This is a genomic window from Alitiscatomonas aceti (assembly GCF_025567195.1).
GTDB lineage: Bacteria > Bacillota > Clostridia > Lachnospirales > Lachnospiraceae > Alitiscatomonas > Alitiscatomonas aceti.
In genome coordinates, this window is record NZ_JAOQJF010000010.1 from 21,629 (window position 1) to 77,154 (window position 55,526).

At 51.8% G+C, this 55,526-nt stretch carries 68 protein-coding genes and 1 pseudogene (1 of these 69 cut by a window edge); 65 read left to right on the plus strand and 4 right to left on the minus strand.

Annotated features, from left to right (window positions below):
* From OCV69_RS06795 to OCV69_RS06820, 6 genes and pseudogenes are all read left to right on the plus strand, one after another.
* Positions 1–1,325, plus strand: a pseudogene (locus OCV69_RS06795) (SNF2-related protein); the annotation flags it as partial.
* A 1-nt stretch (position 1,326) separates the two neighbouring features.
* Positions 1,327–2,133: a DUF3848 domain-containing protein gene (locus OCV69_RS06800; protein ID WP_154042065.1), complete on the plus strand. Its 807-nt coding sequence runs from the start codon at positions 1,327–1,329 to the stop codon at positions 2,131–2,133.
* A 2-nt stretch (positions 2,134–2,135) separates the two neighbouring features.
* Positions 2,136–2,474: a plasmid mobilization protein gene (locus OCV69_RS06805; protein ID WP_154042064.1), complete on the plus strand. Its 339-nt coding sequence runs from the start codon at positions 2,136–2,138 to the stop codon at positions 2,472–2,474.
* A gap of 152 nt (positions 2,475–2,626) precedes the next feature.
* Positions 2,627–2,929 carry a hypothetical protein gene (locus OCV69_RS06810; protein WP_154042062.1) on the plus strand — a complete coding sequence of 101 codons (303 nt, stop codon included), beginning with the start codon at positions 2,627–2,629 and terminating at the stop codon, positions 2,927–2,929.
* Complete coding sequence (locus tag OCV69_RS06815) at positions 2,926–3,225, plus strand: CD1845 family protein (RefSeq protein WP_154042061.1); 300 nt, start codon at positions 2,926–2,928, stop codon at positions 3,223–3,225. The genes OCV69_RS06810 and OCV69_RS06815 overlap by 4 nt, the downstream gene beginning before the upstream one ends.
* 138 nt (positions 3,226–3,363) lie before the next feature.
* The gene (locus OCV69_RS06820) at positions 3,364–4,776 is read left to right on the plus strand and encodes a relaxase/mobilization nuclease domain-containing protein (RefSeq protein ID WP_154042060.1); all 1,413 of its coding nucleotides are present in this window, start codon (positions 3,364–3,366) and stop codon (positions 4,774–4,776) included.
* Positions 4,777–4,965: 189 nt separating this feature from the next.
* Here OCV69_RS06820 and OCV69_RS06825 read toward each other — a convergent pair whose 3' ends face one another.
* Complete coding sequence (locus OCV69_RS06825; RefSeq protein WP_002576937.1) at positions 4,966–5,280, minus strand: helix-turn-helix domain-containing protein; 315 nt, start codon at positions 5,278–5,280, stop codon at positions 4,966–4,968.
* Positions 5,281–5,437: 157 nt separating this feature from the next.
* Between OCV69_RS06825 and OCV69_RS06830 the strand changes: the two genes are divergently transcribed.
* The 49 genes from OCV69_RS06830 to OCV69_RS07070 all read left to right on the plus strand — a co-directional run bounded on the left by OCV69_RS06830 (position 5,438) and on the right by OCV69_RS07070 (position 44,444).
* Complete coding sequence (locus OCV69_RS06830) at positions 5,438–5,980, plus strand: SLOG family protein (protein ID WP_057571444.1); 543 nt, start codon at positions 5,438–5,440, stop codon at positions 5,978–5,980.
* 107 nt (positions 5,981–6,087) lie between these two features.
* Entirely contained in the window at positions 6,088–6,258 is a 171-nt protein-coding gene (locus tag OCV69_RS06835; protein ID WP_007037462.1) for a hypothetical protein, read from the plus strand.
* Positions 6,259–6,273: 15 nt separating this feature from the next.
* A complete protein-coding gene (locus OCV69_RS06840; RefSeq protein WP_154042058.1) occupies positions 6,274–7,656 on the plus strand; it encodes a DUF6138 family protein in 1,383 nt (460 codons plus the stop codon).
* Positions 7,657–7,668: 12 nt separating this feature from the next.
* Positions 7,669–7,902, plus strand: coding sequence for a cytochrome D ubiquinol oxidase subunit II (locus tag OCV69_RS06845; protein WP_154042057.1), 234 nt, complete (start codon positions 7,669–7,671; stop codon positions 7,900–7,902).
* A gap of 13 nt (positions 7,903–7,915) precedes the next feature.
* A complete protein-coding gene (locus tag OCV69_RS06850; protein ID WP_069432244.1) occupies positions 7,916–8,128 on the plus strand; it encodes a hypothetical protein in 213 nt (70 codons plus the stop codon).
* Complete coding sequence (locus OCV69_RS06855) at positions 8,125–8,520, plus strand: hypothetical protein (protein ID WP_154042056.1); 396 nt, start codon at positions 8,125–8,127, stop codon at positions 8,518–8,520. Before OCV69_RS06850 ends, OCV69_RS06855 begins: the two co-directional genes overlap by 4 nt.
* Positions 8,511–9,098 (plus strand): hypothetical protein, encoded by a 588-nt coding sequence (locus OCV69_RS06860; protein WP_154042055.1) that lies wholly within the window; start codon positions 8,511–8,513, stop codon positions 9,096–9,098. Before OCV69_RS06855 ends, OCV69_RS06860 begins: the two co-directional genes overlap by 10 nt.
* A gap of 14 nt (positions 9,099–9,112) precedes the next feature.
* Positions 9,113–9,454 (plus strand): hypothetical protein, encoded by a 342-nt coding sequence (locus OCV69_RS06865; protein WP_154042054.1) that lies wholly within the window; start codon positions 9,113–9,115, stop codon positions 9,452–9,454.
* 7 nt (positions 9,455–9,461) lie between these two features.
* Positions 9,462–10,541: an ankyrin repeat domain-containing protein gene (locus OCV69_RS06870; RefSeq protein WP_154042053.1), complete on the plus strand. Its 1,080-nt coding sequence runs from the start codon at positions 9,462–9,464 to the stop codon at positions 10,539–10,541.
* An 11-nt stretch (positions 10,542–10,552) separates the two neighbouring features.
* Entirely contained in the window at positions 10,553–11,143 is a 591-nt protein-coding gene (locus OCV69_RS06875) for a hypothetical protein (RefSeq protein ID WP_154042052.1), read from the plus strand.
* A gap of 14 nt (positions 11,144–11,157) precedes the next feature.
* Complete coding sequence (locus OCV69_RS06880) at positions 11,158–11,997, plus strand: DUF2262 domain-containing protein (RefSeq protein ID WP_158358435.1); 840 nt, start codon at positions 11,158–11,160, stop codon at positions 11,995–11,997.
* A gap of 13 nt (positions 11,998–12,010) precedes the next feature.
* Complete coding sequence (locus tag OCV69_RS06885) at positions 12,011–12,514, plus strand: DUF2004 domain-containing protein (protein WP_158358436.1); 504 nt, start codon at positions 12,011–12,013, stop codon at positions 12,512–12,514.
* An 11-nt stretch (positions 12,515–12,525) separates the two neighbouring features.
* Positions 12,526–13,080 carry an SUKH-3 domain-containing protein gene (locus OCV69_RS06890; protein WP_154042051.1) on the plus strand — a complete coding sequence of 185 codons (555 nt, stop codon included), beginning with the start codon at positions 12,526–12,528 and terminating at the stop codon, positions 13,078–13,080.
* A 24-nt stretch (positions 13,081–13,104) separates the two neighbouring features.
* Positions 13,105–13,944: a YwqG family protein gene (locus tag OCV69_RS06895; protein ID WP_154042050.1), complete on the plus strand. Its 840-nt coding sequence runs from the start codon at positions 13,105–13,107 to the stop codon at positions 13,942–13,944.
* 4 nt (positions 13,945–13,948) lie between these two features.
* Positions 13,949–14,953 carry a DKNYY domain-containing protein gene (locus OCV69_RS06900; RefSeq protein ID WP_154042049.1) on the plus strand — a complete coding sequence of 335 codons (1,005 nt, stop codon included), beginning with the start codon at positions 13,949–13,951 and terminating at the stop codon, positions 14,951–14,953.
* A 16-nt stretch (positions 14,954–14,969) separates the two neighbouring features.
* Complete coding sequence (locus OCV69_RS06905) at positions 14,970–15,515, plus strand: hypothetical protein (protein ID WP_006877301.1); 546 nt, start codon at positions 14,970–14,972, stop codon at positions 15,513–15,515.
* 16 nt (positions 15,516–15,531) lie between these two features.
* The gene (locus OCV69_RS06910) at positions 15,532–15,858 is read left to right on the plus strand and encodes a DUF5713 family protein (RefSeq protein WP_006877302.1); all 327 of its coding nucleotides are present in this window, start codon (positions 15,532–15,534) and stop codon (positions 15,856–15,858) included.
* A gap of 221 nt (positions 15,859–16,079) precedes the next feature.
* Positions 16,080–16,811 (plus strand): DUF4241 domain-containing protein, encoded by a 732-nt coding sequence (locus OCV69_RS06915; RefSeq protein ID WP_330601408.1) that lies wholly within the window; start codon positions 16,080–16,082, stop codon positions 16,809–16,811.
* A gap of 11 nt (positions 16,812–16,822) precedes the next feature.
* Entirely contained in the window at positions 16,823–17,782 is a 960-nt protein-coding gene (locus OCV69_RS06920) for an NTF2 fold immunity protein (protein WP_006877304.1), read from the plus strand.
* 8 nt (positions 17,783–17,790) lie between these two features.
* On the plus strand, positions 17,791–18,048 hold the full coding sequence (locus tag OCV69_RS06925; RefSeq protein ID WP_154042048.1) for a hypothetical protein: 258 nt from the start codon (positions 17,791–17,793) through the stop codon (positions 18,046–18,048).
* Positions 18,045–18,644 (plus strand): zinc ribbon domain-containing protein, encoded by a 600-nt coding sequence (locus OCV69_RS06930; RefSeq protein ID WP_154042047.1) that lies wholly within the window; start codon positions 18,045–18,047, stop codon positions 18,642–18,644. Before OCV69_RS06925 ends, OCV69_RS06930 begins: the two co-directional genes overlap by 4 nt.
* A 2-nt stretch (positions 18,645–18,646) precedes the next feature.
* Positions 18,647–18,892, plus strand: coding sequence for a hypothetical protein (locus OCV69_RS06935; RefSeq protein ID WP_003524798.1), 246 nt, complete (start codon positions 18,647–18,649; stop codon positions 18,890–18,892).
* A 10-nt stretch (positions 18,893–18,902) separates the two neighbouring features.
* Complete coding sequence (locus OCV69_RS06940; protein ID WP_003524800.1) at positions 18,903–19,343, plus strand: Imm51 family immunity protein; 441 nt, start codon at positions 18,903–18,905, stop codon at positions 19,341–19,343.
* Positions 19,340–19,603, plus strand: coding sequence for a hypothetical protein (locus tag OCV69_RS06945; RefSeq protein WP_003524806.1), 264 nt, complete (start codon positions 19,340–19,342; stop codon positions 19,601–19,603). The genes OCV69_RS06940 and OCV69_RS06945 overlap by 4 nt, the downstream gene beginning before the upstream one ends.
* Before the next feature lie 10 nt (positions 19,604–19,613).
* Positions 19,614–19,928 carry a DUF6881 domain-containing protein gene (locus tag OCV69_RS06950; RefSeq protein WP_138311824.1) on the plus strand — a complete coding sequence of 105 codons (315 nt, stop codon included), beginning with the start codon at positions 19,614–19,616 and terminating at the stop codon, positions 19,926–19,928.
* The gene (locus OCV69_RS06955) at positions 19,928–20,338 is read left to right on the plus strand and encodes a DUF6966 domain-containing protein (RefSeq protein ID WP_003524810.1); all 411 of its coding nucleotides are present in this window, start codon (positions 19,928–19,930) and stop codon (positions 20,336–20,338) included. Before OCV69_RS06950 ends, OCV69_RS06955 begins: the two co-directional genes overlap by 1 nt.
* Positions 20,339–20,447: 109 nt before the next feature.
* Positions 20,448–20,810, plus strand: a complete 363-nt coding sequence (locus OCV69_RS06960) for an SMI1/KNR4 family protein (RefSeq protein ID WP_257332803.1) — start codon at positions 20,448–20,450, stop codon at positions 20,808–20,810.
* A gap of 9 nt (positions 20,811–20,819) precedes the next feature.
* Positions 20,820–22,457, plus strand: a complete 1,638-nt coding sequence (locus tag OCV69_RS17180; RefSeq protein WP_003524814.1) for a hypothetical protein — start codon at positions 20,820–20,822, stop codon at positions 22,455–22,457.
* Positions 22,458–22,499: 42 nt separating this feature from the next.
* Entirely contained in the window at positions 22,500–22,970 is a 471-nt protein-coding gene (locus tag OCV69_RS06970) for a DUF4259 domain-containing protein (RefSeq protein ID WP_119979909.1), read from the plus strand.
* Positions 22,971–22,973: 3 nt separating this feature from the next.
* Positions 22,974–29,171 (plus strand): immunity protein Imm33 domain-containing protein, encoded by a 6,198-nt coding sequence (locus OCV69_RS06975; protein ID WP_158358437.1) that lies wholly within the window; start codon positions 22,974–22,976, stop codon positions 29,169–29,171.
* Between the two features lie 15 nt (positions 29,172–29,186).
* Positions 29,187–30,050 (plus strand): CbrC family protein, encoded by an 864-nt coding sequence (locus tag OCV69_RS06980; protein ID WP_154042046.1) that lies wholly within the window; start codon positions 29,187–29,189, stop codon positions 30,048–30,050.
* 28 nt (positions 30,051–30,078) lie between these two features.
* On the plus strand, positions 30,079–30,357 hold the full coding sequence (locus OCV69_RS06985) for an Imm32 family immunity protein (RefSeq protein WP_158358438.1): 279 nt from the start codon (positions 30,079–30,081) through the stop codon (positions 30,355–30,357).
* Between the two features lie 58 nt (positions 30,358–30,415).
* Positions 30,416–30,853, plus strand: a complete 438-nt coding sequence (locus OCV69_RS06990; RefSeq protein ID WP_242965715.1) for a hypothetical protein — start codon at positions 30,416–30,418, stop codon at positions 30,851–30,853.
* A gap of 88 nt (positions 30,854–30,941) precedes the next feature.
* The gene (locus OCV69_RS06995; RefSeq protein WP_148337435.1) at positions 30,942–31,457 is read left to right on the plus strand and encodes an SF0329 family protein; all 516 of its coding nucleotides are present in this window, start codon (positions 30,942–30,944) and stop codon (positions 31,455–31,457) included.
* A gap of 24 nt (positions 31,458–31,481) precedes the next feature.
* Positions 31,482–31,769 carry a hypothetical protein gene (locus OCV69_RS07000; RefSeq protein ID WP_003524826.1) on the plus strand — a complete coding sequence of 96 codons (288 nt, stop codon included), beginning with the start codon at positions 31,482–31,484 and terminating at the stop codon, positions 31,767–31,769.
* A gap of 21 nt (positions 31,770–31,790) precedes the next feature.
* On the plus strand, positions 31,791–32,150 hold the full coding sequence (locus OCV69_RS07005) for a hypothetical protein (RefSeq protein ID WP_158358439.1): 360 nt from the start codon (positions 31,791–31,793) through the stop codon (positions 32,148–32,150).
* A gap of 20 nt (positions 32,151–32,170) precedes the next feature.
* A complete protein-coding gene (locus tag OCV69_RS07010) occupies positions 32,171–32,950 on the plus strand; it encodes a hypothetical protein (protein WP_154042481.1) in 780 nt (259 codons plus the stop codon).
* A gap of 12 nt (positions 32,951–32,962) precedes the next feature.
* On the plus strand, positions 32,963–33,841 hold the full coding sequence (locus tag OCV69_RS07015; protein WP_154042480.1) for a DUF4261 domain-containing protein: 879 nt from the start codon (positions 32,963–32,965) through the stop codon (positions 33,839–33,841).
* The gene (locus OCV69_RS07020) at positions 33,842–33,982 is read left to right on the plus strand and encodes a hypothetical protein (protein ID WP_165860625.1); all 141 of its coding nucleotides are present in this window, start codon (positions 33,842–33,844) and stop codon (positions 33,980–33,982) included.
* Between the two features lie 28 nt (positions 33,983–34,010).
* The gene (locus OCV69_RS07025; protein ID WP_158358440.1) at positions 34,011–34,973 is read left to right on the plus strand and encodes a helix-turn-helix transcriptional regulator; all 963 of its coding nucleotides are present in this window, start codon (positions 34,011–34,013) and stop codon (positions 34,971–34,973) included.
* 131 nt (positions 34,974–35,104) lie between these two features.
* The gene (locus OCV69_RS07030) at positions 35,105–35,473 is read left to right on the plus strand and encodes a helix-turn-helix domain-containing protein (protein WP_117504955.1); all 369 of its coding nucleotides are present in this window, start codon (positions 35,105–35,107) and stop codon (positions 35,471–35,473) included.
* Between the two features lie 11 nt (positions 35,474–35,484).
* Complete coding sequence (locus tag OCV69_RS07035; protein WP_118562868.1) at positions 35,485–36,099, plus strand: ImmA/IrrE family metallo-endopeptidase; 615 nt, start codon at positions 35,485–35,487, stop codon at positions 36,097–36,099.
* A gap of 105 nt (positions 36,100–36,204) precedes the next feature.
* Positions 36,205–36,741, plus strand: a complete 537-nt coding sequence (locus OCV69_RS07040; protein WP_057571415.1) for a hypothetical protein — start codon at positions 36,205–36,207, stop codon at positions 36,739–36,741.
* Between the two features lie 300 nt (positions 36,742–37,041).
* Positions 37,042–37,695 (plus strand): sigma-70 family RNA polymerase sigma factor, encoded by a 654-nt coding sequence (locus OCV69_RS07045; protein WP_057571414.1) that lies wholly within the window; start codon positions 37,042–37,044, stop codon positions 37,693–37,695.
* Between the two features lie 407 nt (positions 37,696–38,102).
* The gene (locus OCV69_RS07050; RefSeq protein ID WP_154042339.1) at positions 38,103–38,474 is read left to right on the plus strand and encodes a hypothetical protein; all 372 of its coding nucleotides are present in this window, start codon (positions 38,103–38,105) and stop codon (positions 38,472–38,474) included.
* 235 nt (positions 38,475–38,709) lie between these two features.
* Positions 38,710–40,452: a recombinase family protein gene (locus OCV69_RS07055; protein ID WP_154042338.1), complete on the plus strand. Its 1,743-nt coding sequence runs from the start codon at positions 38,710–38,712 to the stop codon at positions 40,450–40,452.
* 585 nt (positions 40,453–41,037) lie between these two features.
* Positions 41,038–41,418 (plus strand): PadR family transcriptional regulator, encoded by a 381-nt coding sequence (locus tag OCV69_RS07060; protein WP_022273215.1) that lies wholly within the window; start codon positions 41,038–41,040, stop codon positions 41,416–41,418.
* Complete coding sequence (locus tag OCV69_RS07065; RefSeq protein ID WP_158358441.1) at positions 41,415–42,818, plus strand: DUF2812 domain-containing protein; 1,404 nt, start codon at positions 41,415–41,417, stop codon at positions 42,816–42,818. Before OCV69_RS07060 ends, OCV69_RS07065 begins: the two co-directional genes overlap by 4 nt.
* A 24-nt stretch (positions 42,819–42,842) precedes the next feature.
* Complete coding sequence (locus OCV69_RS07070; RefSeq protein WP_158358442.1) at positions 42,843–44,444, plus strand: N-acyl-D-amino-acid deacylase family protein; 1,602 nt, start codon at positions 42,843–42,845, stop codon at positions 44,442–44,444.
* 126 nt (positions 44,445–44,570) lie between these two features.
* On the opposite strand, the gene OCV69_RS07075 is transcribed toward OCV69_RS07070, so the two are convergent.
* Complete coding sequence (locus OCV69_RS07075; RefSeq protein WP_158358443.1) at positions 44,571–44,942, minus strand: metal-dependent transcriptional regulator; 372 nt, start codon at positions 44,940–44,942, stop codon at positions 44,571–44,573.
* A 203-nt stretch (positions 44,943–45,145) separates the two neighbouring features.
* Between OCV69_RS07075 and OCV69_RS07080 the strand changes: the two genes are divergently transcribed.
* From OCV69_RS07080 to OCV69_RS07090, 3 genes are read left to right on the plus strand one after another with little or no spacing between them, the layout of a single operon-like run.
* Complete coding sequence (locus OCV69_RS07080) at positions 45,146–45,427, plus strand: DUF2325 domain-containing protein (protein WP_022273211.1); 282 nt, start codon at positions 45,146–45,148, stop codon at positions 45,425–45,427.
* Between the two features lie 17 nt (positions 45,428–45,444).
* Positions 45,445–46,035, plus strand: a complete 591-nt coding sequence (locus OCV69_RS07085) for a DUF3793 family protein (protein ID WP_158358444.1) — start codon at positions 45,445–45,447, stop codon at positions 46,033–46,035.
* Between the two features lie 19 nt (positions 46,036–46,054).
* A complete protein-coding gene (locus OCV69_RS07090) occupies positions 46,055–46,486 on the plus strand; it encodes a flavodoxin (RefSeq protein ID WP_158358445.1) in 432 nt (143 codons plus the stop codon).
* Between the two features lie 29 nt (positions 46,487–46,515).
* Here the strand turns inward: OCV69_RS07090 and OCV69_RS07095 are convergent, their stop codons facing one another.
* Entirely contained in the window at positions 46,516–47,826 is a 1,311-nt protein-coding gene (locus OCV69_RS07095; RefSeq protein WP_022273208.1) for a helix-turn-helix domain-containing protein, read from the minus strand.
* 443 nt (positions 47,827–48,269) lie between these two features.
* Here OCV69_RS07095 and gdhA point away from each other — a divergent pair, with 443 nt between their 5' ends.
* The 5 genes from gdhA (at position 48,270) to OCV69_RS07120 (ending at position 53,514) form a co-directional block, all read left to right on the plus strand.
* Positions 48,270–49,622 carry an NADP-specific glutamate dehydrogenase gene (gene gdhA, locus OCV69_RS07100; protein WP_158358446.1) on the plus strand — a complete coding sequence of 451 codons (1,353 nt, stop codon included), beginning with the start codon at positions 48,270–48,272 and terminating at the stop codon, positions 49,620–49,622.
* Between the two features lie 201 nt (positions 49,623–49,823).
* A complete protein-coding gene (locus OCV69_RS07105; protein ID WP_158358447.1) occupies positions 49,824–50,792 on the plus strand; it encodes a hydroxyacid dehydrogenase in 969 nt (322 codons plus the stop codon).
* A gap of 79 nt (positions 50,793–50,871) precedes the next feature.
* A complete protein-coding gene (locus OCV69_RS07110) occupies positions 50,872–52,050 on the plus strand; it encodes a M20 metallopeptidase family protein (RefSeq protein WP_158358448.1) in 1,179 nt (392 codons plus the stop codon).
* Positions 52,051–52,183: 133 nt separating this feature from the next.
* Complete coding sequence (locus OCV69_RS07115; protein WP_022273204.1) at positions 52,184–52,750, plus strand: RNA polymerase sigma factor; 567 nt, start codon at positions 52,184–52,186, stop codon at positions 52,748–52,750.
* A complete protein-coding gene (locus tag OCV69_RS07120; RefSeq protein WP_158358449.1) occupies positions 52,732–53,514 on the plus strand; it encodes a DUF4179 domain-containing protein in 783 nt (260 codons plus the stop codon). The genes OCV69_RS07115 and OCV69_RS07120 overlap by 19 nt, the downstream gene beginning before the upstream one ends.
* A 125-nt stretch (positions 53,515–53,639) precedes the next feature.
* Here OCV69_RS07120 and aroE read toward each other — a convergent pair whose 3' ends face one another.
* Positions 53,640–54,509 (minus strand): shikimate dehydrogenase, encoded by an 870-nt coding sequence (gene aroE, locus OCV69_RS07125; protein ID WP_158358450.1) that lies wholly within the window; start codon positions 54,507–54,509, stop codon positions 53,640–53,642.
* 139 nt (positions 54,510–54,648) lie between these two features.
* Here aroE and OCV69_RS07130 point away from each other — a divergent pair, with 139 nt between their 5' ends.
* Together OCV69_RS07130 and OCV69_RS07135 are read left to right on the plus strand one after the other, a co-directional pair.
* On the plus strand, positions 54,649–55,182 hold the full coding sequence (locus tag OCV69_RS07130; RefSeq protein WP_158358451.1) for a shikimate kinase: 534 nt from the start codon (positions 54,649–54,651) through the stop codon (positions 55,180–55,182).
* Positions 55,169–55,526, plus strand: the 5' end (the start) of a protein-coding gene (locus tag OCV69_RS07135) for a LysR family transcriptional regulator (protein ID WP_158358452.1). Its footprint extends 611 nt past the window's final position; 358 of the gene's 969 nt are visible here — the first part of the coding sequence; it begins with the start codon at positions 55,169–55,171; its stop codon lies beyond the right edge, outside the window. Before OCV69_RS07130 ends, OCV69_RS07135 begins: the two co-directional genes overlap by 14 nt.

Sequence of the window (55,526 nt, forward strand, 5' to 3'; positions counted from 1 at the left end):
CACCGCAGACAAAAGCTCCTGCAAGCAAGGCGGCGAAAACGCTGGATAATCCACTGCTTCACGCACTGGAAGGCGCTGTACCCCTGCCGGAGCAGGAACCGGCCTTTACGGTATATGACGATATTCGTCAGAAGCTCATTGCTCAGGGGATGCCTGCCGACCAGATCGCTTTTATCCATGAAGCCAACACCGAAGTGCGGAAAAAGGAGCTGTTCTCTAAAGTTCGTACCGGTCAGGTGCGTGTGCTTATGGGCAGCACCGCCAAGATGGGCGCAGGCACCAATGTGCAGGACCGTCTGGTGGCACTTCATGACCTGGACTGTCCGTGGAGACCGGGAGACCTTGCCCAGAGAAAGGGGCGTATCGAGCGCCAGGGCAACCAGAATCCCCTTGTTCATGTGTACCGCTATGTGACCGAAGGAACCTTTGACGCATACCTCTGGCAGACGGTGGAGAATAAGCAGAAATTCATCAGCCAGATCATGACTTCTAAATCGCCGGTGCGCTCCTGCGATGATGTGGATGAAACCGCCCTCAGTTTTGCCGAGATCAAGGCTCTGTGCGCCGGAGACCCCCGTATCAAAGAGCGTATGGATTTGGATGTGGAAGTATCTCGCCTGAAGCTGATGAAAGCCGACCACCAGAGCAAGCAGTATCGTCTGGAGGACCAGCTGCTCAAATATTTCCCGGAGGAGATTGAAAAGCACAAGGGCTTTATCAAGGGCTTTGAATCTGACCTGGAGGTTTTGGCAGCTCACCCGCACCCAGAGGACGGCTTTGCCGGTATGGAGATCCGGGGCGACCTGCTGACCGATAAGGAGAACGCCGGTGCAGCCCTTTTGGATGCCTGCAAGGAGGTCAAAACCTCCGATCCGGTGCAGATCGGCAGCTATCGGGGCTATGCCATGTCCGTGGAATTTTCCGCCTGGAAACAGGAATATACGCTCCTGCTGAAAGGACAGATGACCCACAGGGCAACCCTTGGTACAGACCCTCGCGGAAATCTTACCCGTATCGACAATGCCCTCGCCCAGATGCCCCAGCGTCTGGAGGCGGCAAAGGCCCAGCTGGATAACCTCTATCAGCAGCAGGCTGCCGCAAAAGAGGAAGTTGGAAAGCCATTCCTTTATGAAGAAGAACTGAGAAGCAAAAACGCCCGTCTGGTGGAGCTGGATACCCTGCTCAACATCGACGGAAAGGGACAGGCACACGATGAAGCTGTCGTTGCCAAAAGCACACGGCCTTCGGTATTGAACCATCTGAAACGCCCGGTGCCGTCCCGCAGTACAGACAAGAAACCAAAACAGCATGAGGAGGTGCGATAACATGAATACCAACGATCTGAATACGGCTCTTTATGAAAAGATGGCTGCTGAGCAGGACAAATACAGGGACTGGCTGAAAAGCCAGCCCCCGGAAGAAATCCTGAATCACACCTATGAGTACACCATCCGTGAGGACATCGTGATGGCGATGGAGGAACTGGAGCTGACCGACGCCCAGGCCAAGGCGCTTTTGGAATCTCCCTCGCCGCTGGCGGATGTGTACCGCTATTTTGAAAAGCTGGAGACCGGCTATATGGATGTGATCCGGGACAGCATTGAAAGCCGAGCCAATGAGGTATGCAGAGAACCAGAAGAACTTAATCCTATGGTAGTTTATCTTCATTCTGCTTCATACGCGACTAAGCATGGAGAAACAGACGCATATTGGATGTCTGACCAGGCGAATTTTTCCTGTAAAGTTGCCATTGAGCAGGCAATCAGCACCCACTACGGAGACAACCGACTGGATACCTCTTCTGCGGTGCAGGAGGTCATGGAGAAATTCGGACCGGAGCGAATGAACTTTATTCTCGCCAATACCATTCAGCATAAGGATGCAGATGGGCGGATCTCCCGTGACAACAAAGCATGGGCAAAGACCATTCCTATGCCGGAGGATAGTGCTTCTTCCCAACAATGTGCAGATCTGGTAGTGGATCGAGTCAATCCGGGACTTGTAGACCTGTTTACAAGACAGGCTCGAAAGATCGTTCAGGAGAAAGAAAAAGGCTCTGTCCTGCAAAAGCTCAAGCAGGAGCTGCCTCCCCATAAGCCTGCCGCCCCAAAGAAACAGGAACCGGAGAGATAACTATGGCAAAGCGTAAGAGGGATATGCAATTAAACTTTAGAGTTTCATCGGAGGAGCTTGCTGTAATTGAGCAAAAAATGTCTCAGTTTGGAACCTCAAACCGTGAAGCCTATCTAAGAAAAATGGCACTGGATGGGTATGTGGTCAAGCTGGAACTGCCGGAGCTGAAGGAGCTGGTCTCCCTAATGCGCCGAAGCAGTAACAACTTGAATCAGCTGACCCGCAAAGTGCATGAGACGGGGCGGGTTTATGATACTGACTTGGAGGATATATCCCAGCAGCAGGAACAGTTATGGGAGGGTGTGAGGGAAATCCTTACCCAGCTTTCTAAACTTTCATAACAGGGATAAATACTCCGTTTGCGGAGGGAGGAACGGCGTTTCTTCGCCGCACCTCCCTCCGCTTTTTCTTTTTGCCGGTATCCTTGTCTTTTGCCTGTCCGTACCGGATAATATGAGTAGAATAAAAAGTGTAGCAAAGGAGTGGAAAACAGATGCTGACCTTTGAAAAAGTGCTGGGGATTTTTGCGGACTACCTGGACGCAGACGAGACCACCGAAGTTTATATCAGCCGTCACGGATGTGTAAGGGTTGAGTTTGGCCAAGACTTTCACTATTGCACCGGCGAGGTGTGCCATACTCCCAAGGAACTGTTCGACCTCTTAGCCGATGATTACCGGACTTATCTGGAGATTGAACTGACCAAAGGCAAACGGGAAGTGACGGAAGATGATGAGAGAGAAGCGGATGCCCTGTGCAAACGGCATCTGGATCGCTGGAAGGAGGAACTGGAATGAAGATTTTGAAATGCCTGCTGATGATCGTAACTGCACCGGTCATTTTGGTACTGACGCTTTTTGTCTGGCTCTGCACGGGGCTGATCTACATATCCGGTCTGGTGCTTGGCCTGCTCAGCACTGTAATTGCTCTGCTTGGCGTGGCTGTGCTGATTGCCTACTCCCCACAGAATGGTGTAATCCTTTTGGTTACGGCATTTTTGATTAGCCCTATGGGACTGCCGCTGGCTGCAATCTGGCTGCTGGGCAAGGTGCAGAGTTTGAAATTTGCGATCCAGGATAAGGTGTATGGATAAAGAAACAGGATGTCAGATTTAACATCCTGTCTTTACAAAATCGGAAGTGAAACTGCAATATTTTCGGAAGTCAAAAAGGTTAAAAGAACGCGGTCTGCTACGACAGGCCGTTTTCTTTTCGGAAAGGAGGTCTGACCTATGGCAACCACAAGAATCATGCCGCTTCATGTCGGCAAGGGCCGCACAGAAAGTCGGGCGATCAGTGACATCATCGACTATGTGGCCAATCCAAAGAAAACAGATAACGGCAGGCTCATTACCGGCTATGCGTGTGACAGTCGGACTGCGGATGCAGAGTTCCTTCTGGCAAAGCGACAGTACCTTGCCGCGACCGGACGAGTGCGAGGTGCGGACGATGTGATTGCCTATCATGTGCGCCAGTCTTTCCGCCCCGGAGAGATCACTCCGGAAGAAGCCAACCTGCTGGGCGTAGAATTTGCCAAGCGTTTTACCAAGGGCAATCATGCTTTTGTGGTCTGTACTCACATAGACAAGTCTCACATTCATAATCACATTATCTGGTCATCGGTCAGCTTAGAATATGACCGGAAGTTCCGAAACTTTTGGGGCAGCACCAAGGCGGTTCGTCGGATAAGTGACACCATCTGCATTGAGAATGGACTGTCCATTGTAGAGAATCCGAACCCTCATGGAAAGAGCTATAACAAATGGCTGGGCGATCAGGCAAAGCCATCTCACCGAGAGCTGCTTCGTGTGGCGATTGACAACGCATTATCACAAAGCCCTGCTAATTTTGAGGAACTGCTGAAGCTACTGAAAGAGTCCGACTGTGAAGTATCAAAGCGCGGAAAATCGTATCGCCTGAAGCTCCCCGGTTGGGAGAAAGCCGCCCGCATGGACAGCCTGGGCGAAGGATATGGATTGGAAGATTTGCAGGCAGTTCTCTCCGGGAAGAAAGCGCATATCCCACGAAAGAAAACAGTCACACAGGCAGAGCCGCCGAAGGTCAATCTGCTGGTGGACATTCAGGCAAAATTGCAGGCAGGAAAAGGTGCTGGTTATGCTCGATGGGCCAAGGTTTTCAATCTGAAACAAATGGCACAGACCATGAATTACTTGTCAGAGCATAACCTGCTGGAGTATGCGGTTTTGGAAGAAAAGGCTGCGGCTGCCACGGCACATCACAATGAGCTTTCGGCGCAGATCAAAGCGGCTGAAAAGCGCATGGCAGAGATTGCTGTTCTGCGTACTCACATCGTAAATTATGCCAAGACCCGTGAGGTCTATGTGGCATACCGCAAGGCGGGCTACTCTAAGAAATTCCGGGAGGAACATGAGGAAGAAATTCTGCTCCACCAGGCTGCTAAGAATGCCTTTGATGAGATGGGAGTCAAGAAGCTGCCCAAGGTCAAAGAGTTGCAGACGGAGTACGCGAAATTGCTGGAAGAAAAGAAAAAGACCTATGCCGAGTACCGACGTTCCCGTGAGGAAATGCGGGAGCTTTTAACGGCAAAGGCCAATGTGGATCGAGTGTTGAAAATGGAGGTAGAACAGGATGTTGAAAAAGAAAAAGACCACGGCCAGCGGTAAGCTGGTCCTGGTCAAAAGCGTTCGCAGAACGCGCAGCCACAGAATGAAATTCTGTGTTCAAAGGGGCTTGGGGGCACTGCCCTCAACAAGCAGTTTGTGGCGAAATGGATAGCCACAAGCATTGCTTGCCACAATATGCTGCGCATAAAATGAAAAAACTAACGACGGGACGCTTACTGCCTCCTATCGTTAGTTTTCTGTGTTTAAGCGACTTATAAAACCAATCAGCATAATCAGATCGTCATCTGACATCTTTCTCATTCCGTCCAAAGCCTTCTTGATAAGCTGAGGGTTATTCTCCTGTGCATCAAAAAATTGAAGCGGCGTGATTTCAAAATACTCACAGATGTTGAGAAACTGCTTCATAGACGGCATAGAACGCCCGGAAGAAATCGCCTGAATATAGCTTCTGTTCTGCCCTAACTCCATGCTCATCTGATATTCTGAAACGCCTTTTTTCAATCGTAATTCTGTGATTCGATTGCGGATAAATTCTTCGTCCATACGCTCACCTCTCTGCTCTTTTAGCATAGCAGAAAGCAATTCTTGATACTTCGTATGTGTTGTGTTATAATTTTGTAATATAACCTTTATACGCATTATTATTTACGTTATTTTTGCTTTATATGCGTAATCAAGGCAGTTATCAAGGGTGATTTGTATGAATCAGTATGCCTGTGCCATTACCGGCCACAGACCAACAAGATTTTGCTTTGGATATAATGAGGAAGATCCTCTATGCCAAAAGCTGAAAGAATGTCTCCTGGAGCAGTTTCGCATACTCCATGACGAGAAATTTGTCCGTACTTTTTTTGTCGGCGGTGCTCTTGGTGTGGATATGTGGGCTGGAGAACAGCTGCTAACATTGAGAGCACAAACAGGATACGAGGATATTAAAATTATCGTTGTAATTCCCTTCATCGGCTATGACTCTAAATGGCCGGATCAGAGTAGACATAGATTGAAAAAGCTGATCCAAAACGCAAACGATTCGATTGTTATTTCACATTCTGCGGATGTTTCCAGTTATAAAAAAAGAAATTATTATATGGTCGATCATGCAGAGTACATCATCGGTGTGTTTGATAATCAGAAAAAGCTGCGCTCAGGCACAGCACAGACAGTCAATTATGCCTTGCATCAGGGAAAAGTAATCACTCTGATCCATCCAGATACTATGGAAATAACAACCCCTACGACTTAACAAATTCACAAAAATTTTTCATTGGCATTTCCAACAAAATATTTTCATTGAAGGAGTGCTGTGATATAATAAAATATAAAACTATGCTCAGAACAAATGGTGCCGCTATGAACAAATATATTGAACAGCAATTTGCTGCTTTAAGATACGAAAAAAATATTTTGGTTGTTGAAGAAACTACATCTGCTGGTGGATGCGGCTCCTTCAACGCGGCTTCTTCATGTCCTGCGTCAGCCTGTCTTTATGACAGTGCGGCGTGGGGCTTTTTTATTGCCTGAAAGGAGTATGAGAACATGAGTTTGCCAAAGCGTGATGGCGTACATGACCGCTACTATCTGATCCACAAGCCGGACACTTCCCCGGAGGTGCTGGTGGAGGCGGATCTCTGCATTCAGGATGTGCTGAACGGAACCGCTCGTGAAAATCACTCCGCCTACCCGACCGTGGTGCGAAATCACAACGGGACACCCTTTCTTCCCAGCCAGCTGTTGGATCGGTATCTGTCCAAACTGCCTTTGAAGGGATTTCCCTATGAGGAAGCTGTTATATTCTGCGATGCCCTGCGGCGGTTGGTGGGCTGGCAGGAGATCCGCTATACATTGGAGAAATACATAGAAAAGCAGGTGCAGGAGCGGTTCTTCCTTGTGGGAGAGCGGGATGATGGCTTTACCGTCTTTCCACCCTGCACCGTGTGGCCGGAATTGCGTCCGGAGGATGTGGATGAAGGCCTGCTGCGCTTTGCCTGCTATGTGGCGGTCTGCCATACGGTGTACGGGCAGAGTTTTGAATCCCTCACCACCGAGCACATCCTCGGCCTGGTCTCCCAGCTTCGCCCAGATATGGTGAAGCAACTGAAAACAGCCGGCAGCGGCAAATTGCCAAAGGACATCCAGCGCCGTAAGACGGAGCATTTCACCGCATCAGCCAACGATGCGTTTGCCACCATCCGCATCACGGCTAAGGCCGCCACCGAAGAGTGCTATGCGGAAATCTTGGACTACCTGTGTGCGGTGCTTTCTCAGGAGGAATTTCCCCGCAGTTACTCGGTGGAGTTCTGTGGAAAGGAAAAACTCTATCTGCCCATTCCTGGACTTCCTAAAAGGGGAGTCAATCAGCTCTTTGCCTGCGCTGTGCAGCACCCCGATCTGCATCCGGCTATAGAGCGATACGCTCGTCTGGCCATGCGGGAGTATGAGTACTATGAAAACTTTGCTGATGAGTTCTGCGCGATGCCCGGCACCTTTGCTGTGTTCGCCCTGGGACTGGAGGGAGAACGATGGGCACCGCTGGTAACGGAGTATCTGGATTTCTGCGACGACGAGCACTCCTCACTGCAAGGAAAATTTCTTCATGCCTTGATCCGGAAGTTTGGTTTTCAACCATGGACGCTGGGGGTATTGGTGCGGGGCGCATTGTCTATGCAGTGGTTGGAGCCTGCCAAGGAATTTCGCAGCCTGATTGCCAATGCGGAAAGCCTGGATGCGCTGCTGACAGTCAAGCGCCGCTTTTCCGCCTATCTCCTGCCGGAAGAGGACAAGGACCCGAAATTCCGGGCCATCGCTTGGCAGAGCCTGCTCTGGGCCATCTGGGGAAAGAATTCCGAAAATGGTGGTAGCAAGGTCATCAAGACAGCACCGAAGGAACTGAAAGAGAAATACCAGCAGGTATTTGCGTGAGGAGGAAGTAGAATGAACAGCGAACAGATCACAGCATTTTTGCAAGAGCATTGGTACATTACCTCGGTGCTCATCGGGGCCGTGATTTTAATTGGGGCGATCCGCAACTGGAACTGGCTCTGCGACCCCACTGGTACGCGGGATGCTCATCGACACAGCAGAGGATACCGGCGTGTGGTTTTCTTTCTGCTGGGTGTCCTCCTGATTGTGGTGAGTATCTGGGGATTTGTGCTGAAGTTGAAATAGGAGGAGCAATCCCATGACCCAAGAAGAACAAATCCGACTCTATCGGCTGATGGAAAAACTCAACTGGTTTTTCCACCAAGAGATGCACTACCTGAATAGAGATATTGCGGAAAAGACCGCACGGGAGTGTTACCCGGAGATTCGGGATTTTACATACGATATTTTGTGGAATGACCTGCCCAAAGAGGTGCAGGAGCAGCTCATGGACGAGGAGGAATCCCTATGAGTACGCTGATTGGCTCTTTTGATGGTCTGCACGACAACAGAGTCCTGTGCTACTGCGCTGACTTTGAAGCCCATACTCTGCACATGGATACCCAGACCGAGGCCGGAGAGAAAGTATCTGTTCGCTTTACCGGCCTGCTGGCCCACTGGTTTGAGAATGTAATCCAGGACAACATCCTCTTTGGCATGGACGAGATCACCGTGGACGGTTTTTTTGAACAGTATAAAGACCTGCTGGACGGTACCATCCCTTACGGCTTTCCCGCCTGTTGCGGCATCGAGGAACTGCGGGAGCGCATGGATCGGGAGCACATCCGGGTATTTGTCATTGATTCTTCCCTTGGGCTGTGCGGATTTGTATTGGCTCAGGAGGTGAAACTGCAATGTCCATAACTGCCTATAAAGTGGAAGCCGTCGGTCATGACCGAACCGGAGAAGATTATGGCTATGTAAATATCATGTATCGTTATGGCAACAAGCAGTCCTGTCCTCGGCCAGATCAATGTGAAAAGGTAGAGGTCATGTGGGCGGATGAGAGCGTCTACGGGCCGCCTGCTCCTGGCAGCAAGGTGGGCGATTTTATAAAGACATGGCTGATGGGCTCCTGGGACTGCGGAGTATTTACCCACCGGGAGATTGCCCAGCGGCTGATGGATACCTTCACTGGCCTGAAACTCAAGGAGCTGGAATGGTTCGAGAACCCCAGAGAAAAGACGCTGAAAAACGGAAAGCCCCGTGCACGCCGGGCCAAGTGGCTGCCGGAGCGGGAGGTAGATCTGGTGTACCTCTACTCCGACCACTATCTTGACGCAAGAAATCCAACTCCCACCGAAACCGACTTCTTCACGGTTACAAGGATGGATGCCTGGGGCATGAGCACCTGGTTTATGTGTACCCCACAGGCCGCCGGGAAGCTAATCGCCATGAATTACGACAATCTGACCGTCAAGGAAACCACCATTGTGGGATAAGAGGAGAATGCGGCATGATCGGGACAGATGAAAACTGGGCGGTGCTCCATGTGGAGGTCATCTTCTGGAGCGGCAAGCGAAAAACGCCCCCCAGCCTGGTCAGTGGAAAGTATTGTCCCCATTTTATGGTTATTGGAACTACGGAATATCTGGGTGTATGCTTTCTGGACGGAACCGAGTGTATATTTGATACACCGGCTTTTGGAAATGCCCAGCCTCTCTATCCAGATACCATTGACTACGCCCCGCTGGAAAACAATGCGGAATTTTTGATCTATGAGAGAGCCAATGCCGTTGGCAAGGGCCGGGTGCTGGGCCGAACCGTTCCCTATCAAGTGAAACAACAACGAAAGTAGGTGCCTTATGTACCAAATTGCATATATTGGCCGCTGGGAGACCCTCCCGGAACCGGCTGCTGCCATCTGTGACCATGACACTCCCAAGCTGGAGGCGCTGCTTCAAGGCGGTCTGGATTTAGATGTTCCCATCCAGCTCAGCGAATACATCAAGCTGATGCCATTGGAGATCGCGGTTTTTCGGAATGATGTGCCCATGATCCATTTCCTGTTGGAGCATGGAGCTGATCCCGGTCTGGCAGAGGAACAGCCCCTGCTGCTCACCGCCGCCCGCTGTTGTGGGCCGGAGGTGGTGGCCCTCTTTGCGGGACAGGCCGCAATACTCTCCCCGAAGCAGAAAGAGCGGGCCTTCCAGGAAGTGCGCTGGGGACAGCGAGCGGAGAATATCCAGGTGCTGGAACAGGCCGGGATCACAGTGGACAAGTTTGGCGGCGAGGCATTTCGGGCCGCTGTGTCTGAGGGCAATACCAAACTTGCCCGGTTGCTTCTGGAAAAAGGGGCAGACATCAATTACCACAAGCCGGACATGGTGTTTCCGAACGCCTCCACCGCTGTCACCGAAGCTGTCCGACACAAAAATCTCCCCATGGTGCGCTGGCTTATTGAGCAAGGAGCCGACATCACCATTGCTGACAAATACGGCGACCGTCCCTACAGTGTGGCGGTGCAGAACAAGAATCAGGAGATGGCCGACTACTTAAAAGCCCTGGAACCGGAGGACTGGCACAACGAACAGGAAAAGGCCCGGCAGCTCATGCCCTATAAGCTGCCTGCCAAGCTGGTGGAATACTTGAAGACCGGCCCCCTACGGCTGGAGTTCCCGGATCAGGAATGGGTGAAGTGGGCGGAACTCTACTCCTTCATGGATGTGCAGGAGATGACCTGGAAACGGAAGAAGCTGCTCTCCCTGATGGTGCAGATGGACAACTACAGCGACTATCTGCTGCTGTGGAGCCCCAGGGACAAGAAGCTGTGGTATCTGGACATCGAGCATGAGGAATTCCACCCTCTGGCCAAATGGGATGACTTCATCGCAGATCCCGGTCGGTATCTGAACGGGATGATCGAGGGCGAGTTTGAGGAATAAGGAGCAAACCGATGACAGAAGAAAACAGAACCTACATCACCCATCTCAAGGTCACGGATGTCCCGTGGCACCGGCTCACCACCGCCTATGGCCGGGGGACGGATTTTCCCGCACACCTGACCGTGCTGGAGCAGATGCGTGATTTGGCGTCCGTCAAAGAGTCCCTCTACGAGCTCACCACCAACATGGAGCACCAGAGTACCCTTTGGCACGCCACCCCCTTTGGCATGGTGTTCCTGAGCCGAATTCTGGAGAAGGCCCTCGCAGACAGCGGGCAGAACCCCGCAGCCCATTTCCTGGCCGGGGAGCTGCTGGACTTCTTCTCCTGCATCCTCCAGTGCTTCCGTGATGGAGATGAGATGGAACACGCCGAGCCGCTGCCGCTGTTCTCCGATCTGCTGAAGGAAGAATACCTGTGGTCGGAGGAATACGACGAGGAAGAAGATGAGATGCGCTACGAGGAGGACGAGGTCTTCCCCGATGACCTGTTCTATAGCTTCTATTACTACTCCTGGCAGGCGGTGAAAGCCTACCAGGATGTATTGAAGCAAGTCCCGGCAGAGTTTGCCCAGCCTGCTGCCGCAGTGCTGGAACTGCTGTAAAGGAGGCTGCACAGATGTTTGAAGAATTCTATGAGATATACGAGCCCGAGGAACAGGAAGTGGTCGCTCTGATCAACCGCTGCATTGGGGGCGGATTTAACTGGAAAGGCAACTTTTGGGAAATGACCGTTGTGACGCTGGGTATCGTGTTCTGTGACACCGGCAAGGTCAGTACCAAAGAGGAGCGGCTGGAGTGGCCGGTCACCGATGAGGAGCGTAACAGCGAAAAGGGCTGGGAACGCTTTCAAAACGAGCAGATCTGCCGCCTGAAGATCCGCCGGATGAAAGAGGAATGGGCAAAAGATCTGGTGGCATGGCCCTGGTGTATCTCCCAGGTGGTCAAGGCCCACGAGGACTGTCCGGAACTTCAAGCCGTTCTGGACGAGTACCACAAGCCGGTGGTGATCCAGGACCAGGTGCTGGGTGAGCTGAAGCTGGACAAGGACTATGATACCTTCGAGGGAGAGATCCAGTGGTGCGGAAAGGATGTGCTCCTTTCTCTGGAGGTCAATGCTGAAAGCAAGCCCTCCTGGACCCGCGCCCGCAGTGCCGCCAAGAAGCTGCTGGCCGACTGTGAAACCTGGGACAAAGCCATGCGGGAGCTTGCGGCAAAGAACCTGACCGAGCTGGCTAACAACTGGCTTTCCCAGGATGAGGAAAACCCCCGCGATCCGGAAACAGACCCCATCACAGAGGAAGAACTGGCCCGGCGGATCAGCATGACGAGCCTGTCCGTCACCTCCGGCGGCAGCTTCACCGCCTGGTTTGACTGCGACGAGATGTTCACTGACCATGCGGTGACGGTCTACGGCTCCTTGAAAAAGGGCCTCAAAACTGCCAATATTGAGGGGTAAGGAGGATAACATTATGAAACTGAACTGTAAACGCATTGATTTTACATATACCCCCGGCGAGGAAATCTTCAACTTTCCCGAGGAATCGGGACTGCCCTTTCTTTTCGATGTAGAGGAAGAACTGACGGCTAATCCTGCCGCTATGGATGCGGTGGGAGAAATGCTGGATGAAGCGGAGAAATTGGCGGAGAAGGCCAAAGCCGCCATCAAAGCGGCACTGGCGGACGAGGACAGCCGCTACCATAGCGTTGTGACATTTTTCATGGAGTTCTACCGGGACGATGTAGACCCGGATATTGCGGCGGAACTTTTTCCGGGAACCGACCCGGCCAAGCTGTCCTTTGCCGAGATGGTAGACTTTTTGCGGCTTGATCGCTTTGGCAGCCTGGTGGATTACAAGATGGATCAACAAGTTTTCATTATGGATCTGTCCTTCAACCCGGAGATCACCGACGAGCTGATGGTGATCTACTTTGACTTGAACAAGGAGATTTTTTGTATTACTGATGAAAGCTGAGGTGGTACTCTATGACGAAAGAACGCATCCCCATTTCCGGCGATCTGGGCAGCAAGGTCAAGCAGCTGATGGAGTACGCTGGGTGGTACGAAGGCCGCAGTGTGGATATTTCCATTGCGGAGAAGTATTACGCCAATCATGGCGTCCCGATGATGAAGACCACCCAGCGGTTTTACCGCAAGTATTTCGGCCTGTGCTGTGAGTGGTACCTGGCGCAGAAAAAGCTGAACTGGGCGGCTGACTTTGAGTTTGCTTTGTTCCCTTACCTGGTCAATGGGATCAAAAACCATTTGGAGGACGCCTATTTCCGGGATATGTCCGGCTGTGAGCTGGCGGAGATCGAACAGGCTGCCGGTCAGAAGTGCCAGCCCATCGGTCATATCGGCTACTACTACCCGGCGGAGGTTTGGATCTCCGAGTACGGGAAACTATATGCGAAATATGAGTATCAGGATGAGATTGAGTGCTTTCCAGATGTGTTTGCCCTGATTGAACGGGAGTTGCGGCAGTGCAAATTTGATTCCGCTGCCATGAAAACGGTTGAGGCACTGGACGGAAAGATATGACGAAGCAACAAGGAGGAACTGATTATGAACATGAAAGAAAAACTGGAGTCGTTGGGCAGAAACAGCATTCAGCTGAAAATTGCCAGAAAAGAAACATACAAGCTGGGCGCTACCCGCTTCGGCGGAAAGCCGGATGTGCCCCCGGACTTCGTTTGGCCTACTTATGAGGGCGAGAGCTATGACCATGTGGTAAAAGATCGTCCTCTCACTTTCCTGGCCCAGTTCAACTGTGAGGAGCTGGCCCAGTTTGACAAAGAGCATCTTCTGCCCGATCACGGTCTGCTGTCCTTCTTCTATGAAACGGATACCCAGTGCTGGGGCTATGACCCCAAGGATAAGGGTTGCGCCCGCGTCTATTGGTTTGAGGATCTTTCGGCGCTGTCCGCAGCAAACTTTCCTGCGGATATGGAGGAAGATTTCAAGTTTCCTATGGTCAAAATCAAGATGGACTCAAAATACTCCTATCCTTCCTGGCAGGATTTCAGCGAGATGTTCCCCGATGAGAAAGACTACGATGCCTTTGATCTTGTATGGAACGAGCTGACCGACGAAACCCCGGAGAACCGCTCCCAGCTGCTGGGCTGGCCCGATGTGATCCAGAACAGTATGTTTGCCGAATGTGATTTGGTGACCCAGGGCTACTATCTGGGCAATGGTTGGGTTAAGATTCCAAAGGAGGTCCGTCAGCAGGCGGAAGAAACGGCCAGAGACCGATGGATGCTGCTGTTCCAGCTGGATACCGTGGAGCTTGGCGACTTTGAGCTGATGTTCGGAGACTGCGGGCACATCTATTTCTACATTACCAAAGAGGATCTGGCAGCCCGCCGCTTCGACCGGATCTGGCTGATCCTCCAGTGCTATTAAAACTATGAAACAGGACTTTCCGATTTGGCGCAGTCAAATATTGCAGAATCCGCGGGACATTTCACCGCTGAAATTCGGAATGTCACAGGATGAGGTCATAGAAATCTTTGGCAAGCCCGATGCCGTTTCCACCATGAGGAGCGGCGGGAAACCTTTGATCCTCAAATACCATGACATTGAACTGCATTTCGATAGAAAGGCTCCTCATGGACTCTACTTAATTTACAGCGACAATGAGATCGAGTTGAGCGTCACAGCCGAGCACGAAGAAACGCTGCAACCAATCGCCAACACAGAGCCGGTGGACAACGAATTTTTCCTTCGGGATGGAGCGGTCTATTTCTCCGGCCTATATGAAAACGGTCTGCTCAAAGGTGTTGCGCCCAAAGACTTCTGCTGCTGGCATTACTGGGGTAAGTCCTCTGCGGCCTGCTTTCTCGGCGGGATTCGCCTTCGTGGAGCAGACCCGGCATCGTTTCGGGTGTTAAACTATGCCTACGCCATGGACAAAACAGCCGTCTACACCACCAGCGGAAGAATCCCAGATGTAGAGCTGGCAGCCTTCCAGGTATTAGACAACGGCCAGAACGATTCGGGTGCGCCCCAGGGATATGCAAAGGACGGCCGGCAGGTCTACTTCCACAACGGGGACGGCAAGGTGAAGATCATCAAGGGTGCGGAAGTTTCCTCTTTCCGCTCGTTGGGCGATACCTATTTTGCCAGAGATGAGAAGCGGATCTATGCCTACGGCAAGCAGCTTTCCAAAGCAGAGCTGACTTCCTGGGAACTGCTTGGGCACTGGTATTCCCGCGATGCCAAGCGGGTGTACTACCTCAACCGAGAGATCAAGGGCGCGGATCGGGACAGTTTTACAGTTTGCACTCCTGTGGACGCGGCTCCACTTGTCGATCATCTGGCCCGCGACAAAGACCATTTTTACCAAAATGATGAGATAATGGAAGAAACGCTGTGGCTGGAACAGCTGCGCAAAATGACCCAAGAACCGTAAACGGAGGAAAACGGCTATGGACTATTTGAAGATATTGCATGAAAACCCTGATTTGGCGGATGAATTTGATTCGCTGTTTGACTTCTTCCTGCTGGATGAGTTATCCCCGCGGGATGAGGCGGACGGCCGAGCAACCTTCACACTGCCCGGCATGGCTTTTGCCAGAGATGGCTCCGGCGGAGAATACCATCTGCTGGAAGATGGCTCCATTGGATATTACAGCAGCGAAGGGGAGGCAGGCCGTCTGGCCGAGAGCATGGACGATCTCTTTTCCCTGCTTGTGAATTGTATCTGCTGGCACGACTGCTGTGACGCAAAGCAGTATGTGGATTCCAAGACATTGGAGGAGTATGGGCAGAGACATCGCAACTGTAACTTGGAAGATATGGATATGGACAGCTTGCGGCGGGTGTCTGATGCGCTCGGCATCCCTACCGGTGAGCCGCTGGCTCCGGTTCTGGAGCGGTTCCGCAAAGCAACCCAGCGTGAGCCTGTGTATCAGTGTATATTCCACGAGGACGACGGAAGCCTGACCGAATCATACGGTTTGATGTTTGAATGAGAAAGGAGCAATCACGATGAAAGCATTTGACCCCAATTATAAACTGCTGGACGAGATGTATCAGGACGATTACTATCCTGCTTCTCTGGTGGACAAGGTCAAGGACGAGCTTCAGAAGGTCATCGACCTGCTGGAGAACGGCGAAACCGACCCCGAAGTGGTACAGGAAACGCTGGACGAGGCGGTCTGCGGCATCAATGATCTCCAGGAGGAGTTTGACGAGAACGACAGCGAGATCGAAACGGTGGCACGGGAATGCATTGCGGCAACTGTGGCCTACATTCTGGAGTGGTTCAACATCCCCATCGACACCGAGGAGGCTATCCGGGAACGGGACTGGTGAGCCCTATGACAGAAAAAGAACTGGCCGTTTGTGATGAGTGCGGCAGCCTGTTTTTCAAAGGCTCCTCACAGATGATGGGGCTGTGCCCGGAATGTGCCCATATTCTTTATGGCTACCCGAATTGTGACCATCATTTTCAGGATGGCCGGTGTGTGAACTGCTATTGGGATGGCTCAAAGAGTGTGTACATCAAGAAACAAAATCAACAGGAGGAAACTGATATGCCTACAACTGAATGGCTGAACAAATACGAAGCAATCAAGAACAAACTGACCTGTAAAGATGACTTGGAGGCCCATTTCACAGAGAAAGTGATTGGGAACATGGCGGTGGATGTACTGGACATCGGTGCCGTCCATTTCCCCACCGGGCAGATCTTCGCCTGCGATCCGCTGGTGGAGCTGGAGGACACTCTGCCGTTTATGCAGACCATCCCCGCCGGGACTTACCCCGTAAAGATCTGTGTGGTGCCCAGCGAACAATACGGCGACCGCTATGCCTGCGTCAAGGTGGAGGTTTCTCAGGAAAAGCCTGTCCGCTATGAGCTGGGCATGGTGGGCAACGAGGATCTGGACGAGGAATTGGGCGAGGACGAGTATTTTGGCTTTGGCGTAGACGCTGGAATGGGCTGTGTTGCGGACATCCAGACCCAGGCGGCCTTCAAGACCTACTGGGCCAAGCGGCTGGAGGAGGACCCGGACATCGACCCCTACAACGACCTGTTCTGCGATCTCCTGGAGGAAAACGCCAAAGCCCACCCCAAATATCAGGGAGACTGCGGCGACTGGCTCAACTGGACGGTGCCGGACACGGACTGCAATCTGCCCATCTTTGCCTCTGGCTGGGGTGACGGTTACTATCCCGTCTACTTCGGCTATGACGCAAAGGGCGAAGTCTGCGCCGTGTATGTGCGCTTCATCGACATTGAAGCCAGTTACAAAGAGCAGGAATAAGGAGGCGCGCTATGGAATTACCAAAACGGGCGCGGACAGTGAACTGGGAGAGCGGTGTCCTGACCTTAGACGGAGAAAAGCAGTTTGAAGTCCCGGAACTGACCGTAGAGATCATGGAGCAGCTGGCCGGTTACACCCTGGTGGGCTTCCATGTGAAAAGCTATCCGGTGACGGATGAACTGCTTGCCCCTTTTGCCGGACATAAAAGCATGGCCAACTTCGGCGTGGAGGACGGTGCGCTCACTGACGCCTGTTTCCCCGTTTTTTCCGCTATGCCCAAGCTGCGTTATCTGCTGCTGGACGGTAACGCCGCCATCCACGGCAGCAGTCTGTCCGCTCTGCAAGGCTGCAAGCTGGACCTTCTGACGCTCAACCGTACCGGGCTGGATGATGCCGGTCTGCTCCAGGCGGCCTCCATCTCCAAGCTCTCCCACATCCAGATCGACCATACCGCCGTTACCTATGAGGGCCTGCTGGCCATCGCTGGCAACAACCGTATCGAGCCAGTGGCCCATGTGCAATTCACCCAGGAGCAGATGGAACACTTCTTCCAGCTCCAGCGGGAAAAGGCCAAAAAGCCCGTCCAGCTGGATGAGCAGGCGGCGGCGGAATGCCGCAGGGTGCTGTCCGCTTTCTTTGCCGAGATGACGCAGTGGGAGCAGTACATGGAGCAGGCCGGGTTTGAAGGTGCTGAGGCAGTGCCCCGTCTGCTGACGATCTGGGAGAAATATGTGAGCGAAAAGCCCCGTCCGGGCTATCGACCTCTGGGCCTCTCATACAGCGCCCAGGGCACCTACAACGGGGAAGAATTCCTTGACGCAGAGCAGATCACCAAAAACAAGCTCTACATCTACACCAGGGAGAAAAACACCGGCTTTGACCGCCGCTTTCTTATGAAGCGTGTGGGCGAAGGCTGGAAGATTGATGCGGTGCAGGAGCGGCTGAACGGCTGGCAGCGCACGGAAGTGTGAGGCATCACATGGCTTGGGAATATGAAACCTTTGGCCCGGACGGTCAATGCAAATTGTTCGGTGTGAACATCTTTGACTACAACTGGCAAACCACCGGCAAGCGAGTAAAAGTCAAAGACCCGATCTATCACCAAGACCATACCTTCGAGGTCTGGCAGGTAGAGATTGACGGACAGATCCACCGCTTTGCCGCCGGAGAGTTCTCCAACTGCGTGTGGGGATTTTATTTAGAGAAAGACGGAAGAGAGGAGCGTGTGGGCGCATGAGCCGAATTGTCGATAAACCCTACTTTACATACAGTGCATACAACGCCCTGACCTCCGGCATTCAGGTGAAATGCCCCAAGTGCCACGGCGCGGGTGTGGTGACAGCGGATGAGGATAACGTCTATTTCCGCTGTTTGAGTTGCGGCCATCAGGAGACCCGCGACCGGACGATCTACCGCTATGATGTCCATAACCAGTGCAAAAACTGCGGCAGATACTATCGGGTGGATATTGAAGATGAGGCAAAGCAGCAGTTTTCCGTTCTCCATGTGGCCTGTCCCTATTGTGGAACAACCATGTCAGGAGAAGTTCATAAAACAGCGGAGGCGTTTTCATATATTGGCGAAATCAGGGATGGACGAGAACCTTATTTCAGGTTGGAACTATGGTTTTTGACCTCCTTCCAGGGTAAGTCGGTCTGGGCACTCAACCGGGAACATCTTGCCTATTTGATCGGCTATCTCAGCGCCGACCTGCGGGAAAAGCCGCTGGGAAGAGCGAAAATGACCCAGGCTGACCATCTCCCCACCTTCATGAAAACCGCAAAGAACCGGGAGCGGATCGTGAAGCTGCTGAGGCAAATGCAGGAGGAATGAGGATGGAACAGGAAGTTATTTTCAACGGCCAAATTCTTACCCTGACTCGGTTTTGGGCAACAGGAGAACCTTGCCTGTGGATTACCGACCCGGAGCAGATCGGGATGCCTAAAATGGAATTTGTGGGAGGCCACCCGGACGAATATTGCATTTTCCTGAAAAATCTGACGGAAACAGAGCTGGCACAGATCACATCTCTGGACGGTGCTCCACTGGATGTAAAAGAAGAACGAAACGACATCGAATGAGGAGAACACTATGAAAGACCTTTGCCAATACGGAAACCGACCGGAGGACGAATGGGAAATCTTGCCCTGGATACCAGACCCGCGCCCGCCCTTCAAAATTTGGGCGAAGCCGGAGCAGATCGCGCCATTCTTTCTCATTCCCCACCACCCCTATGCGATCTCCCTTCTGCTGAAAATCAGTGACGGATTCCGGACAGAGGAATTCCGACGGCTGGGACTGATCGGCAGCAGCGAGGATTGGGAGCGGCTTGTCCGGGGCGTGATCCAGGAGTTCGAGGAAAACAACAGCGGCGTGGATCTGTTTCACTTCGACTCCGACGAAGATGTGTTCTGCGTGTACTCCCAATACATCGATGACCTGATGCTGCTGTCCAAAATGATCCGGGCGGCCTGTGACAATGAAAAAACGATGGGGATGTATCTGAACATGAGCGAGGTTGCGAAAGCATGAAAGAGTTGACCACTCAAACAGGGATTATAGTAAAATGCAGTAAAACGGCCATTGAATTTTTCCAAAATGCTCAATCAGTGGATTTCTTCTCTGCACTGGAGATTCCGAAGGAATTCCAAGACATAGCGGTTGAGTTTTATGATTTGATTCTGGAAAACGACCATCCTACAGCTTTGCTGGGCTGTCGCGGCAATTATGATATTGCGGTACAGATAGATGAAGTAACCGGCACCATGACGGGGTGGCATTGGTTCAAATGAGGGAAATGGAATGATCGAGTACATCAAACTCTTTTGGGAGGGCGCACCGGAGGGAGAACCGTCGGTGATCCTCTATGAAGTGGATACAGGAAATGAGCGGCTGGCTCTCCGCTCCATTGACATCTTTATGGACGGTCACACCCACAACATACCTGACCTTTACGAAGACGCTATCGAGATCACGCCGATCCCCACCGTAGATGAACTGAACGCTCATGTCTGGGGCGAGGAATTCCACGCCTGCGTCATAGAGAAAGCGGAATTTGAGGCCATCTGGGAAAGCCACACCTATGATGGAGCGTTAAAAGAATCAGGAGGGTTCTGATGAAACAGACAGATATTTATACCGAAGCTCTGACCTGTCTGCGCTCCATCCTTCTGGCAGACCATCCAGAATTTCAAAACTGGATCGACTGGCTGGAGAGGGATATTCAGGACTGGACCCAGCGCCGTGAGGTTGCCCACCATCTTCGGGCATACGGCGGCATGGGCTCGTTCAATGACCTGCCCAGTATGCGTGGAAATCATGACTATATTTTCGGCTTTCTCAAGTCCGTGTGCTATGCCTTCGGCCATCTTTATGGCAAACGGGAAGGCATTTCTCCGGAGGCACTGATGGAGGAGTGCCTGCACGATGTAGAGCAGGCAGCCTATCACCCCCATAAGCCACTGAACCAAGCCATTGCCCAGCACTTGATGCAGGGCGATTTACAGGAAAACCTGGATGCTCTGTGAGGGAAATACAATGCATGACATGAATTTGGAAAAAAACCGCAGTAAAATTCAAACTGCTTATAAAGTAAGCCCCTTCACAAAGGGTACCTGCCCAGAACCGGAGGATGCTGTGAAACGATTTGAAAGCAGGTATACTCCCATCCCCGCAGAGTACCGCTGGCTACTTTTGAACTTCGGCGGCTGCTATTTGGCGGAGCCGTGGATCTTCACACTGAAAGAGTTGGAAGAAGCCTACCCGATTTTTCAAGAGGCTTATGAGGATTACATGAGCGAATATGACCACGGTTCCGCCTTTCCAATCGGAGGATTGGGTGACGGGAGTATCGTATTTATCGACTTGGAGAGCGGCAGAGTCCGGGGCTATAACTGTGACTATGCCGATCTGGAGGAGATTGCCGAGAATTTTTCCAGCCTGCTCCTGGATCTTGTGGAACAGGCATTGGAACTGGGAAAACTATGCAGAGAATTGTGAGGTAAGCGTATGGCAAAGGACATCAGGGAGTGCCTGCTGGAGCAGGTAGGAAAATTTCATCAGTGGCAGGAAATCACTTATCCCGGAAAAACCACCGAGGAGATCGGCGGTGCATGGGAGGTCGATTACCCTGCGTGGAATGATATATTTGATGCCTTTTGCCATGTGTTGACCCAAATGGATGCAGAAACAGCAGACAGCGTCCTACTGGATGAGATGGTCTATCTGATCGCCAGGGACAACGAAGCGGAGGGGTTTATACAGGAGACCACTTCCCATCCCCAATGGTTCGAGCGCCTCTGCCGCAGGGCCGCAGCCTCCAATGAGAGTGAGGCCAAGTGGCAGTTTGCCGCATATCTGTCAGAATGTCCGTGCAGCCAGGAAGTCAAAGACATGATCCTGGACTTCGCAAAGGACCCCAATGAATATGTAAGCCGGCGGGCACTTTTGGCGATGCCCGCTCTGCGTCCTGACTGTGTGGAGCAGTTCGCTCCGCTGTTCTGGGAGCGCAACTGTTACTCTCCTGAACTTCCGGAATACCAGCGGATCGCCGTTCTGGTCTCACTGGACGCCATCCATTCCGACCTGCTTCCACAATACTTGGAACGGGCCAAGCAGGATGGTCGGAGCTATCTGCTGGAACACGCAAAACGAATCGAAGGAGGACTTGCCATGAACGAAAAACTGTCCCGTCCCCAATTCAATCAAATGGATACAACCGAGAAGCAAACGCTGATGGAAAGCTTGGCTGATCGTTATGATATGACCTTTCTCGGTCTACATACTTTTGACCGCTGGGGCCAGAGTTGCACCACCGGCATCTTCGAGAAAGATGGTCGGGAGTTCGTCTTTGTCCCCGGCGATACCGTCACCCTGGGCTGGGAGCAGTTTGCCGTGGGACTGAATCAGGAGAGCCGGGAGGAATTGGAGTATCTGTTCCGAGAATGGGAAATGGAGCGGGACCCGGAGGAGATGATTCGGGAAAGCATGGCTCCTGTTCGGCAGGCGGCCATTGGACCCATGTTGGTGGGCCGGGAGCTGGAGGAACTCTGCTGGGAGCCGGTCAAGATGGACGATCCCAGGCTGACTGCCCACCCTGACTGGCTGAAGGAATTCCGTGATTTTGCCTGGAGTGACAGCAGCAGTCTTACCTTGCATCAGTCGGCCCGCATTGAGCGGACGGAAAAGGGCTTTCAGATCTGTATCTATAACCGCACAGACTACGATGCGCTTCTTGCCATGCTGCAAAAACAGGGCTTCTCCCTGCCCACGGCGGACGAGTGGGCCTACCTGTGTGGCGGTGGGTGTCGGACCCTGTTTCCATGGGGAGATGGGTTAGACTACTCCATGCGTCTGCACTGGTTTGAGGACATGGATGAGGATGAGAACCGGCCCTATGACATGGAGGAACCCAACTTCTTCGGCCTGTCCATCGCCTATGATCCCTATATGCGGGAAGTGGTGCAGGCTGATAGACTTACCACCTGCGGCGGTGACGGCGGATGCAATATCTGCGGTGGGCTGGGCCCATTTCTCGGTTTCCTACCCTGTTCGCCCCACTGTAAGCCGGAAGTGCAGGAGGACAATGAACTAAACGGAGATTATGACTTTTATCGGCCTATCATTCGGCTGGAGAACTATGATTGACAATAGAAGCTTGATACAAAATAAAGAAAGAGAGGTGCCGACATGGGAGCATGGGGCATAAAAGCATTAGAGCGTGACGAAGGGCTGGATGTACTGGACATCCTCAAAAATGAATATGTACCGGAGCATCCGGTAATGGATCTGGGCGAGATGATCGAACTGATGAAAGAGGAAGTCATGCTGGGATCTGACTTCTCACAAATCGACTTCCTCTTTGACAATACTGCGATGGCTCTGGCAGAGCTGTATTTCCAATGGAAGGATAACAGCAAACTGGACTACGATCATGAAGAAGCTATATGGGATAAAGTCACCGGTTTCACAGCATCCAAAGAAGCCCTTGCTTTCCTGCTGCGGCAGCTCACCGACATCAAAAATGAGGTGCCGGACGAGGACGGCATCCGTGAGATTGTGGATCTTTGGAAGAACGAGGACAGCGGTGAGATCGCTCCTGCGTGGTTGGAACACTTGAATCAGCTCATTGATCGACTGGATTCAGAACAGGAGGCGTGACAGATGTATATCAAAAAATATTGGGGCAACTTTATTGGCGGTTCCGATGACAGTCTGAACCTTGTGGCATTTTTAGAGGATCAGAAAAAGGAGGAGATCCCCCTCAGCGAGATTTTCGCCAAGATCGGTCTGGACAAGCAGAACTGGGACTTTCGCCAAACCGTGGAGTACCTGGAGTTTACACATTCCGATGGCGTGGAAATGGACTTCCACTTCGCCATTGATGTGGTCACCGACCTGGCCGCCATCCTGCTGGAGTGCAGCGTCAGTGGCAGTGTAAACCTTCAGGATCTGGACGAGTACAACACCCCCATCCGCCGTATCCGCATCACTGCTACGCCAGAGGAGCATGACGCAATGAACAAGTCCCTGGCGGATTTTGCCCAGAACCCGCTGGAATACGACATCAGCGAGATGATGGGCGAGGATGAGATCACAGATATGGCTTATCAGGTGGAGATGCTGCGGAAAGAGCTGTACGAAGCCTCCGGCCGTAATCGGAACTACCATGTAAAGGCGGAAGATGTAAAACATCTGCTCCCTGACTGGGAGGGTGCCGATGGCTGTATCGCCACCAACCGTATCACGGTGGAGGGCTACAAGGTCGGCTACTGTTACCGGGAGAAGCCGGACGGCGGCTGGGACAGTGGCTGGCGCTTCACCGCTGGTGACGAGAGTGAGGCGTACATGGACGATCCCAACAACGCCGGGATCTACAAACTGAATACGATCTGCAACGACGATCCCGACATCATTCCTCTGCTGAACACCCCCGCCCCCTGCGCCTTTGAGCGGGATGAGAACGGCGTGTTCCAGCAGATCAAAAACTGGAAACCGGACGAGGACGAGGAGGACCCGGATATGGATATTTTGAAGCAGTGCCAGAAGTGGCATGAGGAGAGCAAACAACATAAAATTATTGATGCGCTGGAGGCCATCCCCGCCGAGGAGCGTACCCCTGAGATGGACAGCGAGTTAGCCCGTGCCTATAACAATCTGGCAGACCCACATAAGCCAACTTGCAAAGAAATGCTCAAAAAGGCCCTCGCTCTGCTAAAGCCCCATGAGGAATACTTCGAGGACGACTATTACTGGAACTTCCGCATGGGTTACTCCTACTTTTATCTGGATCAGGAGGGCCGGGCTCTGCGATATTTTGAAAAGGCATTGGAAGCCCGCCCTGGTGACGATGACACCAAAGAGTTTATCGAACGGTGCAAGAAGGGTATTTCTCTGCCGCAGTTCTGGGAGTGCTTCCGGGAGCGGACGGAATCTGCATGGAAGGACTTTGCCCAGCAGGAGGCCCAACTGCGCCAGATGATGGACGAGGACAAGGATCACACCCGCGGCGCCGAACTCGTAGCCCAAATGCAGGAAACCCTGAATCTGGTCTTTGACGAGATTTCCTTCGAGATGGGCTTCAATGGCGAGAAGTATGAGCTGATCCTCACCCCGGAGGGCGACAAGGTCAAGCTGTTTGAGCTGGTCTACTTCCAGAAACACGCCCCCAAGGAGGTGCTGGAGCAGTGGAACATCCTTGTGGGCCGTCAGCCCCTCCAAAACATCGGACTGCGCACCGACGATGGCTGGGACATCTCCGGGGAGGATGTGCAGATCTGGCTGGAGGAGCAGGGTGAAAACAGCTTCGCCATCTCCGCCTACTGTGAAAAGCTGCTGCCTATGCTCCGGGAGGAGGAAGGCCGGGCCTGGTGGATGCTCACTACCCTCACCGACCAAGTGCTGGGCGAGATCCCCCACATGAGATACATAGACAGCTTTGATGTGCTGGAAAAGCCCAAGGCAGAGCCGTCCTTCCTCCTGTCCCAGCTGCCCGACAAACTGCGGGAGCAGGGCCTGGAGCTCTCCACCGACCCGGAAGCCTATTTGGAGAGCTACCTTGGTTACAAAATGGAACCCAAACAGGACCCGGACGCCGATTGGCGGTTGGATACCATGTTGGGCTCCACTTGCTGTGTGCCGCTCATCAACGGCTATCTGAATGCCGACAATGATTTTATGGACGATCTTCACGCCGATGGCGCAGTAGCGGGCTTCTTCTGCTATCCTCTGGACACCTTGCGGGAGGAGGAAGGAACGGAGAAAATCTTCGATTTCCGGGACAAGTTGGAGGAATTGTTCACCACCGGCAACGGCCCGGAAGTGCTCACTCTCACCGGCGGGGCCACCGGCCTCTACTGCGGCTATGTGGACTTCATCGCCTGGGACATCCGGACGGCGCTGAACATGGCGAAAGAGTTCTTTGAAGGCACGGACATCCCATGGGCCATCTTCCACACCTTCCGCCGTGAAGCAGGTTCTGTACCCCTAAAGCAACAAGATGATGGGACAGAAACTGAGAATCAGGATGACGAGTTGGATGAAACGCTTACTGGCATGGACTATATTCCTTATACCCAACAGAACGCCGAAGCATTCTTCGCTCAGCTGGAGCAGTGGAACGACGAGGACGAGTACACCCGCTGCATCCAGGCACTGAATGCCATCCCGGAGGACTGGCGGAACTACCGCATTGCCTACGCCATGGCACGAGCACTGGAGAACTACGCCATCATTGGGGACCATGACGAAGGCACTTTGAAATCCAAGGGAGACAAAGCCCTCCTGAGGGCCATTGAGGTGCTGGAGTCCGTCCGGGAGGAAGGCCAGGACAAGGCGGAGTGGAATATGCGGATGGCCTACGGCTATCAGTATCTCTACGGCCAGGAGGAAAAAGCCATTCCCTACGCCCAGCGTTGGGCGGAGCTGGACCCCGAGGACGAAAATGCCCCGGCAGTAATTCGGGAGTGTAAGGCGGAGATCCGGAAACGCCAGCGCAGCTGGAAGAAGAAGGCCAAATTCGTGCCCGGTGATACCCCATTTGAGGGCTTCGACCTCACCAACTTCTGGGATGATAATTGGTATGCACTGAAAGAATATGTCAGTGAGCCGCCTTCCGATGAGCTGATCGCCAGCGTGGAGGAGGAACTGGGCTACAAGCTGCCCGCCGCCTACATCTGGCTGATGAAGCAGCACAACGGCGGCATTCCGGTGAACACCTGCTATCCCTGCGATGAACCTACCTGCTGGGCAGATGACCATGTGGCCATCACCGGCATTTTCGGCATCGGACGAGAAAAGAGCTGCTCCCTCTGCGGAGAGCTGGGCAGCCAGTTTATGATCGATGAGTGGGAGTATCCTGCCATCGGTGTGGCCATCTGTGACTGTCCAAGCGCCGGACACGATATGATTTTCCTGGACTACCGAGCTTGCGGTCCCCAGGGAGATCCTGCGGTAGTCCATGTGGATCAGGAAAATGACTATAAAATTACCCATCTGGCAGATAGCTTTGAGGAATTTATCCGCGGACTGGAGCATGAATCCCTCTATGATCCGGATGAAGATGCAGAGGATCTTGAGGATGACGCCGACGAGGAGGAAACCGACCATAAGGGTTCCTTTGCCGGATCTGTGCTCCTCTCCAAAGCAGAGTGGGACAAGGAGCAGTTGATCCGAGATCTGCGGGAAGAATGGGGCATCGTGGACGATGAGCCGGCTGAGGGCGACGAAGATGTTGAGAACAGCGATGACGCTGTGGTAATGCGGGTCGGCAATATGATGCTGATCGTGACACTATTCCACGGTCACATCCCTGACAATGAAGCAGAGATCAACGCCGAAAACAACTATATGTGGCCAGAGGCCGTAGAAGTGGCCACAGCGCACAAGGCCCATATCATGGTGGCTGTGTTGGGCGAGGAGGAAAAACTGCTGGAACGAGGTAAGCTGTTCACCAAGGCGATGGCAGTGTGCTGCAAGCAGAAATACGCCACCGGTGTCTACACCAGCGGCGTGGTATTTGAGCCTCGTTTCTATGAGGGCCTTGCCGATATGCTCAAAAAGGACGAACTGCCCATCTTCAACTGGGTTTGGTTCGGCCTGTACCGGAGCGAGGGGGGCCTAAACGGCTACACCTACGGCATGGATGTGTTTGGCAAGGAGGAAATGGAGGTGTTGAACACCGACGCTGAGCCGGAGGAACTACGGGACTTTTTGGCAAGTCTTGCCTCCTATGTGCTGGCGTGTGATGTGACGCTGCAAGACGGCGAGACCATCGGTTTTTCTGCGGACGATAAGCACACCATCACCCGCAGCCCCGGTGTCTCTCTGCCAGAGGAACAGATGACCCTGAAGATCGGTTACGAGCCTATAAAGGGAGATCCGGAGGATGACAGCTGCGACCACTCAGACAATGATGACACACAGGATGAGGAAGAATTCAGTAATCCCGAAGTCTACACAGAGGAGGAGATGGAGGCCGTCGAGGGTCACATTGAGCAGTATTTCGGTAAGGTCGAGAATGTGTTCCACGAGTTGGTCTCCCCGGACATCCATGTGGACATCTGCATCGTGCCGCCCACTGAGGAGCGGGACTATTATACCCTGGTCACCATGGGTATGGGTGCTCACCGGATGAATGTGCCGGAGGAACTGGCGGAATACAAGCTGGAGCGGGCGGAGCTGGCCATTGCCCTGCCTGCGGACTGGAAGCTGGATCAGGAGTCCATGAAAGACGAAAAGTGGTACTGGCCCATCCGCCTGCTGAAATCCTTGGCTCGTCTGCCCATCAACTGTGACAGCTGGTTGGGGCATGGTCATACAGTGGAAAACCGGGAACCATTTGCAGACAACACCAAACTGTGTACTGCTACCCTGATCGGTCCCCAGGGTACGGAGGATGGCAGCGAGGTCTGCACTCTGCCGGGCGGCGAGGAGGTCAACTTCTATCAGGTCATTCCGCTTTATGAGGACGAGTTGGACTATAAACTGGAACATGATGTAGACGCTCTGCTGGACAAGATGGCGGGGATCAGCTTTGTGGTGAACCCCACCCGCCAGGATGCAATCACCCGTGGCACCCTTTCCAATGATGATTTTGACGGTGAGATGGACGATGCTTCCTATCATATCGAGAGCATTGAGGAGAAGGAACTGCCTATTGACCCCATCAATGCTTATAACCATATGGCCATCTACCTGCGCTGGTGTATGGAGCACGACCTGATGGGCGAGGACTTCCTGAAAGAATACAGCGAAGTGGCCAAACAGGTCAAAGATGATTCTGCCAGTGTGGATCTGAGGGAGTTTATCCGGGATGAGCTGGACGGCTGTCTGTTCTCTGTGCTGTTCAATCAGCAAGGCCGTGCATTTGCAGGCTATTACTACGGAGAGGGCGACAGCCCCTACTATCCTGCCGATGTTGACGACAACGCCCTCCGCTTCTTCGGCCCGGGGCGGTATCACTCTGATGAGTTCCAGGATGAAGCCTACCTGTTCATCCCCTTTGACGAGGACTACTATCAGGCTATGGCAGAGGTGATCGAAGAACGCTTTGAAAACTGGCAGGGACAGGACTTCGACGAGGACACGCTGGAGCCTTCCGAGGTGGCTCATGCCATCATGGAGTATCTGGACTGCGAGTGTACCTATTTCCCGACCATGGCAGATGATGACCCCATCATGTCAGCATACAGCTACGCCCAGCGGCTGGGGGTACGGGAAGGCTTTGTTCCCGTGCTTATCCAGGCGGATGATGAAACGCTGTTGGAGTGTTTGGTAATGAACGCCGATCCGGAGCATGATGCGGACTTCTATGAATTTGACCTCAAAACGGTAACGGAGTACCGGAAGAAGATGCTCTCCGCTCCCGTCAAGGACGGAAAGGCGGTTTTGGAGGAATTGACCGGCCAGCGCAAGGAAGAAGCCGAGGACGATGATCTGGACTGGGAGGAGGAAGTCCTGGGCGAGATGGAGGGCGGAGAACCCAATGACCGCTTCGCAAACTATTGGAACGATGATACCGGAATGACATATCCGCTCATTCTGGCTAAAATTCCGGTAAAGAACCCCTGGGAGATCTTCGCCTACCTGCCCTTTGGAAATTGGAATGAGTGTCCGGACACACCGGACCTGATGGCAGTGGCGAAATACTGGTTCGAGCAACATGGTGCCATTCCTGCCGCCATGAGCCACGATGAATTGGAGTTTGAACTTCCAACTCCAATCTCCAAGGAAAGAGCTATGGAGGTGGCTGTGGAGCAATATGGTTTCTGCCCAGATCTGGATCAGAATGAGGATGGAAGCATTGGCTCCTTGGCAGATGTCCTGTGGCAGTCCACCGTCTGGTATTTCTGGTGGGATTGATGGGAGGTGCGACTAATGACAGAATATCAGAAAACCTATATCGAACTAAAAAAACAGTTTGTTGCGACCAATGAAGGTCCGGACAGTGTCCGCGCTCTATATACCTTCAAGGAAGAACTTGAGCAGAGTGAGGATCAGCAGGCCAAGGAAGTGCTGGTGGATGTGTATGATCTACTGGACTTCAAGAAAGATGCCTATGAACTGCTCTGCCAAATCGGAAATCGTTCCGATAAAAAGACCCTCAAGCGGCTGGGCACGCTGAAGGACTATGCGGAAAACTGGGGCAATCATTATGCTCTCCCCAAGCCCAAAACGCCGGAGGAAAAGCAGAAAGAAAAGGAACGGCAGGCCCAGCTGGGCATGCCCGCCTTCCGGTATCACCCAAACCCTCTGGAAACTGGGGCTTTTGAGGAATCCGCAGACGGCGTTGTCTGCGACTGCTGTGGCAAGACGACCCATATTTTCTATACCAATCCGTTCTTTTCAGTGGAGGATATTGCATATCTGTGCCCGGCGTGTATCGCCAGCGGCGAGGCGGCCCGGAAATATGACGGCAGCTTTCAAGATGATTTCTCTGTGGACGATGGCGTAGACGATCCGGAGAAGCTGGACGAGCTGATCCACCGTACTCCCAGCTACTCCGGCTGGCAGCAGGAATACTGGAGGGCCCACTGTGGCGATTACTGCGCCTTTTTGGGCTATGTGGGCGCCAGAGAACTGCGGGCACTGGGTGTGCTGGAGGAGGTGCTGGACGACCCCATGTGGGACGAGGAGCAGAAGGGAATGATCCGGGAATCCGTCAATGGCGGGCATCTGCAATGTTATCTGTTCCAGTGCCTCCACTGCGGAAAGCACCTGGTCTGGATGGATTTTGATTGAGGAGTTTTCAAAAGGTAGGATACAAGCAATGAAAACTAAAACGCTGACCATTCAACTGAATGATGAACAACTGCCCATCCTCCCAGTGGAACCAGAAGTTCACCTCTCCTTTACCACTCATGCCGACGGAAATGAATTGGAGTTAACAGGAAACCGGGCGGGGCTGCTTCTATTGGCGAAAGCCGCTCTTGGTATGGCGGAAACCATTCGTGAGGATGGATTTCATATCCATTTGGATGACCTGTATGGCATCAACGCCGTGGGAAAAAGCATCCTGATCCGAAAGGAGGAACAATCAAAACCATGATTGAAAAAAACTTTTTCAACCCCGCCACAGATAAAAGGAATCAGATAGTAAAGGTGAAATGATGATGGATCTGTCCATAAAGGAAATAAGCATAGAAAATGAAAAAATCAACAGAGAGAAATTTTTTTCGGTAGGGTTTTGCCCAGAAATACAGCGGTATTTACTTTGCGTTCATATTTCGTGGGTTGTGGGATATGACCGGTATTATGCTATAGATGAGGAAGATATAGCGCTCTATGAAGAAAGTCCAGATGAATTTTGTCAAAAATATGCAAAGGAAATTAACGCTTACAGAACAGAAAGACTGCTTGGTGCAGGAGCATTAAGAGATTATGATTTTAGATGTTTACCAGATGAGATATTAAAGAGTTTGGATGGATACCCATCATTCAAGAGATATTGTTATACAAACGGAATGCTTTATGCCCAAATAAAGATAGATGATAGTTTCTTTACTATTCCGCCAATTCGTGATGAAAAACAGATGGATTGCTAAAATAAAGAAATTGAGGGCTATGGGATTGGAAATCTTTCGCCCGCCGATATGAAATTCCGAAGCAAGTTCAGAAAGGAGGCAAGTACCTATGTCAACCTGGAGCGGAATCCGAAACAAACTGGAAAGTGACTACCTGTGCCCGGCACTCCGGGGTCACATCCAGTATTTTGCCACCAGTTACAGCAAAAGTGCTGACCATGAGGGCCGGGCAGCCATTCGTGTGGACGGCGTGGAAGTGCTGCGGAGCAACTACTACACCTATTTTGAGAATGTGTGGACGAAATTCACGCAGCTCAGGTCAACAACCATGAAAGACTGTGACTCCACAAAGGAGGCAATCAACCTTTCTCATGCTCATGCACTGGAGCAGGGCACCTTTGACCAAAAGGTGTTCTATGAGGCGTTTGGTATCTTTGACAACCAGAGCATCGAGAAAAGCCTTGTCAGCGAGAATCCTCTTGTCCGCATCTTTGCTCTCCTGGATCGAAGGCTGGGAAAGCGCCGCCTGCTGGCTTTGGAGGAATCCATGGAGCAGGAGCTGGACTGGGTGCGGGCCTTCTATGTGACCCGGATGCAGGCAGAAGGGCTGATGGACAGAGAATAACGAGGGTTAGGAGAATTGTGCAGCATGAATTTTTCGGATATTGTCCAAGGTGAAGACGGTTTTTTGGTAGAACTGCGTTGTAATAACACATTTCAGGTGCAGTTGTTTGGAAAAATAAAAGCCTATCTTCTTGAAAATCAACCAGCATGGAAGGCAGCAGGAGCGATCCCTATTCCCGATGCAGTTGCTATGTTCAATCTGATTGACCAGCTGGCTGGTGGAAATCGGTATTGGAGCGAGGAAACAGGACGCCAGGCAGAAGATGCTCTTTTTGAATTACAGGAAATAATCGATTCGTTAGAGGAAACATAATTTCGGTGAGGAGGAATCACCATGTCACAGATCGCATCCTTTTATCTGCTCAAAAACGGCCGACGGCAGGAGCTGTCCAACGGCGACTGCTCCGGCGCGGTCTATATGTTCATCTGGGACTGGTGTGAGTACGAGCTGGATCTGGATGTCCGTTTTCCTGCGCCCCAGACGGAGGACACCCTGGACTGCGCTCTGCTGGAGGGAGAGCTGGCGTCTAAACTGCTGGCAGCTCTGCAGGAGCAGGACCTCCCGGAACTGGCCGCTGAAATTGCCCCGGACTGGGACCTGCCCACCGAGGCGGTGCAAAGCGGACTGGAAACGCTGCGCTCCCACCTGGAGCTGGTGCAGGGCAATACAGCCCTGCTGTATGAAATGATATAGACAGAAAAGGAGAAAAACTTATGGGACTTGACATTTATGCCGGGACGCTGACCCGGTACTATTCTCACAACTGGAAAACTGTTGTTCAGCAGTGGGCAGAGGAAAACGGATATACCTTCAACCGGATTACGCCGGATGGAGAACCTGCTGACAACGAGGAGGAGCTGTCCCCGGCCGAGGTTCAGGCGGCAGTGGAGGACTGGCGAGATCAGATCTTAACCGCCATTTCCCAGCCGAACCAGCCGCCCTACACTCCATGGCCGGAGGACAACGAGCGGCCCTATTACACCGATAAGCCGGATTGGGATGCCTTCGGCGCTATGCTGCTGGTAGCCGCCTGTCATACATACGAGGAACCGGTGCCTCCCACCGTGGAGAAGGACTGGGACTTCGGGGAGCATCCCCTGATTGCCCGCCTTGCATCGGACGAGGAGCGGGTGTGGTCCCTGTTTCGTGGGGCTACCTGGTGGCTCCCTCTTTCCGACAGCTTTCTGTTCCAAGGCCCTCTGCCCACCGATGATCAGACGATGATTGCCACTTTGGGCGGACTACGGAAGGAGCTGGAAAAGCTGAACCAGCTGGCGTGGCAGACCGATGAGGACACCATCCTTGGCTGGGCAGACACGGAGGGATACCCGGTAGACGGAACCGTAGACGCAGATGGACAGTACAGCAAGGCAGACATCCCAGAACACACCCAGTATGACACTCAGTCCCTGGCCAAGTTTGCCTTCTCCATGTTCTGGCGGGCCATGCGGTTTGCCGAGGAACAGCAGGTGCCCATCCTGCTGGATTATTAAGGGGGAAACCAAATGAGCAATAGAGCTTTCCAGCAAAACCTGAACGACAAAAAAGGCCCCCAGCCCGGTGACCCCTATCTCATTCAGATGCTGTTCAAAGAGCCGGTAGAAATGCCGGATAAAGAAAAAATGACTGCCGTAATGGAGAAGCACATCGGGTCAGCAGAGTGCTTCTGTTATGATAAGAAAATGGCCGGCTTTGCCGCGCAGGACCATATTGCAGAGTTCAAGGACGGAAAATGCCCGGTGCAGCTGATGGTGATGAAATGCGACAAGTTCAAGGGCAAAGGCTTTGATGCCTTTCTCATGAGCCAGATGTGGGACTGTCAGGAGGACCGGGAGAGAATCTTCCGGGAGTGCAAATATCAGGTGGTAGCCACCGATATGCTGGCTGCGGCGCTTCCGGCACTGGAGCGGGCCAACCTGGATGCCGACTTTTTGGAGGCCCTGGCGGAGCTGTACCCCACCTGTGAGGCATTCTATTTCCAGAACTGCGGCAAACTGTTTCTGGCGGAGGATGTGCGTTCTCACCAGATTGAAGGCCCGGACCGGTTCATCCGCTTTGGCGTCAATGTCCGCTTCTTCAACATTGAGGGCACCGAGGATATGCTCATCGACACGGTGGGCATGGGAACCCTGTTCCTGCCCGACCTCCAGTACCACTTCCACGGCATGGACCCCAACTGGGTGGTGAACCACGCCTACAACGCGGCGTCCTATATCCTGGAGCACGACAACCCCGTTGCGGATGGGGACCCCATAGACGGTATTCTGGAGGGCAGAATGAGCCGTGAAGTCCAGTGGAAGTGCCAGTATGAGGATTCCCTGATCCAGCCGCCCAGAGGAGTGCTGGATATCCACATGGGGAGCTATGCCTCGGGAGGACGCTGAATGAACGGCGTTGTGCTCCTGGTGGGCGGACTGCTGCTTGTGGCGGTAATCAAGCTGATTATGGATCGAAATTGGATTGGCCTACTTCTCTGTGCTGTCGCCCTGCTTCTGGTCTTTGGGGCTGGACACCATACAAAATAGGCCATTTTAAGAATCGAGGAGGTGAAGTATGCAGAATTCAACAAATATGCGGATACTGGAATTACTCCGGTTTCTCTATGAGCGGACCGATGAAAACCATCCCGCCACAGTATCTGACATCATTGCCCATCTGAATGGAAAAGGAATTCAGGCAGTGCGGCAGACTGTTTACGCAGATACCAATACGCTGATCGATGCAGGGATTGATATTGTGGTGGTCAAGAGTACCCAAAACCAATATTTTATTGGAAGCCGCCTGTTTGAGTATCCAGAACTGAAAATGCTGACAGACGCAGTAGCATCCTCGAAGATCATTTCTGCCAAGAAATCCGAGGAACTGGTACAGAAATTATGCTGTCTGACCAGCACACATCAGGCAGAACAGCTTCAAAAATTTGCTGCTTTATCCAGCCGTGTAAAACCGCATAATGAAAAGGTTTACTATATCATTGATAATATCCAAACAGCGATTGGAAACCATCAGCAAATTCGGTTCCAATACTATGAATATACTCAGGAAAAAAAGAAAATCTTGAAGCATGATGGATATTATTATGTCGTAAATCCTTATGCGCTTGAATGGAAAAATGACCATTACTATTTGATTGGATTTTCTCTGAAGCATCAGAAAATTGCTCACTTCCGTGTAGATCGTCTAACAAGCATAGAAAATCTTGAAACTTGCTTTATGCCGATAGAGGGATTTGATGTAGCCTCCTATACAAATAAAATGGTTGATATGTTTACATCAGAGTCATCGAAGGAAGTAACCCTTCTATGTGAAAACGAATTGATGAGAGTAATTATAGATCATTATGGAGAAGATGCTGCTGTTGATAGGTATGATGATACACACTTCACAGCCAAAATTGAAGTGAACCCCAGTGGAACTTTTTATGGCTGGATATTCAAATTCAAAGGGAAAATAAAAATTCTCTCTCCCAAAGAGTGCATTACGGAAATGCAGCAAATCGCTCAGGAATTTATATAGTGCAAAAGAGGTGTTATTGATTTTTAACACCTCTTTTCAAATGGAATTTTTGTCCTTGAAGTGAACGGATGTTCGATATACAATATAAGCAAGATGTTCGCAGTTCGTCGAACAAATGAGAGGTGAATGCTGTGGGCAATATAACTTTTGGATCATTTATAGCTGAGAAACGCAAGGCACATAAATTCAATTTACGCGATACAGCCAAGCATTTGAATATTGCTTATGGCTATCTGTGTGACATTGAACAAAGCCGCCGTCCTGCTCCCACTGGAGATTTTGTGGAACGCATCTCTGCCTTTCTGAATTTGGATAAATCAGAACATGAGTTGCTTTTGGATCTGGCCGCAAAATCACGCAATACAGTATCTGCTGATTTGCCAGACTATATCATGGAAAAAGATATTGTTCGGGCGGCCTTGCGTGTGGCAAAAGAAGTAGACGCTACCGATGAAGAATGGCAGACATTTATGAAAATGCTAAAGGAGCGTAAACGATAGGGGGGATAGCTTTGTCAATTCCACAAATCCGTACAGAAGCAATCGAGGCGGTAGGGCGAAAAATCCTGATGGAATATGATCCCTCTCTGCTATCCGGGCAACCATATCCTGTGCCAATCGAAACCATTATCGAGACAAAGTTTGATCTAATCCTGGAGTTTCATACACTAAGAAAAAACCCCAAGATATTAGGGGAAACAATTTTCGATGACGGTGCCGTTGTTTTATATGACCAGATACAGAGACAGTATCGAATGATTGCAGTAAGAGCCGGTACAATCTTAATTGATGAACGGCTTTGTGATCCGTCAAAATTAGGGCGGCTCCGTTTTACCTGTGCCCATGAGCTGGCTCATTGGGTACTACATAAGAAGTTGTACTCCGGTACAGGAGATGTTGCTGCATATAACGGAAATGTTTCTTCCGATGAAAGTCATGGCATAATTGAGCGCCAGGCAGATACTCTGGCTTCTGCTCTGCTGATGCCTTTACCGCAGATCAAAAAATGTTTTTACCGACTTAGAATGGGTCGGACAGATGAACAGCTCATTGCTGAAATGGCAAACATTTTTGAGGTTTCCAAGCAAGCAATGCAGATTCGTCTAAAATCCAGGAACCTGATATAACCAAAGAGTGGGAATAGAGAGAGGTTCTCCCCTCTCTCTATCTCCTCCGCTATGCTATTTTGTACCTAATATGTTCGCAATATTGCGAACAAGGAGGAATATTCTATGAGGAAAGAAAGCACAACAATTCAAAAATGTAACAGCAGACTAACAGCTTTAGGGCTTAACAGCGACGCTGCGTTTCATAGAAGCAGGCTGATTCTAAAGATTTACCGGGATGTAGTCTGGGTTCTGAGTGAACGGGCAGAAGAATTGCAAGAAACTGCTTGGATTATGGGAGAACAAGATATAGAGTCTGGCCTCTGCTATCTTGAAAATTTTGCACCAGATATTGAACTACAAGCCTTTGAAGAAAAAGTGTGCTGCCTTGTTCAAAATCAAATGCTGGTCAATATTATTGACCGTGCGCTCCTTCGTCTGAAACGGTATCCAGATCGAGGAGAACTTTACTATGAAATTTTGACTAAGCAATTCATCTATCGGTTCAACAGTACAGAGAAAGAATTGCTGGAAGAACTAAATATAGAGCGCAGTGTCTTTTATGACCGAAAACGAGAAGCTATCTATTTATTTTCTGTTTGCTTGTTTGGATATTCTATTCCAGAAGTCCTAGAGGAACTGCCCCGACTAAATCCCGACTAAATTCCGACAAATCCCCGACCTAATCCCTACTCCCTTCCGACTTCCGACCTGCTATACTTGGTATAGTGGCAGGAATGTGTTAAATTGAATACTTTTCTACATAAGGCCCGGCATTAACCGGGCTTTTTTCATTCCTGCTGTAATATGGCGGCAGGAATATGGCTGGAGGCGAAAACACTTCCGGCCTTTTTCTTTGCCCGGTATTAGGAGGCCGGTATGCGCTGGGAGGCGTACATAGCAAAATATCCATGACACCGTTCAAATTCACTGACTACCAAGAATTTGAACGGAGGAAAGGATATGACAAGAGTATTCATTTGGAAAAATAACAGCCCACAGGAATGGGAGGAAATCAGTTTTTCAGCGTTCAGTAAGGCACGCCGCAATGGTTGCTTTACTGGGCGCTTTTTTATTGAGACAACCGAAAATGTTGATGGTCACAACGAAAGAGTTATTACCGAGTGCTCACAAGCTCGTTATAAAACACATCGCCAAGAATTAGGAACTATCAATCAAGATGTGGTTCATACGAACTCTCCCCAAAGACACGATACCTATGTCTACTACTTTGCAGATGGATCGCGTTCTACGCTGGTTTTAGGAGCAGACGATACTTCCTGTGTCAATGGAGCTTGGATTGCCGAATTGCGAGAACTGGATCGCTTGGAATACAATAATCAACACACACAAACACGCCGTCACTGTTCTTTGGATGCTCAGGACCCCGAAGGAATGGGAGGGTACTATACAGGTGATGATATGGAACGCGTGCAGCTTGAATTGGAAGTAGAAGATTTTCTCACTTCACTTCCCAAAGACCTGGAACAAATTGCTCGCCTTTTGTGTGAGGGTTTTTCTGCCGCAGAAATTGCTCGTAAGCAAGGGGTCAATCGGTCCTCAATATGCAGAAAAATTAAGAAGATACAGGATGCCATGATGCACTATAATCCTTAAGCAACAAACCATCGAAAGCACAGCCCTGCCATTTTGGCAGGGCTATGCTACTTTTTGAATTAAATTTCGTAATCTGTGCAACAAACGGCCTCTGCCGTGGCCTACAAGTGAGAGGCACAAATGCCAGGGAAGGGCATTGGGTCCCTCAGTCTCTAAATTAACAGTAATAGGAGCGAACAGGCCATGAAACAAGAAACTGAAAATCGGCAACAGAGGCCGCAGATGATTTGCCTGTGTGCAACCTGTGCCAATGCTTTTTATAATGTTCCAACCATAAGGATTCAGCGCGTGGATCGCTATCAACTTGTAAAAGATACCTGTACTTATTGCGGGGTCCGCAATGGATATGACTATATCATTACTCCTCGTAAATCGACACGCCGTCATTCAGGAAATGAGGCGAGGTTATGAACAAGAAAGATGTCTGTGCAACCAAAATAGCCTATGTACGATTCACGGAAGATGATTTGGCAGACCTGGATAATCAAGTTCGTCGTGTAGGTGCGTCATCCAGAGGCGCATATATCCGCAGTTTAATTAAAGGAGTTCGTCCTGTTGAACTCCCTCCAGCAGACTATGTAGCTCTGATTGATGAATTAGCTAAACTTCGCCGCAGCATTGATACAATGGCAGCTCGCGCGGCGGACAACAAGGCGTCTGCACTCAGCCCTGTCGAATACTATACATTATCCAGTCTTACGGCGTTGACACTTCAAAAGATCCGGCTTGCAGCATTACCACAACAGTATCACTTACCGGAGGATATGAGCCATGAATGAAACAATTATTGACCGCACTTATGTGTGCTTAAAGTTGATTGATATGCTCTACAAAAAGGGACTTATCAACGAAGCAACCTATTTTAATGTGAAACGAACCTATCAGAACAAGTAGGTTTTTTGCGCTGGGTTGTCAAGGATGTCAGCCCAGCGTCCATATCATTGCAGATTAAAGATTTTTTGAGTATTCTCGTTTTGTCAGAAGAAATCAGGAACACTAAAGGAGGAAGATGCTATGTACAATATGTCTCCGTACTCATTATCTCGATCTTTTCGGGACAAACCCTGTCGGGCAGTCATATATGGCCGTGCCTCAACAGAACACGAGGCCCAGGTCAAAGCCTTGCAAAATCAGATGCAGTGGTATGATGATGTTGCTCGATTTCATCCTCAATGGAATGTTATCAACCGCTACATCGACCAAGGCATTACCGGAACTCAGGTCTATAAGCGGGATGCCTTTATGCGGATGATGGAGGATGCCAAACAGCAAAAATTCGATTTGATTGTCACTCGCGAGGTCTGCCGCTTTGCCAGAAATACGGTAGATGCATTGGTCTGTGTTCGCCAACTCGCCGCCATAGGGATTGAAGTCTATTTTGTGAATGATAACATTTGGACTCTTGACGGTGATGGCGAGTTGCGGCTGACCATTATGGCTACTATGGCACAGGAAGAGAGCCGCAAAATCAGTGAACGCTCTCTTGCAGGACAACGGGTCAGCCGCGAAAAAGGAGTCCTCTATGGAAACGGGAACATTTTCGGATATACCAGGAACAAACTCACCAAGCAGTTTGAAATTGATCCCGATCAGGCGGAAACTGTAAAAATGATTTTTGACCTCTATGATTCCGGCATGGGAGAAACCTTAGTAGCAAAAGAGCTAACCCGCCTTGGACGCAAAAACGGAGTAGGTAAGGTCAAGTGGGATGCTGGAAAAGTATCAAAGATCATCAAGCGAAAAAACTATCTGGGGTACACAGTTTACTGTCAGTCCTATTCCAATAACTATTTGGAGCAAAAGAGAATCAAGCGTGACGAGAGCGAGTTTGTCTATGTAAAAGGTGGCTTCCCTCAGATTATCTCGGAGGAACAGTACGAGCGGTGTAACGCCATTCGTCGCAGTAGGACCAAACGGCTGACTGATGAGAAAGGCCGTACACGGAGTTTTGGTATTCAGCAGGCTCAGAATGTGTGGGGCAGAAAAATGAGGTGTCGTTGTGGTTCTCCCATGCTTCGACATTGTTGGAGAACCAATAATGCAGGAAAGCCTATCTATGGATATGAATGCAAGCGACACCATGATACCCCCCGCATCCGCCTTCAGAATGAACAAGGCAATCCAACACCTATCTGTGAGATCAAGCCGGTTGGACAAAGCAAACTGGAACTGATGGCCTCCAAAATATTTGAGAGGGTATGGGGAGACCAAAAAGAAATCGTCCTCCAGACCTGCAAAATGCTGGATGCTTGCTACAAGCCAGACGCAGATCGTCGAGCAGATTTGATGAAAGCGAAAGATGATTCTGTTCAGTTGCTCCAACAACAGCTGGATGACTTGGTTGTAGTCCGTGCCCGTGGAGAGATTGAGCAGGATAAGTTCCTCCAGCGGACCATAGAAATTCAGCAGCAGATGGAGGCCCTTCGTCAGAGCAAAGCTCAAATTGCTTCAGAGGACTACAATCCCGGACGCCTGGATATGGAAGCCATTGAAGCAGCGTTGTGCGAGGCAGTTGAAATGCATGACGGTCTGGTAAGCGAGGATTTCATTGATCTCTTTGTTTCACAGGTTACACCACTGTCTGATTCCCGCTTTGCCTGGTGCTTGGACTTTTCTCCGCAGCCCACAGTTGCCTTTCTGAATTTAGCCGGTCAGAGGAAGTACACGACCTGCTCTATGGATAGTAAATTACACTTTGGTCCTTTTGCTGATGAGGAGGGGCACACCATCCCTTTTCCGGGCAGCCTGCGTCGGTGAGCTGCCCGGACAGCTCTAATTCAAAATGTACATCGTTATATACACAAGGTATGTACGGCGCAGGCTGCTCTGCACGAGAAAGGATATAAATAAGATTGGGATCACCGTAAGGTGAAAAAACAGAGGGGGTTCTGGCTGTTGGGCCAGAGCCCCTTTTTTCAAAGCAGACATCGCATCCGGCGGATGGATCATAAAAAAGGACAGAGGAGGGTCCGCCGCCCTTATGCGCTCTGATTTTCTGCATTGCCGGTATAGCGCACTTTTTCCGGTTTCTCGATCAATATCATTCTACTTTTCCTGTCTGCGCTGGTAAAACGTCGTTTTTATCGGTCTGTTCCCCCATAGCTTTTTCCCTGTACTTTAACTTCGTAATGACCACCAGGACCAAATCTTTTGCACAATAGAAGATTTGTCACAAAACTACGGCTCCCAGATCTGAAAACATTGTCTTTGGCTGATTTATTGTAAATCCATATCAGGATTTTTTGTTGACAACCTCGATTATCGAGTATACAATAAAATTACAGATACTCGATGATCGAGGTTATGAACGGAGACAAGATCCACATATAAAGGAGGGATGGCATGGCGAGAGAAAAATTCCACACGCTGACAGAGCAGATGTTTTACGTCCTTCTCTGCCTGGATGAGGAGTGCTGCGGGACGGATATCCTGGACCGGGTGCCGTCCATGACCGGAGGCCGGGTGACCGTGGGCTCCGGAACGCTTTATAACCTGCTGGAGCAGTTCTCAGAGGCCGGGATGATCCGGGAGACAAAGGTGGAGGGGAGACGGAGAAGCTATCTCCTCACTGACGCGGGAAGGGAGCGGCTGGGCCGGGAATATGAAAGGATCTGCGCTCAGGCCCGGGATTACCAGGAGATATTCGGGAACAGAAAGGCGGAACGGGAGGTTCTGGACACAGGCTGGGAGGGCCCCATGACGGGAAAGGAGGCGCTGGCATGAAGGACAGAAAGAGACAGCTGGAAAACCTGGCTTTTTATGATAAGGCAGCCATTGAAGACCGGGCGGCCTGTATGGCGGAAAAGGGATGGCTGGTGGAACAGCCGGGGCCGTATTTCTGGAAATACCGGCGGATCGAACCAAAGAGGCTGGCAGTGAACGTGGTCTATTTTCCCAAGGCTTCAGAGTTCGATCCAAGCCCCACCGAGGGCCAGATACAGTTGGAGGAGCTGTGTAAAAGAGACGGCTGGATCCTGGCGGCCCGCTGGGGCCAGATGCAGATCTTTTATAATGAGCAAAAAGATCCGGTGCCCATTGAAACTGATCCGGTGATCCAGGTGGAGACCGTCCGGGCGGCCATGAAAAAGGGGATGCTTCCAGGCCAGCTTCTGCTGGCGGGACTGAGCGTGATGCAGCTTATGATGCTGGGCTGGCAGCTTTGGGAATCCCCGGTGCGCTTCCTTTCAAGACCGGCCACCGCGTATATGATCCCGGTCTGGTTCCTGGTCCTCTGTGCTGTTTTATGCGAGCTCTGGGGGTTCCTGGCCTGGACAAGGCGGGCGGAGAAAGAGGCGGAAAATGGCAGGTTTTACGGGATCCGGGGGAACCGGAGGCTGTCCCTGGCTCTGGCTCTACTGGCTCTTTTTCTCAGCGGACTGATCCTTTGCCAGATGAGCGGCGGTCCATGGGGATTAGCCTGGCTGGCGGTGGTCCTGGGCGGGATCCTGGCCATGACGGGAGCTGTCATATATATCCGGGAGCGTATGAAAAAACGTGGGGCCTCCCGGAAAAAGAATCTCTTTTTTACCATTGGTCTGACAGTGATCATGTCCTCCTGCTTTGTGGCAGCCTTGACGGTCATGATATCTTCTGTGGGGATCACGAAGCGGAGCAGGCCTGTGGGGACCTATGACAAAGGCGGCTGGGAGATGGAGGTCTATGACGATCCCATTCCCCTGGAAATGAAGGATCTGAGGGATGCGGGCTGCGATCAATGGTCCACTATGGCGAGCCGGGCGGAGACGATATTCCTGGCCCATACGGAATACAGCCAGAAGCCCCTGACAGAGGACCGGTCGGTCCCGGATCTCCGCTATGAGGTGACGGAGGTAAAGGCGGGCTTTTTATACGGCTTTTTAAAGAAACGGCTGCTCTGGGAGCGGCAGGACGTGGTGGCTGACCAGATGGTGGTCATGGCAGACCACTATGAGCTGGTGGATCCGGCGCCGTGGAAGGCCCTGGACGCCTACCGGGTATACTGGAGCGGCGGTTATCTCAACGAATATCTGGTATTTTATGAGGACAGGATTCTGGAGATCCGGTTTGGCTGGGAGCCGTCAAAATGGCAGATGGCTGCAGCGGCGGAAAAGCTGGCGGGGAAAGTGGAAGAAAGTAAAAAATAACATAAATAAAAAGGAGAAAAAGGTATGTATGATCTTTTAATCAAAAACGGAACCGTAGTGGATGGAACGGGAGCGCCCCGTTTCCAGGCGGATGTGGCTGTGAAGGACGGGAAGATCGCCAGGATCGCTCCGGGAATTGCAGAAGAGGCGGAGACGGTGATCGATGCCACGGGACTGGTGGTGGCTCCTGGCTTTATCGATACCCATACCCATTCGGACGGTACGGTCTTCAGCCCGGAGACCACAGGCTACAACCATCTGGAGGATGGGGCCACCACGGAGCTGGCAGGCCAGTGCGGTTCTATGGCGGCTCCGTATTATGGGGAGTTTGATCCGTCCCATGGGATCTCCAGGGAAGAATATGAGAGGATCTGCGAAAGCTATACTTCTTACTTTGCATATGTGGACAGCATCCCCCACGGCGCAAACCTGGCGTTTTTTGCAGGCCAGGGCCCCATCCGCGGCAAGGTCATGGGCTTTGGCGACGGAACTCCAAATGAGGAACAGCTGGAACAGATGCGCAGTCTGATGCGGGAGGCCATGGAATGCGGCTGTCTGGGCTTTTCCACAGGCCTTGTATACACGCCGTCGGTGTTTGCAGGCACCCATGAGCTGGTGGAGATCGCCAAGGTGGCCCATGAGTACGGCGGCGTATACACCACCCATATCCGCGGGGAAGGAAACCAGCTGAAGGAATCCATCGAGGAGGCCCTGGTCATCGGCCGGGAAAGCGGGATCCCCGTGAATATTTCCCATATCAAGGTCATCGGCCGTCAGAACGAGGGAAACAGCCGGGACATCATCCGGTATATTGAAGAAAACCAGAAGGCCGGAATGACCATCACCGCCGACCAGTATCCGTTCACCGGAGGCTCCGCCCCGCTGATCTCCCAGATCCCGCCCAAATATCTGACCGCAGGAAAGGCCGAGGGACTGCGCTGTCTGGCAGAGAGCGCAGAGCTGAGAAAGCAGGCGGAGTGGTCCATCTTCCATGAGGCCCATGAGTTTGAGAGCAACATCTACTCTGCGGGCTATGAGGGCTGTCTGATCGCCGGCGCATATAAAACAAAGGAACATATTGGAAAGACTCTGGCGCAGCTGGCAGAGGAACAGGGAAAGACTCCCTTCGACGCCTGCATCGACCTGCTGGCGGCCAACGACGGCATTGTCCAGGGCATTTATTTTTCCCAGAACGACAGCGACCTCTTAAACTTCATGAGCCAGCCTTGGGTGATGTGCGGCAGCGACTGGAGCGATTATGGAGCGGTGGTGGATCGTGAGAAGAAGTATGGAAGTCATCCGAGAGCCATGGGAACCATGGCCCGCCGCCTGGAGCTGATCCGGGACAACGGCCTCTGGACGCTGGAGGATGCCGTTTACCGTCTGACCGGAATGCCGTCAGAGGTCTACGGACTTCCCATGATCGGTAAGCTGAAAGAGGGGCTCAACGCAGACATTACGGTCTTTGATTATAAGAATGTCTGGGCCAATGCCGATTACGACCATCCGTTCCGCAAAAATAACGGGATCGAATACGTCATCGTAAACGGAAAGACCGCGGTAAAGAATGGCGAGTTTACGGGAGTTAAGAATGGAAAGGTCCTTCGGATGAAGAGGGAAAGATAGGAGAAAGCTGCAAAAAGATCTTTAAAGAGAAATCGCTGAGGCCGTAAGGCTTCAGCGGTTTTTTCGTGGGTCTTACCTAAAATGTGTTTATGGGATCCCAATGGATCCCATTTCCTGCCCTGCTCTTTATACGGACGTCTGCTTTAAATGGTCCTTAATGGCGGCAAAGCTCTCCTCGCTGATGACATGCTCGATCCGGCAGGCATCCTCGGAGGCAGTCTCTCTGCTGACGCCCAGGGATTCCAGCCACTGGGACAGGATCCTGTGACGCTCATAGATCATTTCCGCAATCTTTTTTCCAGTGGGAGCCAGGGTAATGTGGCCGTTTTCGTCCACGCGGATATGGCCGCTGTTGCGGAGATTCTTCATGGCCACGCTGACGCTGGGCTTGGAAAATCCAAGCTCATTGGCGATATCGATGGAACGGACGTATGGCTTATCCAGACTGAGGACCAGTATGGTCTCCAGATAATTTTCTGCTGATTCCTGTATTTTCAAACGAGCACCCCCAAAAACATTTTGCAGTGATACCGGAGACCAAAAGCCGTCCGCCCGGCATCTTTTATGACCAGTATAGCATAGGAAGATCCGTGGGTCAAATTGAAAAAGCTTGACAAAAAGGTTAGCAAGCGCTAACTTATAAGCATAGGTTAGATAGAGCTAACTAAAATAAAAATCACAGACCGGGAAGGAGAATGGATATGAGCGTTGTGATCGTTGGAGGCCATGACCGGATGGTCAGGCAGTATAAGGAAATCTGCGAGGACCATCAGTGGAAGGCGAAGGTATTTACCCAGATGCGGACCGGACTGGATAAACAGATCGGATGTCCCGATCTTCTGATCCTGTTTACCAGCACGGTGTCCCATAAAATGATCCGCAGCGTACTGGATGGGATCGACGAGGCCAGGACCAGCGTCGTCCGCTGCCACACCAGCAGTAAGAGCGCCCTTACAGAGATCCTGGAGAATCACAGCGTTTAAGGAGGGAGGAGAGACTCATGAGCGAGGAAGCTTTTCACATTATGACGCAAATGGATCTGGAGGGGGCTGAGACCCAGGCAGTGCTCCAGTGCGCTCCGCTCCTTACGGGGATCAAAATGTCCAACCTCCTCCATGTCCGGGAAGGGCAGCAGAGGGAGGTGGCTTCCATGTTTGAAGCGACGCCGGTCTCCAGCCGGATCCTCTATAAAAAGAATGGCCGGATCTCTGTTTTCCTATACAGGGAGCAGAGGCTGAAGCGCTTCCTTTCGGTGGGAAAGGTGCGGAGGCTTTTGGATTCCTTTGGATACAGGGGCATGGAGCTTCCGGAGATCCTGTCCAGGCTTTCGGACCGATATCAGCGCCATATGGACGGCAGGGGAGACTTCCCCCATGAGATCGGTCTCCTTCTGGGATATCCGCCCGAGGATGTGTCCGGCTTTATCGAAAACGGAGGAAAAAATTTCCTCTGTTCCGGCTACTGGAAGGTCTATAAGGACCCCGCCAGGGCAAGAAGGATCTTTGACGGATACGACAGGGCCAGGGAGGCGGCCATCCGTATGGCGGGAAACGGGACCGGGATCCGGGACATTATAAAATATACATCATAAATCACAGGAGGAAGAATCAATGGATATGATCATCATCGCGTACTGGACACAGACAGGAAATACAAAGGCCATGGCAGAGGCTGTGGGAGAAGGCGTGGAAATCGCCGGGAAAAAGGCGGATGTGCGTCATATTTCGGAGGTGTCCATGGACAGCCTGAGAGAGGCGCAGGTATTTGCCATGGGCTGCCCGGCCATGGGGGCTGAGGTGCTGGAGGAGGGGGAGATGGAGCCCTTTGTGATGGAAGTGGAGGGCTTTGCCCAGGGAAAGAGGATCGGTCTGTTCGGCTCCTACGGCTGGGGAGACGGCCAGTGGATGCGGGACTGGGAGGAGAGGATGAAAGCGGCTGGAGCCGTCCTTGTGGGAAGAGAGGGTGTCATCGCCAACGAAGCGCCGGACGAGGACGCCCTGGAGCAGTGCAGGGCCCTGGGACGGGAGCTGGCCTCCATTTAGAAAGCGCGCCTTCCAGGGCAGCCTGCATTTTAGAAAAAGGCATCGATGAACTGTTCTTTTAAGAAACGGTATTGTCTTGTGGGCCGCCCCTTTCCCTCCTGGCGGAGGGGTTCGATCTCTTCAATGAGACCGGAGTCCAGGAGCTGCTGCAGGATCCGGTTGCAACTGCGGCTGGTGATGTTCAAAAGCTGGGACAGGGAGGCGGCGGTGACCACGGCATCATTGTCCATCTGGAACAGGCCCACGATCCTCAGAAGATTGCTCTCATTGATGCCGTTTTTCTGGGAGTAGGCCAGAGCCTTGGTATTGGAGTAGCTGTAATTTAAATTCCTGGTAAGAGAGAGTGGGCCGGTGAGGACATTTTCATCTCCGTGGATAATGAACCCGTCGTTCTTTCCGTAACGGATGGCCTCCTGGAGGGCCTTTTCCGCCTGGTAATGGCTCTCCCCCAGGGAGTTCCCGAAGCCGGCGCCCAGGCGGAATTCCAGGTCTCCCTTCTGGTCCAGATAGGAGATCAGATCCTGGATCCGGTCGAAGCTCTTCTTATAAAGATCCGTGTCCATGTCCAGCTCAAACCGGTTGGATACGGAGCGGATGGCAAAGTCATAATGGTATTCCCGGCGGAAGTCCAGAAGATATTTGTGCAGGGTGATCTCCAGATACTCCCGGTCCTGGGAGGTGATGTGCTCCGGATAGATCAGCTTCACCAGGACGATGAGCTTTGTGTCCTGGCTCTGCTGCTTCAGGCGGATGGCATTGACCGCGCTCTTTATGGAGTCACGGATCATCTCCTCTGTGGGCAGGATATGGATGTATGGGATCTTCAGCTTATTGAGCACGTTGAGCTGGTTGGTGGTCCGGGTCAGCATGATATCGATTTTTCCGCCTTTCCACAGCTCCTCGGCCCGTTCCTTTAAGGTCTCATAATTGTATACGGGATTTTCAAACAGGTAAGGCATGTGGGCGGGGGCCAGATACTGCTTCAGGTTCATATAATCGTTGACAGGCGTCAGGAAATCAATGTAGACCCGGGTCAGCGGGATATGAGGATACCGCACCACAAAGTTTAAAAGGATGGACAGGATGTGCTTATCCTCATAGGAGATCAGGGTACAGGGGACCTTGATATCCGGTACATGGGTCAGCATGTAGGAATAGCCCAGCTCCCCGGAGAAGAACATAACGTCGCAGGAATCCTTGCACTGTTCGTAAATATCCTCGATCTCCTCCAGGCGGTCATACACATATTTATGGAAGAGACAGCCGAAATCCTTCATTGCAATGGCACGGTCGATGAGATCCATGGATTTCTGTGGGCTTACGATGCTGATGGTGATCATGGAAACGCTCCTTTCTGAGGTGCAAAAAGTCTTTTAATGACAGTTATGTCGATAAATCGCTTTGCAGTAAAATCGTATCACAGATTCTTGACAATGTCAAAAGCGTATGTTAAAATGAAGACAAATAAAAGACGTGAAATGCATAAGTCCGAAATAAAAGAGCTTTTCTGCTGTTTACTTTCCGCCGAGGGAAACGGATGATACGGAGGGGAAACGGAATGGACAAGGGTAGCGATATCCTCGAAACTCCGCAGAACTGCTGGATATTACATATTTTTTCTGAACAGTAGGGACAAAAGATGGAAATATCCTCCCGGAGTGGCTCTTTTATAACCTTAATTGGGACGCAAGTGTCTCATAAAAGCCTTTATGTATTCCGAGTCTCTTATTTTGTGCAGAGCACAGGGGTTAAGTAATCCAAATTTTAAGGAGGTATTTGCGAAATGAGCAAGTATATTGACAGAGTATTGGCGGAAGTTAAAGAGAAAAACGCAAACGAGCCGGAATTCCTTCAGACTGTTGAGGAAGTGTTAGGAACCTTAGCACCGATCGTTGACGCTCATCCGGAATATGAAAAAGTTGCCCTTCTTGAGAGAATGGTAGAGCCGGAGAGAACCATCGAATTCCGTGTTCCGTGGGTTGATGATAATGGCCAGACACATGTTAACCGCGGCTACCGTGTACAGTTCAACGGCGCAATTGGACCGTACAAGGGAGGCTTACGTTTCGCTCCGTCCGTAAATCTGTCTATCATGAAATTCTTAGGTTTCGAGCAGACATTCAAAAACAGCCTTACAACACTCCCCATGGGCGGTGCAAAGGGTGGTTCTGACTTTGACCCCAACGGTAAGAGCGATGCAGAGGTTATGAGATTCTGTCAGTCCTTCATGACTGAGTTATACCGTCACATTGGTCCGGATGTAGATATCCCGGCTGGTGACCTTGGCGTAGGCGCTCGTGAGATCGGCTATCTGTATGGCCAGTACCGTAAGATCCGCGGTGCATTCGAGAACGGCACGATTACAGGTAAGGGACGTTCCTTCGGTGGTTCCGTGATCCGTCCGGAGGCTACTGGTTACGGCGCTGTTTACTACGTAGAAGCTGTTATGAAACACGAGAACGATACACTGGCTGGCAAGACAGTTGCAGTATCCGGCTTCGGTAACGTTGCATGGGGTATCTGTAAGAAGCTTGCTGAGTTAGGCGCAAAGGCAGTTACACTGTCTGGTCCGGACGGATACATCTACGATCCCGACGGAGTTGTAACAGAAGAGAAGATCAACTACATGCTGGAAATGAGAGCATCCGGACGCAACCGTGTTCAGGACTACGCTGACAAGTTTGGCGTACAGTTCTTCCCGGGTGAGAAGCCGTTCGGTCAGAAGGTTGACATCGTTATGCCGGCAGCTATGCAGAACGACGTTCACATGGCAGAGGCTGAGAAGATGGTTGCCAACGGTCTTAAGTACTACATCGAGGTTGCCAATATGCCGACAACAAACGATGCTCTTAAGTACTTAATGAGCCAGCCGAATATGGTTGTTGCTCCGTCCAAGGCTGTAAACGCAGGCGGCGTTCTTGTATCTGGTCTTGAGATGAGCCAGAACTCCGAGAGATACTCCTGGACAGCTGAGGAAGTTGACTCCAAGTTACATCAGATCATGACTGGTATCCATGATGGATCTGCAGAAGTAGCTGAGAGATACGGCTTAGGCTACAACCTGGTTGCAGGTGCTAACCTGGTTGGCTTCCAGAAGGTAGCTGACGCTATGATGGCTCAGGGTATTGCCTGGTAATTTGCTAGCAGTCCGTTGAGTGTCTTAACTGAATCCAACTGAAATATTGGGGGCTGTTACGGGTAAATATGCCCGCGGCGGCCCCTTATATATTCCTGGCAGCAGAGGCTTGTAAACCTCTGGTACCGGCGGGGGCGAGAGATCAGAACCCGAAATCCGTTAATATCAATACGATGTACAAATAGGAAGGAAGTATTGGAAATGGCATTTACAGTTTTTTACACCGTTCAGATCAGCGACGTTGCAACAAAGATCTTTGAAGCAGCGGGTGGAAAAGCCGTTGTAACAAACCACTTTTTCGACGAGGCTGGCTACATTGAGGAATTAAAGGCATTAAAGCCGGAAGCAATCATGTGCCGTACAGAGCCCATTACCGCAGCGATGATGGACGCCGCCGGCCCCAATTTAAAGGTCATCGGCAAACAGGGCGCAGGCCTCGATAATATCGACATTGCAGCAGCCACAGAAAGAAAGATCCACGTGGTATACGCACCGGGCCAGAATGCCCAGTCCGTTGCTGAGCAGGCCGCATTCTTAATGCTGGCATGCGCACGCCGCTATAATTATGTAGACAGACAGTTCCGTTCTGGAAACTACAAGGTACGTTTCGGCCTGACCAATACCTATGAGCTTCAGGGAAAGACCCTGGGTCTTGTGGGCTGCGGCCGTATCGGACGTATGTTAGCCACCATCGCAAAATGTGGTTTTGGCATGAATGTGATCGGTTATGATCCGTTCTTAAAGCAGGAGCAGCTGGGCGACCTGATCACACTTGTGGAGAGCCAGGATGAAGTATTTAAGCAGGCAGATTTTGTGAGCCTCCATACTCCGCTGACTCCGGAGACAGAGCACAGCATTGGTATGAGAGAATTTAAGCTGATGAAACCGACGGCTTCCTTCATCAACGCCAGCCGCGGCGAGGTCGTAAACGAGGCAGAGCTGATCCAGGCTATGCAGGAGAATGTGATCACCTGTGCAGGTCTTGACGTAACAGAGAAAGAGCCGCTGCCGTTGGACAGCCCGTTATACAGCCTTGACAATGTGATCCTGACACCGCATACTGCAGCTACCACAGAGCAGTCTGTGATCCGCTGCTGCGAGACCGTTGCCAACGACATCTGCGCCGTTGTTGACGGGAAAGATGCAAAGTTTGCAGCGAACAAGTTCTAAAAACAGAAAACCATAAATGGGAGGGAACTCCAGCGGCCGGGCCACTGGGGCCCTCCCTTTTTAATAAGGAGGGGATGGCATGGGTACGATGACAGAATCCGCAAAAGCGCTGCTGCCGGAGCTTATAAAGATCCGCAGGGATTTCCATGAATATCCGGAGCTTTCCGGAAAAGAGGAGGAAACGGCTAAAAAGGTGGCTGCTTATTTAAAGGAAATGGGCTGCGACCAGGTGATCGAGCATGTGGGAGGCCATGGCGTCATCGGCGTGATCAAGGGCGCTTCGGAAGGCGGCGTGGTGGCTCTCCGGGCAGATATGGACGCTTTGCAGATCCAGGAGATGAATGAGACGGAGTACAGATCCAGAAACGACGGCGTCATGCACGCCTGCGGCCATGATAACCATATGACCGGGCTTTTGGGAGCGGCAAAGCTCCTTTTAGAGCGGCGGGACCAGATCCATGGTACTGTAAAGCTGGTGTTCCAGCCGGCAGAGGAGTTGTCTCCCGTGGGCGGCTCCAGAGGGATGCTGGAGTCCGGATATCTGGATGACGCGAAGGCGGTCTACGGACTTCATGTATGGCCGGACCTTCCCCATGGAAAGGTGGGAGTAAAGGCAGGTCCCTTAATGGCTGCCACCGACCACTTTACCATTACGATCCATGGAAAGACGGCCCATGGAGCAAAGCCGGACCAGGGCATTGACGCGGTGGTCCTGGGAGCCCAGTTTGTTATGGCGGCCCAGTCCATCGTCAGCCGGAAGGTGGATCCTCTGGATAATGCGGTGGTCACATTCGGGATCTTCAATGCGGGAACCAGGTATAACATCATTGCCGGAGAGTGTGTTCTGGACGGGACCGTAAGGACCCTCAACGAGAACACCAGGGATATGATCGAGGATTCCATGAGAAAGCTCCTGGACGCCATCTGCCTCCAGTCCGGGGCCACAGCGGATATCGTATACGGACGGGGATATCCGGCCCTGGTCAATCACGAAAGGGATGCGGCCCTAATCAAAAAGACGGCTGTGTCCTTATTTGGAGAAGAGGATGTGGTGGATGTTAAGAATCCCGCCATGCCCGCCGAGGACTTTTCCTTCTATCTGAGGGAGAAGGAAGGAGCGTTCGTATGGCTGGGAACCGCCCAGGAGGGAAAGACTCCATGGCCGCTCCACAACAGCCGGTTTGACGTGGACGAGGATATTTTATGGAGAGGGGCCGCGCTTTTAGCCCAGACGGCCATCGACTATCTGAACGCATAAGCGGAGAATTTTATGGGAAGCCGGGGGAAGACTCCGGTTTCCTTTTTCTGTTTTATATTTTTTTGAACCTTTTGACGGCTTCAGTCCTCTATATAGCAGGTGCACCAAATAAGAGGGAAGGAGGAGCAGGCGGATGGAAGAAGCAGAGCTGGTAAGAAAAATGATATCCGGCGATAAAGACGCGTTTGCCGGTTTAATGGAAATATATCAGAAACAGGCTCTGAGAGCTGCGTACCTGATCTCTGGAAACTATGCTGACAGCGAGGATATCGTACAGGAGACCTTTACATCCTGCTATATCAACCGGAAGCAGATCCGGGACCCGGAGGCCTTTAAGGGCTGGTTCTATAAGACCCTGTCCCGGACGGCCTGGAGGGTCTGCCGGAAGGCCAGACGGGAACAGCCTGCAGAGGAAGTGTATCCGGAGGAAAAAGAGGCTCCGGGCGGGCTTTTAAGCCGCGTGATACTGAAGGAGGAGGAGCAGGCCCTTTACCGGGAGATCTTAAGGCTGCCGGTGAAGCAGCGGACCGTGATCATCCTTTATTATTATAATGAGATGACCATAAAGGAGATAGCCGCAGCCTGCGGATGTCTGGAGGGGACCGTCAAATCGCGTCTTTTTCACGGAAAGGCCAGACTAAAGGAAGCCCTGACGAAACAGGATCAAAAAGGAGGCGCCACATGGACGATCTTATCTTAGAAAAAAATTTAAAAGAGACTTTAAATAAGAAGTCAGAGGAAATCGGCGGCTCCCTGGCAGACCAGAGGATCCGTACAAGAGTTTTTGAAGCCATTGAGGAGGAAAAAAATATGAAACATAGGAATTGGAAAAAAACAGCAGTTGCAGCAGCCGCCATCTGTATCCTTGGGACCATGACTGCCGTTGCCGTAGGGCGTCCGGCGTTTATCCTGTCTGGAAGCAGCCGCAATGAGATCGTAAGGGATTATGATCAGGCGGTACAGATGCAGGAGGGCTATGATGGCCGTGTGAAATCTGTGGAAGGCTTTTCCAACGGATATACCTTTAAGGAGGCAGTCCCCAAGCATGAGGAGACCCAGGATGAAGGGAAAAACCGTCTGGACCAGGGCATGTCCATGGCATTTACCTATGAAAAGGAGGGGATGGAGGACGTGGAGCTTTCCGGAAGCCGCCTCTTTGTGGGGATGCAGGACGAAAGCTCTGCGGATCAGGTCATGACCCTGGAGGACGGCACCGTGCTTTCCTATTCCAGTACGGTCAATAAGTTCGTGCCGCCGGATTATGAGATCACAGAGGAGGAGAAGAAGCTCCAGGAGGAAGGAAAGCTGAACGTGGCCTACGGAAGCGATGAAGTCGAGGTCATGACCTCTGCCGCAGTGACATGGGAACAGGAGGACATCAGCTACTGCCTGTTTACGTTTGAAGAGAGTATGAGTGCGGAGGAGCTGCTTTCCATGGCAAAAGAGGTGGCAGAGCAGGAATAGAAATATCCTGCCTGGAACGCCATGGGGCGGAAGGAGTTCCTGGCGCGGAAGAGATTTTCTGAAAGAAAAGGGGCCGCTGCAAAATAGATGGGAAGTCATCTATAAAGCAGCGGCTCCGCTGCTGTTTAAGAGAAAAACATATTTTTGATCAGAGCCACAGGCATTTCTTTTCCGGTCCAGAGACGGAATGCCTCGGCTCCCTGATAGAGGAGCATATAGGATCCGTTGAAGGCGGGGAGGCCTTTGGCCCGGGCCATGGAAAGGAGCCGGGTCTCCTTTGGATTATAGATGATGTCGGAGACGATGAGGCCGTCCGGCAGGAAGGATGCATCGGGAATGGGGCAGGCATCCTCGCTGGGGGCCATTCCCAGGGAGGTGGCGTTGGTCAGGATCCGGCTCTGGGACAGTTCAGAGCGCAGCCGGTCATGGTCGGAAAAATCGCAGAGGCTGATAATGCAGCCGGTCTTTTTCCTCAGCGCCTCTGCCGTTTCCCTGGCCCGGTCATAGAAGCGGCTGGAGGGCCTTAAAAAGACGGAGATCTCCCGTACTCCGTCCAGGGCCGCCTGGACCAGAATGGCTGTTGCAGCTCCTCCGGCTCCCAGGAGGGTCATTTTTTCTCCGGAAATCTGAAAGCCCGCATCCTTTACAGACTGCATATAGCCTGCGCCGTCGGTATTGTGTCCGGTGAGGACGCCGTTGTCGTTTACGACGGTATTTACAGCCCCTATGAGCCGGGCTGCGGAGGAAAGTTGGTCGCAGAGGGACACCATCCTGTTTTTATCGGGCATGGTCAGATTAAAGCCGCGGGCATTCATGGCCTTCAGACCGTCCACGGCGGCGGGAAGGGTCTCTTCGTTTACGTCAAAGGCCAGGTAGCGGTAGTCCAGGTCCAGGGCCTCGAAGGCCGCATTGTGCATCATGGGGGAAATACTGTGGGCACAGGGGCTGCCAAGGAGGCAGATGAGGCCCGTATGCCCGGTGATGGTATGTTTCATAGAAAGCCTCCAGATAGATTTAATGAAGCTATTATATCAGCGGAGGGAGAAGATTGCAACGGCGGCTGATCTCTGGTATACTCATGGAAAAGGTCCGCCAGGACGGCGGAAAATCATAGTGAAGGAAGAGCAGAAACAGATGAAATTGGACCAGCATATTTTTTTGATCGGCTTCATGGGCTGCGGGAAGAGCACCTGCGCGGCCTGTCTGTGCCGGATGACCGGCGCAGAGCAGATGGAGATGGACCAGGAGATCGTAAAACGCCAGGGTATGGAGATAGCGGAGATCTTCCGGGTCCATGGGGAAGAGTATTTCCGGGATCTGGAGACAGAGCTCATAAAGGAGATCGGGAATATGGAGCCCATGGTGGTCTCCTGCGGCGGAGGGACTGTCCTGCGGGAGGAAAACGTGGCCCTTATGAAGGCGGCCGGAAGGATCGTCCTTTTAACGGCGGAGCCGGAGACGGTCTTTGACCGGGTGAAGGGGAGTGCAGACCGGCCGGTGCTCAACGGAAATATGAACCTTTCCTATATTAAAGAGCTGATGGAAGCACGCAGGCCCAGGTATGAGGCGGCGGCGGACGCGGCTGTGGCCACAGACGGCCGGACTGCGGAGGAGATCTGTGAAGAGATCCTGGAACAGAGAAAAGAGGGATCCCATGGAGCCCGTTGAATTCCGGGATATGGAATATGTGATGGCGGTCCATGAGGAGCAGAGCTTTTCCGGAGCCGCCAGAAAGCATTTTATATCCCAGCCGGTCTTAAGCCGGGTGGTGCGGAAGGTGGAAAGAAACCTGGGGGTGACGCTCTTTGACCGCAGCTCCATCCCTTTAAAGCCCACGCCCCAGGGGCAGAAGGTGCTGGAATATTTTGAGCAGATGCAGAAGCTCCGTATGGAGCTGGAGCAGTATTGTGAGACCGCCGGACAGCAGGGCGGGCCTGGTCTGACGGTGGCGGCTCCGTCGTTTTTCTGTACCTACGGGCTGCCGCCGGTGATCGCTGCCTTTAAGGAACGGT

Coding starts and splice junctions, on each gene's coding strand:
- OCV69_RS06800 (WP_154042065.1), top strand. CDS start 1,327: ATGAATACCAACGATCTGAATACGGCTCTTTATGAAAAGATGGCTGCT.
- OCV69_RS07060 (WP_022273215.1), top strand. CDS start 41,038: ATGGCGAGAGAAAAATTCCACACGCTGACAGAGCAGATGTTTTACGTC.
- OCV69_RS06990 (WP_242965715.1), top strand. CDS start 30,416: ATGATGATGGATCTGTCCATAAAGGAAATAAGCATAGAAAATGAAAAA.
- OCV69_RS07065 (WP_158358441.1), top strand. CDS start 41,415: ATGAAGGACAGAAAGAGACAGCTGGAAAACCTGGCTTTTTATGATAAG.
- aroE (WP_158358450.1), bottom strand. CDS start 54,509: ATGAAACATACCATCACCGGGCATACGGGCCTCATCTGCCTCCTTGGC.
- OCV69_RS06810 (WP_154042062.1), top strand. CDS start 2,627: ATGCTGACCTTTGAAAAAGTGCTGGGGATTTTTGCGGACTACCTGGAC.
- OCV69_RS06905 (WP_006877301.1), top strand. CDS start 14,970: ATGGACTATTTGAAGATATTGCATGAAAACCCTGATTTGGCGGATGAA.
- OCV69_RS07015 (WP_154042480.1), top strand. CDS start 32,963: ATGAGCAATAGAGCTTTCCAGCAAAACCTGAACGACAAAAAAGGCCCC.
- OCV69_RS06955 (WP_003524810.1), top strand. CDS start 19,928: ATGAAACAGACAGATATTTATACCGAAGCTCTGACCTGTCTGCGCTCC.
- OCV69_RS17180 (WP_003524814.1), top strand. CDS start 20,820: ATGGCAAAGGACATCAGGGAGTGCCTGCTGGAGCAGGTAGGAAAATTT.
- OCV69_RS06825 (WP_002576937.1), bottom strand. CDS start 5,280: ATGGACGAAGAATTTATCCGCAATCGAATCACAGAATTACGATTGAAA.
- OCV69_RS07130 (WP_158358451.1), top strand. CDS start 54,649: ATGAAATTGGACCAGCATATTTTTTTGATCGGCTTCATGGGCTGCGGG.
- OCV69_RS06940 (WP_003524800.1), top strand. CDS start 18,903: ATGAAAGACCTTTGCCAATACGGAAACCGACCGGAGGACGAATGGGAA.
- OCV69_RS06865 (WP_154042054.1), top strand. CDS start 9,113: ATGATCGGGACAGATGAAAACTGGGCGGTGCTCCATGTGGAGGTCATC.
- OCV69_RS06900 (WP_154042049.1), top strand. CDS start 13,949: ATGAAACAGGACTTTCCGATTTGGCGCAGTCAAATATTGCAGAATCCG.
- OCV69_RS07120 (WP_158358449.1), top strand. CDS start 52,732: ATGGACGATCTTATCTTAGAAAAAAATTTAAAAGAGACTTTAAATAAG.
- OCV69_RS06915 (WP_330601408.1), top strand. CDS start 16,080: ATGCCTACAACTGAATGGCTGAACAAATACGAAGCAATCAAGAACAAA.
- OCV69_RS07020 (WP_165860625.1), top strand. CDS start 33,842: ATGAACGGCGTTGTGCTCCTGGTGGGCGGACTGCTGCTTGTGGCGGTA.
- OCV69_RS06820 (WP_154042060.1), top strand. CDS start 3,364: ATGGCAACCACAAGAATCATGCCGCTTCATGTCGGCAAGGGCCGCACA.
- OCV69_RS06885 (WP_158358436.1), top strand. CDS start 12,011: ATGAAACTGAACTGTAAACGCATTGATTTTACATATACCCCCGGCGAG.
- OCV69_RS06870 (WP_154042053.1), top strand. CDS start 9,462: ATGTACCAAATTGCATATATTGGCCGCTGGGAGACCCTCCCGGAACCG.
- OCV69_RS06880 (WP_158358435.1), top strand. CDS start 11,158: ATGTTTGAAGAATTCTATGAGATATACGAGCCCGAGGAACAGGAAGTG.
- OCV69_RS06985 (WP_158358438.1), top strand. CDS start 30,079: ATGAAAACTAAAACGCTGACCATTCAACTGAATGATGAACAACTGCCC.
- OCV69_RS06875 (WP_154042052.1), top strand. CDS start 10,553: ATGACAGAAGAAAACAGAACCTACATCACCCATCTCAAGGTCACGGAT.
- OCV69_RS07055 (WP_154042338.1), top strand. CDS start 38,710: ATGTACAATATGTCTCCGTACTCATTATCTCGATCTTTTCGGGACAAA.
- OCV69_RS07045 (WP_057571414.1), top strand. CDS start 37,042: ATGACAAGAGTATTCATTTGGAAAAATAACAGCCCACAGGAATGGGAG.
- gdhA (WP_158358446.1), top strand. CDS start 48,270: ATGAGCAAGTATATTGACAGAGTATTGGCGGAAGTTAAAGAGAAAAAC.
- OCV69_RS06835 (WP_007037462.1), top strand. CDS start 6,088: ATGAACAAATATATTGAACAGCAATTTGCTGCTTTAAGATACGAAAAA.
- OCV69_RS07050 (WP_154042339.1), top strand. CDS start 38,103: ATGAACAAGAAAGATGTCTGTGCAACCAAAATAGCCTATGTACGATTC.
- OCV69_RS06995 (WP_148337435.1), top strand. CDS start 30,942: ATGTCAACCTGGAGCGGAATCCGAAACAAACTGGAAAGTGACTACCTG.
- OCV69_RS07000 (WP_003524826.1), top strand. CDS start 31,482: ATGAATTTTTCGGATATTGTCCAAGGTGAAGACGGTTTTTTGGTAGAA.
- OCV69_RS06895 (WP_154042050.1), top strand. CDS start 13,105: ATGAACATGAAAGAAAAACTGGAGTCGTTGGGCAGAAACAGCATTCAG.
- OCV69_RS07025 (WP_158358440.1), top strand. CDS start 34,011: ATGCAGAATTCAACAAATATGCGGATACTGGAATTACTCCGGTTTCTC.
- OCV69_RS07040 (WP_057571415.1), top strand. CDS start 36,205: ATGAGGAAAGAAAGCACAACAATTCAAAAATGTAACAGCAGACTAACA.
- OCV69_RS07110 (WP_158358448.1), top strand. CDS start 50,872: ATGGGTACGATGACAGAATCCGCAAAAGCGCTGCTGCCGGAGCTTATA.
- OCV69_RS06845 (WP_154042057.1), top strand. CDS start 7,669: ATGAACAGCGAACAGATCACAGCATTTTTGCAAGAGCATTGGTACATT.
- OCV69_RS06930 (WP_154042047.1), top strand. CDS start 18,045: ATGAGCCGAATTGTCGATAAACCCTACTTTACATACAGTGCATACAAC.
- OCV69_RS06975 (WP_158358437.1), top strand. CDS start 22,974: ATGTATATCAAAAAATATTGGGGCAACTTTATTGGCGGTTCCGATGAC.
- OCV69_RS06815 (WP_154042061.1), top strand. CDS start 2,926: ATGAAGATTTTGAAATGCCTGCTGATGATCGTAACTGCACCGGTCATT.
- OCV69_RS06920 (WP_006877304.1), top strand. CDS start 16,823: ATGGAATTACCAAAACGGGCGCGGACAGTGAACTGGGAGAGCGGTGTC.
- OCV69_RS07115 (WP_022273204.1), top strand. CDS start 52,184: ATGGAAGAAGCAGAGCTGGTAAGAAAAATGATATCCGGCGATAAAGAC.
- OCV69_RS07105 (WP_158358447.1), top strand. CDS start 49,824: ATGGCATTTACAGTTTTTTACACCGTTCAGATCAGCGACGTTGCAACA.
- OCV69_RS06830 (WP_057571444.1), top strand. CDS start 5,438: ATGAATCAGTATGCCTGTGCCATTACCGGCCACAGACCAACAAGATTT.
- OCV69_RS06950 (WP_138311824.1), top strand. CDS start 19,614: ATGATCGAGTACATCAAACTCTTTTGGGAGGGCGCACCGGAGGGAGAA.
- OCV69_RS06925 (WP_154042048.1), top strand. CDS start 17,791: ATGGCTTGGGAATATGAAACCTTTGGCCCGGACGGTCAATGCAAATTG.
- OCV69_RS06860 (WP_154042055.1), top strand. CDS start 8,511: ATGTCCATAACTGCCTATAAAGTGGAAGCCGTCGGTCATGACCGAACC.
- OCV69_RS06945 (WP_003524806.1), top strand. CDS start 19,340: ATGAAAGAGTTGACCACTCAAACAGGGATTATAGTAAAATGCAGTAAA.
- OCV69_RS07080 (WP_022273211.1), top strand. CDS start 45,146: ATGAGCGTTGTGATCGTTGGAGGCCATGACCGGATGGTCAGGCAGTAT.
- OCV69_RS06935 (WP_003524798.1), top strand. CDS start 18,647: ATGGAACAGGAAGTTATTTTCAACGGCCAAATTCTTACCCTGACTCGG.
- OCV69_RS06855 (WP_154042056.1), top strand. CDS start 8,125: ATGAGTACGCTGATTGGCTCTTTTGATGGTCTGCACGACAACAGAGTC.
- OCV69_RS07005 (WP_158358439.1), top strand. CDS start 31,791: ATGTCACAGATCGCATCCTTTTATCTGCTCAAAAACGGCCGACGGCAG.
- OCV69_RS06840 (WP_154042058.1), top strand. CDS start 6,274: ATGAGTTTGCCAAAGCGTGATGGCGTACATGACCGCTACTATCTGATC.
- OCV69_RS06980 (WP_154042046.1), top strand. CDS start 29,187: ATGACAGAATATCAGAAAACCTATATCGAACTAAAAAAACAGTTTGTT.
- OCV69_RS06890 (WP_154042051.1), top strand. CDS start 12,526: ATGACGAAAGAACGCATCCCCATTTCCGGCGATCTGGGCAGCAAGGTC.
- OCV69_RS06805 (WP_154042064.1), top strand. CDS start 2,136: ATGGCAAAGCGTAAGAGGGATATGCAATTAAACTTTAGAGTTTCATCG.
- OCV69_RS07010 (WP_154042481.1), top strand. CDS start 32,171: ATGGGACTTGACATTTATGCCGGGACGCTGACCCGGTACTATTCTCAC.
- OCV69_RS06970 (WP_119979909.1), top strand. CDS start 22,500: ATGGGAGCATGGGGCATAAAAGCATTAGAGCGTGACGAAGGGCTGGAT.
- OCV69_RS07095 (WP_022273208.1), bottom strand. CDS start 47,826: ATGATCACCATCAGCATCGTAAGCCCACAGAAATCCATGGATCTCATC.
- OCV69_RS07085 (WP_158358444.1), top strand. CDS start 45,445: ATGAGCGAGGAAGCTTTTCACATTATGACGCAAATGGATCTGGAGGGG.
- OCV69_RS07090 (WP_158358445.1), top strand. CDS start 46,055: ATGGATATGATCATCATCGCGTACTGGACACAGACAGGAAATACAAAG.
- OCV69_RS07070 (WP_158358442.1), top strand. CDS start 42,843: ATGTATGATCTTTTAATCAAAAACGGAACCGTAGTGGATGGAACGGGA.
- OCV69_RS06850 (WP_069432244.1), top strand. CDS start 7,916: ATGACCCAAGAAGAACAAATCCGACTCTATCGGCTGATGGAAAAACTC.
- OCV69_RS06910 (WP_006877302.1), top strand. CDS start 15,532: ATGAAAGCATTTGACCCCAATTATAAACTGCTGGACGAGATGTATCAG.